The sequence below is a fragment of the Streptomyces nymphaeiformis genome (assembly GCF_014203895.1).
GTDB lineage: Bacteria > Actinomycetota > Actinomycetes > Streptomycetales > Streptomycetaceae > Streptomyces > Streptomyces nymphaeiformis.
This window is the reverse complement of the sequence record NZ_JACHJY010000006.1, coordinates 396,198-449,060: the sequence shown is the minus strand read 5'-3', so window position 1 is coordinate 449,060 and position 52,863 is coordinate 396,198. Positions and strand designations below refer to the sequence as shown.

The window sequence follows — 52,863 nt, the reverse complement described above, 5'->3', positions numbered from 1 at the left end:
GTAGTCGCGGTACTGGCCGTTGTAGCTGCCGGTGGTCACCGTGCCGCTGGGCGCGATGCCGCCGATCTCCTTGGGGTAGGCGACCCAGGCGGTGCCGTCCCAGCGCTGCAGGAAGTGGGCGTTGTCGTTGTCCTGGTACTGGCCCGGGTAGGCGCCGGGCACGCCCGCGTTGTTGTAGACGGGCAGGATGCCGCCGGAGGAGACGGTCGTCGTGCGCAGGTCGGTGGAGGCGCCGCCCGCCCAGTCGATGCCACCGGTGCCGGCCGACGCTCCCTTCTTCACCTTGACCGTGAACAGCGTCAGCGAGCGTGCGGGGGCGGCCGGGGCGACGGGGGCGGCCGCCGGGGTGCCCTTGACGATCTCGATGCCGGCGTCGTACTTGCCGAGGGCGTCCACGTCGTTGTCGTAGACGCGGACCACGACGAGGTCGATGCGGTCGTTGAGCGGGTCGCCGTCGGCGAAGGTGATGGTGATGTCCGCGTCGAGGGCGACCGGGTAGGCGCCGTCGGCGATGCCGCCCTGGACGATGGCCCTGCCCTGGTAGACGGTGGCCGTCATCGGGCCGGTGGAGCTCATCCACAGGCCGCCGACCCGGTACTTGCCGTCGAAGGTGCCGGGCAGGATGCCGGACCGGACGCCGAGCGGGTTGACGGGGGTGGTGGCGCCGATGTCGGTGATGCGGGTGTGCTGGCGGGTCTGCCCGGTGGGCATCAGCCATCCGGAACGTACGGGCATGGGATCTCCTGGAAGTAGGGGCGGCGGCCCGGTGGACTCAGTACTGCGGGGTGACCTGGATGAAGCTGTTGTCGAACCAGGCCCGCACGTTGGTGTTGGTCGACCGGTAGTACGCGGTGACCGCGTAGGTCGCCCCCGGCGTCAGGTTGTAGAGGCCCTGGGTGGTCGAGACGGAGACGGCGTCCGTGGGGTCGGCCGACTTGGAGCCGACGGCGGCGTATTCGTCGTCCACCTCGCGGACGACGGTGGTGCCCTGCATGATGCGCACGCACATCCAGGCCGAGCTGGCGATGCCCGTGGTGCCGGAGTTCAGGTCCAGCTCCACGCGCGAACCGAAGGTGAGGATGGCCGACCGGCTCTCCGGGGCGACGAAGGTCACCGTCAGCGGGTTCTCCGCCCGGTCGATCAGTGTGTTCACGTAGGTCGTCGAGAGCGTGTAGCCCGCGTCCAGCGAGTCCTTGAAGTACGGACCCGGGTACGCCGGAGCCCACGCCGCGCCGGTCCAGCGCTGGAGCGGACCGGCCGCGGTGCCCCGGTACTGGCCCGTGTAACTGCCCGGGGTGGTGGAGTTGACGGAGGTCGGGACGATGCCGCCGACCGCCTCCGGGTAGGCGACCCACTGGCCGCCGTCCCAGCGCTGGAACTGGTTGTTGGGGGTGTCCTGGTACTGGCCCGGGTGCGCGCCCGGCAGGATCTGGCCCTCGACCGGAAGGATGCCGCCGAGGGCGACGACCGGTGTGCGCAGGTCCTTCAGGGAGGTGTTCCACGGGATGCCGCCGTTGCCCGCGCTGGCGCCGGCCGGGACCGTCACCTCGTACAGCGGGAGGCTGCGCGGCGGGGCCACCGGGGCCTTGGGGGAGGCGTCCGGCACGCCCTGGATGACCTCGATCACACCCTCGTTGCGGGTGCCGCCGTCGTAGAGCTTGTCGTAGATCCGCAGGACCACCAGGTCGATGCGGCCGTACGTCGCGGAGCCGGCGGCGAAGGTGACCTGCTCGGCGGCCGGCAGGGTCACCGGGTAGACGCCCTGCGAGATGTCGCCCTGGATGACGGCGCGGCCCTCGGAGACGGTCGCCGTCATCGCGGAGGCGCCGGTCATCCAGAAGCCGGAGAGCCGCCACTGGCCGCTGTAGGAGCCCGGCAGGATGCCGGAGCGCACCTGGACGGGGTTGATCATGGTGGTCGGGGTCTGGGTGAGGCGGGTGTCCTCGCGGGTCTGGCCGGTCTCGGCGACCCAGCTGCTGCGCAGGTTCATGGACTTCTCCAAGAGGGTGTACGGGGAGGGCGGTTCAGGACCGGATCCACTGGGCGGTGAGGGTCGTGTAGTAGCCGGAGCCGCCGAGGGTGCGGACCGGCACGGTGGCGTTGTGGTAGCCGGCGAGCTGGAGGACGTTGCCCGCGGTGAGCTTGACCAGGCCGTCGCCGCCGACGCTCGTGGTGCCCATGGACGCCGCGGTCATCCAGGTCATCCGGGAGTAGCCGACGCCGCCGACGAGGATGCGGGCGCCGCGCACACCGCTGGTGGAGTCGCCGTACCAGTTGATGTTGGCGCCGACCCGCCACCAGCCGGTGCGCGGGACGACGAAGCTGTCGGTGCCGTTCCAGCCGTTGAAGTCGTCGATGTCGACGTAGTTCAGGGTGATCGTCGTCCAGGCGTTCTGCGGCACGCTCTGCATCGAGGTCTGCGAGGCGCTGAACAGGATCGTCGCCTTGCCCTCGGCGTACTGCCAGGCGGAACCGTCCCAGCGCTGCAGGATGCCGGCGTTGTCGCGGTACTGGCCGGAGTAACTGCCGGTCGTCGCCGTCCCGTTCGGGGCGATGCCGCCGATCGCCTTCGGGTACGCCACCCAGGCGGTGCCGTCCCAGCGCTGCAACTGGCCCGAGACGTCGCGGTACTGGCCGACGTACACGCCGTTGAAACCGCTGGTCGGCATGATCCCGCCGAGCGCCGTCATCGGATAGTGCTTGGTGGTGACGGCGCCGGAGGTCCAGCCGATGCCGCCGGTGCCGGCGGAGGTGCCGGCCGGGACGGAGACCGTGTAGAGCGGGAAGGAGCTGCCGGGGCCCGAGGCCGGGATCTGGGGGGCGGCCGAGGGCGTGCCCTTGACCAGCCGGATCACGGCGTCGGTGGCGCCGCTCTTGTCGTAGGCGTCGTCGAGGACGGCCAGCTCGATGACGTCGATCCGGCCGTACTGGGGGTCGCCGTCGGCGATGGTGAACGTCTCGGGGGCGGTCACCGCGATCATGTACGCGCCCTGGGCGGTCTCGTAGCCCTGGACGACGGCCCGGCCGGTGCCGATGGAGCACTGCATCGAGGCGGTGCCGGTCAGCGCGAAGCCGCCCGGCACGATGCCGGGCCGCGAGCGCAGCGGGGGCGAGGTGGCGCTCCCGCTGCTGGGGGTGAGCAGCGCGGACAGTGCGATCCGGGTGTCCTCGCGGGTCTGGCCGGTGGATTGGAGCCAGGCGGCCCGTACGGTCATGGGTTCACCTCTTCTGTGGGGTCGGGAGGGGGTCGGCGCCTAGGCGGCGGCCTGGGTGGCGGTCACCACTCGGCGCTGCGCCAGCGGACCGTCATCAGCGCCTCGGGGGTGGCCGAGTCGGGCCGGAACGCCAGTTCCGTGCGTCCCGGTTCGAGGAGGAACAGCTCCTCGGGGCTGGAGTCGGCCATCGCGGTGTGGCGGCGGGAGGCGGTGTTGTTGAGCGTCACCGTGCCGTTGGCGGTGTCGACGACGAGCTCGTCGCCGGCGGCCAGGTCGATCGCGTACCGCAGCCGGCGCTTGCTGACCCGCTCGGTGACGGTCGGCATGGAGCAGGGGCCGCGGAAGACGATCACCGGGTGGGTGGCGGCGGAGCCGGAGTTCTCGGCGACGGCGTCACCGGTGGACTTGGCCTGGCCCCAGTTGAGCGGCCAGGTCAGCGGCCAGGTCAGGCCGGTCTCCGGCTGCGGGGCTGTGGTGGAGGCGGTCTGTTCGTTGACGGTGTAGCGGCGCGGGTCGGAGGCCAGCCACTGGATCGACATCTTCGAGCTGCCCTGGGTGGCGAAGCCCTGGTCCGCGGGGACCACGCGCTGGGCGATCCGGGCGCGTACGGCGAGGAGTTCGCCGTGCAGCCGGACGGTGAGCCAGCGCTCCTCGTCGAGCAGGGCGAGCGACTGGCGCAGGGCGCGGATGGCCTCGCCCGCGGCGTCGTACTCCGGCATCAGCACGATCGTGCCGCTGATCTTGCGCGGCTTGGCGTACCGGGAGCCGGGCCAGGCGCCGTGCGAGGTGGGCCGGTCGGCGTCGGAGGAGTCGTACTCGGGCAGGTCCTCCCAGCCCTGGAGACCGGTCCGGTCGACGTTGAACGGCGTACCGGGGCCGATGAGAAGCCCGGCCCACTGGATCTGCCCGTCCTGGGTGATCAGCGAGCCGGGCGCGAGGTCGGCGGTGAGGTCGTTTCCGGCGTATGTGGTTGTGGTCTCGGCCATGGGGCCGTCACCTCACTTCTGAGGGGGCTGTCGGGTGGGAGGGCTTCAGCCGTGGGCGGCGACGAGGAAGAGCAGGTCCTCGGCGGTCGACCGGGGGCCGGCGCCGGGGTCCTCGTGGAAGTCCCGGATGCGGTGCGGCTGCCGGGGGGCTTCGGTGAGGGCCGGGACGCGTCGGTTCTCCAGGACGCCGAGCGCGTCGATGCGCGGGGCGTCGGGGGCGCCGGGGAAGACGACACCGCCCTCGGCGAGCATCGGGATCTTCGGGATGTCGATGCCGAAGTGCTTGCCGAGGAAGTCGAAGCTCAGCTTGTTCAGCCCGTCGATGATCCAGTTGGCGAACGCGATGAGCCCGTCGATCGGTCCCTTGACGACGCCGATGACGGCGGTGAGCGCGCCCTTGATGAGCTCGCCCATGCCGTGCAGGGCCTTGCCCACCGCGTCCTTGGCGTGGCTGAAGAAGCCGGGGATCTTGTCGGTGAAGAGGGACAGGAGCGGATGGATGACGTTCTTGACGGCGTTGACGCTGCTGGAGGCGATGCCGCGCAGGGCGTTGACGGCGGAGGTGACGAGGGACCGGACGTGGGAGAACCCGTTGATCGCGTCGCCGATGATCTTCAGGAAGGTCGTGAAGACGGTCAGGTACGCCTTGAAGTAGTTCGTGACCAGCGTGCCGATGAGCTTCAGGACCGGCTGCAGGAACGTGAAGACGGCCTGGAAGCCCTTCAGGGCCTGCTGCATGACCTGCTTGATGATCCGCTGCCCGGTCTCGGTGTTCACCGCGTACTCGATGAGCCAGGCGGCGACCGGGAGGAGGATGCCGGCGATGAAGCCCAGCGGGCTGCTCTTCATGGCCAGGTTGACGCCGGTCATGGCGACGGAGGCGATCTCCATCACCGTGCCGTAGGTGTCCATCAGCCTGGTGACGGTGTCGACGAAGGGCAGCAGCGGGATCAGCATCTCCAGGAGCATGCCGAGGGCCGGGCCGCCGAACATCCCGGCGACGGTTCCCGCCTTGCCCGCCGCGGTGCCCAGCTTCCTGAACCCGTTCGCCGCCTTGGACTGCTGGATCCGGCGGACGGTGCCGGCCGCGCCGGACGCGCCGGTCCTGAGGGAGCGCACGGTGCTGCCGGCCGTACGGAGCCCGGCGGCGAACCTGTCCATGCCGCCGGACGCCCGCTGCGCGTCCTCCCTGATCCGCTTCAGCGCGCCGGTCGCGTCCCCGAGGCCCCGCCGCAGTCTGCTCAGGACCGGTGCGGCGCCCTGGAACGGGTTGCGGAAAGCGGCGGCGGCACTCATCCGCGCGCCTTCGCCAGGTACATCAGTGCGTCCGCCGTGGACTGCGGGTCGCTGTTACGGGCCGCGTGGTAGTGCTCGATGTGCAGCCCGGCACCGCCTCCGCCGCCCCCCTGGAGCTGCGCCGTCATGCGGGCGCGGCGGGCGGTGAGGGCGAGCAGCCGGTCCAGCTTGGACAGCGGGAGGACGGCCTCGGCCTCGCCGGCCTCGGCGAGGATCGCCGGGACGCCGCCGGCGCGGGGCATGACGACACCACCGGTGGCGAGCATCGGGATGGTCGGGATGTGCACGCCGAAGGTCTTGCCGCCGACGAGCGGCACCCAGCCGGGGACGCTGACGTGGACCCCGTTGACCGCGTTGATCATGCGGTTGATCAGGCCGATGACGGCGTTGATCGGGCCGGAGACGGCGCTCTTGATGCCGTCGAACGCCCGGGACGCGATGCCGCTGAGGGCGCCCCAGATGGACGACATCTTGTCCTTCACGGCCTGGAAGGCGTGCGGGATCGTCTCCTTGATCCAGTTGACCACCGGGGTGATCACGGCCTTGATGCCGCTCCAGACCGTGCCGATGACCGCCTTGATCGCCTTCATCACCGTGGTGATGACCGTCTTCCAGATGTTGACGTAGGTCTTGATGACGGTGGCGACGGCCTTGACGACGACGGTGATGGCCTTCTTGATGCCGTCCCAGACCTTCTTGACCAGGGTGCCGGCCTGCTTCATGATCGGGCCGATGGCCTTCATGACGGCGCTGATCACGACCTTGATCGCGTCGAAGGCCTTCTTGATGACCTTCTGCATCGTCTTCGACTGCATCGCCATCTCCACGACCTTCTCGATGAGAGGCATGAAGAGTTCGACGAGCCGGGCGAGCAGATTGCCCTTCATCGACTTGTTGAGCTTGTCCTGGCCCTTGGACGCCTTGCCGGCGCCGGACTCGTACTTGCCGAGCTTGGTCCCGGCGGTCTCGCCGGTCTTGCCGGCCTTGGTCATAGCCTTCTCGGCGTTGTCCGAGGCGGTCTTCAGGCTCTTGAGCTGGGTGTTCGAAGCGTCTGCGCTGGTCTTGAGGTTCTTCAGCTGACCGGACGCGCCGTTGCCGGCGTCCCCGACCTTCTTGATGTCACCGGCGGCGCCGGAGGCCTGCGCCTTGAGGTTGCGCAGGGAGTCGGACGCCTTCTTCAGGGAACTGGTGAGAGACATGGGTTACCTCCTTTCGGGGTGAGCGGGGGTCAGGCCATGGCCTGAGCGGCCTCCTGGGCCTTGATCTTGAGGTTGTTGAACGCCTGGGCCACGTCCCTGCCCGCGTCGGCGAGCTTGTTCGCGGCCCGGGCGGCCGACTCCAGACCGCGGGCCTTGGGGAGCTTCTTCGGATCGAAGTGCCGCTGGGCGCTGGCGAGTTTGCCGGTGGCCGTGGCCATCTCCCTGATCGCGGCGGGGTTGGCGCCGGCCATGGCCGCGTTGAGCTTGTCGATCTTGCCGGGGTCCGGCACCTTCTTGGGGTCGTGGTGCTTCACGGCGCCGGTGAGTTTGCCGAGGGCCTTGGCGAGGGCGGTGATCTTGTCGGTGTCGAGGCCGGTGACCGCGGTCTTGACCCTGGTGATGCCGTCGGCCGTCTTGGTGAGGCTGCCGGCTCTCGGCACCTTGCGGATCGCGGTGTTGAACGCAGTGATCTTCGGGTTGAGGTCGGCGAGCGCCAGCTTGAGGGCGTCCAGCGTCGCCGCGTCGGGGATGTGGGCGGTGTTGAGGACGCCGCCGGTGTTGGCCTCCCGGGCCTCGACGTCGGTACGGCGCTGCGGCCAGATGCCGAGGCCGCTTTCGGTGCGGGCGAGGACGAAGCCCCTGAAGATCCTCTCCTGGATGCCCCGGGAGGCCTTGAGCGCCCAGGCGCTCAGTATCAGGACCAGGGCGCCGCCGATGAGGGGGACGACGGTGCTCGCGACGGCCGCGATGAAGTAGTCGCGTGCCGCGCTCCAGCCCTCTTCGGTGAGCTTCTTGTACGCGGCGGCGAGGTGGTCCATCCCCAGCTGTTCGAGGATCTCCACCTTCTTCGCCTTCACGACCTCCTTGTGGATGTCCTCGATCTTCGACTTCATGTCGGCGAGGAGGTCGAGCGGGGCCAGCTTTCCCCTCAGCCACTCCGTCGAGGGCAGCCATCCCCCGTCCACGATCCGGAGTTTGTGCCCGAGGCCGGCTATCTGTATCGAGAGTTCCTCGTTGGTTACTTCTGCCATGATGTGCTCCGCTTCCGGCCGGTGACGGCCAAGCGCCGAAAGCCCCCGCCGGCATGGAACTTCGGCAGGGGCTCGTGCGTAGGGGCGGGTCGGAGGGCTAGGCGTCGGCGTCCTGGTGGCGGGTGCGGCGCGTCGTCGCGAGGGCGTCGTTCCAGCCCGCCGTGTACGCGAGGGTCTCGTAGCGGGAGACCTCGGCGCACAGCGTGCCGAGCAGCGCTCTCTTGTCGAGGGCGACGGGTCCGTCGAGGAGCTGGCGGAGGCGGTCCTGGAGCGGGATGTGCGGTCGGGATGCCTCGGCCTGCTGAGTCATGGACGCCTGCCTTCCGGTTGCTTGCCCGTGCGGGTGTGGCGGCGCCGCGGAGTGAGGAGCGGGGGCACCACGTGTTCGAACTACTGTGCGAACAGAGTGTGGAACAAGTGTTCGATGTTTGTCGAGCGGGAAACACTTGACGGTGTGTCTTCCTGCGTGTTCCCCAAGGGGTTTGAGCCTCGAACTGACCTTGTGTTCGACCGGGGTACTCTGGGAGACGCGTTCCCTGGACCTGACTTATTCGGGGAGCCGGGGGACGCGAGGGGCGCGTGGGGAACCCCAGGGGGTCGGAAGGCAGTGCTGCATGGACACGGAGCCGGGCGGTAACCGGCGCGAGCAGGTCGTCGACTGGCTCGAATCCCACCCCGATCTGCCCCACCTCTTCGCGCGTCTCGCCGAACTCGTCCACGTCGCCGGGTACGCCCCGGAGGACCTCGTCGTGCTGCCCCGCGCCGAGGTGGACCGCCGCGAGGCCGCCGCGTTCACCGCCGGCTGGGCCGAGGCCGTCTCCGACGAACTCCCGCGCATCCGCAGGGAGTACGAGCGGCGCGTGGCCGACGCGTACGCCCAGGGGCAGGGCGACGCGCGGGGCATACGGCGCCCGCAGCGGCGCACGGACGCCCACGGCGAGGGCGCCCGCGTCATCCCGCTGCCCTTCGCCCGGCTCATGGAACCCCCGGCCGTGGTGGTCGACGCCGAGGAGCGCGTACGCCGGGAGCGCGAGCTGTTCGAACAGCGCCCCGAGCCGGAGTACGAGCCGGAGCCCGCGCCCGTGCCCGTGCCCGCGTACGAACCCGAGCCGGAGCACGCGTCCGAACCCGAACTCGTACCCGAGTCCGGCGATCGTGTCGGCACCCAGGAGAGCCGCGCCCGCAGGAACGCCCAGCCCGTGCGGAAGGTCGTCCGCGGCAAGGGCGGCCGCCCGATCGTGCCGCCGATCGGCGGCGTACCGGGCCAGTCCGGGGGAACCCCCGAGCGGCGCGGCCGCCGGCTGTCCGAACGGGCCAGGACCCTGGAGGACGAACTGGCCGAGCGAGCACAGGAAGCGCCCCCGGACCCCGCCTCCTGAGAGGAGGGGGGAACCGGGGGCGAAGGGGACCTGGGGGAGCGTCAGCCGAAGAAGCGGGCCAGGGACGCGGGGGAGACCGCCGGAGCGGCGCCCTCCTCCGTCGACTCCTCGCTCCGCTCCTCGTCGTCCTCGTCCGTGACGCCCGGACGGGGAACGGGCTTCGGCGGGTCCGGGGTCTCGTCGTCCTCGCCCGTGTTGACGCACTGGAACATCCAGTTGGCGGCGGCCAGATGGTCCACCGCCGCGGCGAGGAGATGGTCGGAGAGCGACCACTCGGCCGCCTCCCCGTGGAGCTCGCGCTGTACGGCGCTGTCCGCGGGAAGGTGCTTGATCATGACCATCAGGCGCCGGCTGGACAGCTCACCGCGGTGCCAGTCGAGGAGATCGGCGGCGTAGTAGCGGAGCAGGTCCGCTTCGAGGGCCTCGGCGTGTTCGTCGACGAACTCGACGAGGCTCAGTCTTCCCCCAGGCCGAGCCCGGTCTCCTTGCCGTAGGCCTCCAGGATGGCGGCGATGTCCTGCATCGTGAGGTCGTGCTCCTCGAAGCGGACGTACTGCTCCTCACCCATCAGGAGTTCGAGCAGACCGTCCACGTCGTTGTCGTCGAGCTTCCGCAGCGCCTTCGCGGTCTTGCGGGAGAGCTCGGTGGGAAGCGTGTAGGACTCGCCGTCCAGCTCGAAGGACCAGGTGCGGCCGTGGGCCTCCTGTCGCTGGGCGCGGGCGGCGTTGACGTCGAAGCGGGCCATGGTGATGCGTACTCCTTGTTCGAGTGAGTGAGGAGGAGAGGGACGGGGCGGGACGGCGGTCGGCCGTCCCGCCCCGGGTGGAGAAGGATCAGACGGTCGCGGAGTACTGGCTGTCCTTCATGAGGAAGGTCGCCAGCGGCTTGCCGTCGCCCTTCGACATGGCCGTGAAGGTGACGCCCAGCTGGGACGCCGCCTTGCGGGCCATCTTGATGTCGTCCGTGGCGGTGACCTGGCCGCGCGGGATGATGAAGCGGTACTTCACCGCGGTCGTGCCACCGGCCTTGACGTCGGTGAACTCCAGGCCGAGGGCGCGCACGTCCGCGAACGGACGCTCGGCGATCTCGTAGCGGTAGGTGTCGACCGCCGGGGTCGGCTCCGCCTTCACCGCGTCGCCGCCCATGAAGAACGGCAGCGTGTCCTCGTTGAACTGGAGCATCGAGAACTTCAGCGACAGGTCACGGCTCGAGTAGATGTAGTGGACCGGGGAGACCGACTGCCACGAGTCGATGGCCTCCAGCTTGTCCTTCTTCGAGAACGTGACGCCGTCGCCGGAGGTGAAGCCGAGGTCCTTCCAGCCCGCGCCGGACCAGTCGGCGGCGGAGTCCGTGCCGAAGGTGGCGGGGAGGGAGGTGCCCGCGTCGGCGACGTAGAGCTTGCCGATGCCTGCGACGCGGATCTCGGCGGAGTTGTTTCCAGCCATGGTGTGTTTCTCCTTGGGTTGTGAGGGCTGCCGGTCCCCGGAGTCCGGCTCCGGGTACGGCAAAGGCCCCGCCGGACGGCGAGGCCTGGTCTGTGGGTCGCTGGGTGTCTGTCGCCCGGGGGCTAGAGCCGGGGGGGCTAGAAGACGTTCAGCGAGAGCTGGATGACGCAGAGGTAGCGGTTGGCTCCTCGGTAGAGGTAGTCGGGCATCCAGCGGGGCCCGTCCTGCTCCTCGACGTCGCTGACGAAGTTGGCGCCGAGCTGCTTGCCGATCGTGGCGAGCAGTGCCTTGCGGGCGGCGTTGGCGAGGACGTGGGCCGCGGTCTTGGTCGGGCCGTACACCTCGAACTCGATCAGCGGCTTGTCGACGTGCAGGTCGCCGATCCAGGCGCCGCCGCGGCGGTTCACCAGGACGGTGTTCTGCGTGCCGTCGAAGCCGGTCGGCGCCTGGGCGGCGACCGTGACGCCGGCCAGCGCCGGGTCGGCCTTGAGGACGTCGACGACCAGCTTCTCGACGTCCGGGAACGCACTCGGGGGAGTGGTCATGACGGTTCTCCTCAGGGGAAGGGCGGGGAGCGGGGCGGGTGGTGCGGGGCCGCCCGGGGCGCTCGACGCGGGGAAGGGGGCGGGGGCGCGGAGCGCTCCCGGACGGCGAACGGCGGAGACTGCGGCCCGTCTCGCGGGCGCAGCTCCGCCGCTGCACCAACTGTGACAGGGAGCGTGCGCGCACGCAACTAGTTCTGGAGTCCGATCCGCCCGACCCTCCGATCCGCCCGACCCTCCGGGCCGCCCGCCGGAAGGGCCCCGCTAGGTTGGGCGGCCCCGAACCACCAGGAGCCGCCCCGTGTCCCCTCGCCCCCGTCTGCTCTACGTGTCCGATCTCGCCTACCCGGCCCGGGGCCGCCGCTACTGCGACGAGGACATCCACCTCACCGCCCGGCTGCGCGATAGCTTCGACCTGGCGCTCTGTCACCCGCTCGACGCCGCCGCCCTCATGGACGGCTTCGACGCCGTCGTCGTCCGCAACAGCGGCCCCGTCATCGGGTACCAGAAGGAGTACGAGGCCTTCCGCGAGCAGGCCCGCGCCCGCGGCACCCGCGTCTACAACCCCCTCCACGGCCGGGGCGACATGGCCGGCAAGCAGTACCTCCTCGACCTCACCGCCGCCGGCTACCCCGTCATCCCCACCGTCGACCGCCCCGAGGACCTCCACCTCCTGCCCGAGGCCCCGAGCTACGCCGTCAAGCCCAAGGCCGGCGCCGACTCCATAGGGCTGCGGTTCCTCCCGTATGAGGAGCTCGACGCGCTCGGATACGGCGAGATCCTCGTCCAGCCGCGCGTCGACTTCCGGTACGAGGTCTCCTTCTACTTCGTCGACGACCTGTTCCAGTACGCCCTCCACGCCCCCGACCCCGAGCGCCGCTGGGTCCTGGAGCCGTACGAACCCACCGCCGACGACCTCGCCTTCGCCCGCCGCTTCATCGAGTGGAACACCCTCGACCACGGCATCCAGCGCGTCGACGCCTGCCGCGCCCCCGGCGGCGAACTGCTCCTCGTCGAGCTGGAGGACCTCAACCCCTACCTCTCCCTCGACCGTGTCCCCGAGGAGACCCGCGAGCGCTTCGCCGGCGTCCTCACCGACTCACTCCGCCGCTTCCTGGAAGCATGACCGCGGCATGACGAAGCGCCCCGCGTCCGGGAAGGACGCGGGGCGCTCGTCGTACAGGGAGGGCGGGGCGGGTCAGGCGGTACGGGGACGGCGGCGGCGCGCCAGGCGTTCCGCCGCGAAGACGTCCTCCAGGCGGAAGAGCTGCGCCCGGCCCGCCCGGCCCGCGGCCCGCAGGTGTCCGAGCTGGACCCACTTGCGGATCGTCGCGGGCGCCACCCCCGCCTCCTCGGCGGCCAGCGGGCCGGGCACCAGCGTGGGCAGGGCGGGCGAGCTCAGCATGCGGTCTCCTTCGGGTCGTCCATCGCGGCCTCGATCTCGGCGGTGCCGGTCCCCGACGCCTCCGACAGCTCCTCCCACCGGTCCTCCGGCCACAGGTGCCGGTAGGCCGGGTCGTCCTGGCAGCCGCACACCTCGTCCGTGCAGACGCAGGCCGGGTTCACGCACAGCACCGCGCGCCGGTCCGGGAACGCCCGCAGCGACACCGAGTCGCACCAGGGGCAGCGGCCCGAGACCCGCACGATCGTCTCCGTGTCGCCGAGCGTCCGGGCGCAGCGCCGGGCCATCCGGCGGATCTCGTCCCGTACGTGCCGGGCGAGGTCCGGGTGGGCCGCGATCCGGTCGAGCAGGGTCACGAGGCGCCGGAGGCGGTCGATCACCCCGGCGCGGGGCGGGCGGGGCAGGGTGAGCCGGGCGCACACCGCCTCCTCCAGCTCCACCACCCCGTCGGTGATGTCGCGGATGGCGTCGGAGACGTGCAGCCGGATCGGTGCGGCGCCGTGGCCGGGGACGGCGAGCCCGTGGCGCTGTTCGAGCAGCAGCGCCTCCCGGCGCTCCTCGCGGATCAGGTCGTCGCGCACGCCGGGGGCGGTTCCGGCGGGCGTTCCGGCGGGCCCGCGCCGGCCGGGGGCGAGCTCCTCGGCGAGCTCGGGGAACTGCCGTACGAGGGAGGCGGTCCAGAGCGTGATGTCCCGCAGTACGGGGGTGGTGTCGGTGCGGTCAGCCACGGCGGCCGCTCCCCGTGAGGGCGAGCGCCTTGGCCACGCGCCGGGCGTCCGCCGGGCGTCCGTTGCGCCAGAGGCGGCCCGCGCAGACGCCGTCGAAGTAGCTCTCGGCCGGGGCCACCGCGGCCTCGCACTCGCTCCGTACGGGGCAGGAGGCGCAGGCCCGCAGGGCGGGGGCGGCTTCCTTGGCGCGGCGGGCGAAGACGATGGACGGGGAGAGGCCGGCGCACGCGGCGGAGGCCTGCCAGGGGGACGGGTCGGGATGGAACAAGGGGTTCTCCACGGTCCGGGGCCCGCCGGGGCCGTCCATGGGGCCGGTGGGGCGCCTGGGGCTCAGGGGGCCGACGAGTGCGGCGGCGAGCCAGACTTACACGTTGCGTGCGAGCGCGCAACAAAAACTTTCGCGTCCGCGAGCCACCCTTCACCGATTCGACACGATTGCGTGCCCGAAAGCACGTAATTCCGTGCGCGCAAGCACGCTAAGGTATGGGATCCGGAGGGCGGGGGAGCGAGGAGCGGTACACATGAGCACTCAAGGGCTCGACGAGTTCGCGGGCTGGGTCGAAGGCCTGATGAGACAGCGCGGCTACGACATCGACAGCCCGCGCGGGGGCGGGAAGTCCCGGATCGCCGACGAGGCCGGCGTCCACCGGGCCGCCGTCACGCGCCTGCTGCAGCGGCAGAGCATGCCCGACCTGGAGACCATGCGCCGGATCGCCCCGCTGCTCGGCGTCTCCGTCCGCGACATGCTCATCCGGTCCGGTCGCGTGACCCCCGAGGAGCTGCCGATGGCGGCGGACCTGCTGCCGCCGAGCGACTGGCAGCCCTCGATGGAGGACTTCGCCCGCTGGCTGGGCGTCCCCGACGAGCGCATGGGCGTCTTCGTCAAGGTCGTCACCCAGTTCCTGGAGCCGGACACGGACGCGGCGGACGCGGGCGAGGCCGTCGAGCCCCGCCGCACGGCCCGCGACTGACGCCCGGCGCACCCCGGGTTCGACCGCACCCGCCGGGCCCCGCACGGAGCCGGTGTCCCTGCCGGCCGGGCGGGGCCCTGCCGCCCTTGCCGGGCCCGTGCGGGAACGATCCGGGCCCGTGTCCCGCGTGCCCCCGGCCGGGGGCACGCATTTGTTTTGACCGGAGTCCGTGCGATAGGTACGCTCAAGCCTTGTGCCTGGGGTGTGCCTGGGCTCCCGTGCGTGTCCTCAACCGCACGGCGAGTCATATACCGGCCACCGTGATCCGCGCCTTCTCCGCCTCGTGCGGAGGTCCGCGAGATTCGACACACCCGACCGCGTGGGTCGGCGAATGTTCCAGGTTAGTTTTACCGACGGCACACAGAAACCGGAGAAGTAGTGCCTACGATCCAGCAGCTGGTCCGTAAGGGCCGGCAGGACAAGGTCGAGAAGAACAAGACGCCCGCACTCGAGGGTTCCCCTCAGCGTCGCGGCGTCTGCACGCGTGTGTTCACGACCACCCCGAAGAAGCCGAACTCGGCCCTCCGTAAGGTCGCGCGTGTGCGTCTGACCTCGGGCATCGAGGTCACGGCCTACATCCCGGGTGAGGGTCACAACCTGCAGGAGCACTCCATCGTGCTCGTGCGCGGTGGCCGTGTGAAGGACCTGCCGGGTGTTCGCTACAAGATCATCCGCGGTTCCCTCGACACGCAGGGCGTCAAGAACCGTAAGCAGGCTCGCAGCCGCTACGGCGCCAAGAAGGAGAAGTAAGAATGCCTCGTAAGGGCCCCGCCCCGAAGCGCCCGGTCATCATCGACCCGGTCTACAGCTCTCCTCTTGTCACCTCGCTGATCAACAAGATCCTGCTGGACGGCAAGCGTTCCACCGCCGAGCGCATCGTGTACGGCGCCATGGAGGGTCTTCGTGAGAAGACCGGCCAGGACCCGGTCATCACGCTGAAGCGCGCTCTCGAGAACGTCAAGCCGGCCCTCGAGGTCAAGTCCCGCCGTGTCGGTGGCGCCACCTACCAGGTGCCGATCGAGGTCAAGCCGGGCCGCGCGTCCACGCTGGCCCTCCGCTGGCTCGTCGGTTACTCCCGCGCCCGTCGCGAGAAGACCATGACCGAGCGCCTCATGAACGAGCTCCTCGACGCCTCCAACGGCCTCGGTGCTGCGGTCAAGAAGCGCGAGGACACGCACAAGATGGCCGAGTCCAACAAGGCCTTCGCGCACTACCGCTGGTAGTCGCAACCCACATCGAGACCGAGAGAAGACTGAGCCGATATGGCTACCACTTCGCTTGACCTGGCCAAGGTGCGCAACATCGGCATCATGGCCCACATCGACGCGGGCAAGACGACCACCACCGAGCGGATCCTGTTCTACACCGGTGTCTCGTACAAGATCGGTGAAGTCCACGACGGCGCTGCCACGATGGACTGGATGGAGCAGGAGCAGGAGCGCGGCATCACGATCACGTCTGCCGCGACGACCTGCCACTGGCCGCTCGAGAATGTCGATCACACGATCAACATCATCGACACGCCGGGTCACGTCGACTTCACCGTCGAGGTGGAGCGTTCTCTGCGCGTGCTCGACGGTGCTGTCACCGTGTTCGACGGTGTGGCCGGTGTCGAGCCCCAGTCCGAGACTGTCTGGCGTCAGGCGGACCGCTACGGCGTGCCGCGCATCTGCTTCGTCAACAAGCTCGACCGTACGGGCGCCGAGTTCCTCCGCTGCGTCGACATGATCGTGGACCGCCTCGGCGCCGTCCCGATCGTCATGCAGCTCCCGATCGGCGCCGAGATGGACTTCCAGGGCGTCATCGACCTGGTCCGCATGAAGGCGCTTGTCTGGTCCGCCGAGGCCAGCAAGGGTGAGATGTACGACGTCGTCGACATCCCGGCGGACAAGCTCGAGCAGGCCGAGGAGTACCGCGCCAAGCTCGTCGAGACCGTCGCGGAGAACGACGAGGAGCTCATGGAGCTCTTCCTCGAGGGCGTCGAGCCCACCGAGGAGCAGCTCTACGCTGCCGTCCGCCGCATCACGATCGCGTCCGGCAAGGGCAACGGCGAGAAGACGGTCACCCCCGTCTTCTGTGGCACCGCGTTCAAGAACAAGGGCGTTCAGCCCCTGCTCGACGCTGTCGTCCGCTACCTCCCCTCGCCCCTGGACGTCGAGGCCATCGAGGGCCACGACGTCAAGGACGCCGAGGTCGTCGTCAAGCGCAAGCCTGCCGACGACGAGCCGCTGGCCGCCCTCGCGTTCAAGATCGCGAGCGACCCGCACCTGGGCAAGCTCACCTTCGTCCGGATCTACTCCGGTCGCCTGGAGGCCGGCACCGCGGTGCTGAACTCCGTCAAGGGCAAGAAGGAGCGCATCGGCAAGATCTACCGCATGCACGCGAACAAGCGTGAGGAGATCGACTCGGTGGGCGCCGGCGACATCGTCGCCGTCATGGGCCTCAAGCAGACCACCACCGGTGAGACGCTGTGCGACGACAAGAACCCGGTCATCCTGGAGTCCATGGACTTCCCGGCGCCGGTCATCCAGGTCGCCATCGAGCCCAAGTCCAAGGGTGACCAGGAGAAGCTGGGTGTCGCCATCCAGCGTCTCGCGGAGGAGGACCCCTCCTTCCAGGTCCACTCGGACGAGGAGACCGGCCAGACCATCATCGGTGGTATGGGCGAGCTTCACCTCGACATCCTCGTCGACCGCATGCGTCGCGAGTTCAAGGTCGAGGCGAACGTCGGCAAGCCGCAGGTCGCGTACCGCGAGACGATCCGCAAGGCCGTCGAGCGCGTGGACTTCACCCACAAGAAGCAGACCGGTGGTACCGGTCAGTTCGCCAAGGTGCAGATCGCGATCGAGCCCATCGAGGGTGGCGACGCCTCCTACGAGTTCGTGAACAAGGTCACCGGTGGCCGCATCCCGAAGGAGTACATCCCTTCGGTCGACGCGGGTGCGCAGGAGGCCATGCAGTTCGGCATCCTGGCCGGCTACGAGATGACTGGCGTCCGCGTCATCCTTCTCGACGGTGCCTACCACGAGGTCGACTCCTCCGAGCTCGCGTTCAAGATCGCCGGTTCGCAGGCCTTCAAGGAGGCCGCGCGCAAGGCTTCTCCCGTCATCCTTGAGCCGATGATGGCCGTCGAGGTCGTCACGCCCGAGGACTACATGGGCGAGGTCATCGGTGACATCAACTCCCGCCGTGGCCAGATCCAGGCCATGGAGGAGCGCAGCGGCGCCCGCGTCGTGAAGGGCCTCGTGCCGCTCTCGGAGATGTTCGGCTACGTCGGAGACCTCCGCAGCAAGACCTCGGGTCGCGCAAGCTACTCGATGCAGTTCGACTCCTACGCCGAGGTTCCGCGGAACGTCGCCGAGGAGATCATCGCGAAGGCCAAGGGCGAGTAACTCTCCCGAGTTCACGCTTTAGGCTTGACACCTGTCGCCGGGGCTCAGCCCCCGAAACCCGAGGGATCGGGCCCCGGTTGACTGGCATCCCAGCAAAGATCACCTGGCGCCGATGAAGCAAGGCGTACAGAACCACTCCGCAGGAGGATTCAGTGGCGAAGGCAAAGTTCGAGCGGACTAAGCCGCACGTCAACATCGGTACCATCGGTCACATCGACCACGGTAAGACGACCCTCACGGCCGCCATTACCAAGGTGCTGCACGACGCGTACCCGGACCTGAACGAGGCCTCGGCCTTCGACCAGATCGACAAGGCTCCCGAGGAGCGCCAGCGCGGTATCACCATCTCGATCGCGCACGTCGAGTACCAGACGGAGTCGCGTCACTACGCGCACGTCGACTGCCCCGGTCACGCTGACTACATCAAGAACATGATCACGGGTGCCGCGCAGATGGACGGCGCCATCCTCGTGGTCGCCGCCACCGACGGCCCGATGCCGCAGACCAAGGAGCACGTCCTCCTTGCTCGCCAGGTCGGCGTTCCGTACATCGTCGTCGCCCTGAACAAGGCCGACATGGTGGACGACGAGGAGATCCTGGAGCTCGTCGAGCTCGAGGTCCGTGAGCTCCTCTCCGAGTACGAGTTCCCGGGCGACGACCTGCCGGTCGTCCGCGTCTCGGCGCTCAAGGCGCTCGAGGGCGACAAGGAGTGGGGCGAGAAGCTCCTCGGCCTCATGCACGCCGTCGACGAGTCGATCCCGCAGCCCGAGCGTGACGTCGACAAGCCGTTCCTGATGCCGATCGAGGACGTCTTCACGATCACCGGTCGTGGCACCGTCGTCACCGGTCGTATCGAGCGTGGTGTCCTCAAGGTCAACGAGACCGTCGACATCATCGGCATCAAGACCGAGAAGACCACCACCACGGTCACCGGCATCGAGATGTTCCGCAAGCTGCTCGACGAGGGCCAGGCCGGTGAGAACGTCGGTCTGCTCCTCCGTGGCATCAAGCGCGAGGACGTCGAGCGCGGCCAGGTCATCATCAAGCCGGGTTCGGTCACGCCGCACACCCAGTTCGAGGCCCAGGCCTACATCCTGTCGAAGGACGAGGGTGGCCGTCACACCCCGTTCTTCAACAACTACCGCCCGCAGTTCTACTTCCGTACCACGGACGTGACCGGCGTCGTGACCCTCCCCGAGGGCACCGAGATGGTCATGCCGGGCGACAACACCGCCATGTCCGTCGAGCTGATCCAGCCCGTCGCCATGGAGGAGGGCCTCAAGTTCGCCATCCGTGAGGGTGGCCGGACCGTCGGCGCCGGCCAGGTCGTCAAGATCACTGCCTGATCTTGAACTGACCTGGTGGCTCGCAAGAGCTGCTGAGCAGTGAGGGAAGGCCCCGCACCGAAAGGTGCGGGGCCTTCTCGCGTTCCCGGGCCTTCTTGCTCGTCCCGGCCTTCTCGCGTGTCCGGAGTCCTTACGGTCGCCAGCTCCACGGGTGGCCGTCCGCGCCGAGGCCCACCACGGTCGCCCCCCGGGCGTCCACGTGCAGCGCGGTCGAGACGGCCGTCTTGTCGTTCTTGCGGATACGGCGGCCGGCCCGGAGCGCCACCCGGCCCTTCACGTCCGTGCCGAGCAGGACGGTGCCGAGCGCCGCCGACCGCGAGGCGACCACGCCCCCGTACCCGTCGAGCCCGGCGTCACCGGCCGGGCCGAGCAGCCGCGCCGCCGCCGGCGCCCGGTGGTACAGCTCGCCGCCCGCGCTCGCCACCGTGGACCCGGAGAGCGGCAGCCTCGCTCCCTGCGGGACGCCGTCCACCCAGTGCCGTACGCCGTCCCGCCCCGCCGCGTACACGTGCACCCGCCCGGCCGCGTCCGCCGAGACGGCCAGGCCGTCCTGGACCTCCGCGTCGCCGGGGAGAGCCCGCCACGGCGACCAGGAGCCGTCCGCCGCCCGGACCCGTGTCGAGACGCCCTTGTCCGCGTTCCGTACGAAGAGGTGGACCCGGCCGTCGGGGGCCGCGAGAGCCACGGGAGAACCGATTCTGCGGCTCCGGTCGTCGGTGCGCTCCGGGTTCCCCAGGCCCCGCCAGGCCAGGAAGGCACCGCCGGGGGAGCGCTGCTCCAGGAGCACCACCTCGCGCCGGTTGGCCCCGCCGTGCCCGTCGAGCGCGGCGAACCGCACGCCGAGGAGCAGCACCCGGCCGTCGCCGAGCACCGCCGAGCCCAGCGCGGGCGCGAGCGGGCCGCCGCCCAGGTCCACCGGCTCGCCCCAGACCCCGGGCGCGGACTCCCGCCAGCGGACCGCGCGCAGCCCGAGCACCCCGTACGCCGCGAGCCGGCCGCCCGGCTCCTCGGCGAGGGCCGGGCCGGGGTCCGGCCAGCGGTGGTGGGTGGAGCGCACCCAGCCCTTGCGGTTGGTCAGCGGCCGGTCGCCGCCGACGCCGTAGTCGCCGCAGCCGGAGGGGTTCCCGCACTGCCAGGAGGGGTTCCCGCCGTACGGGACGAGGCGGGCGGCCTTCTCGGCCAGGACCGCGGGCGGGAGGTTCTTGGGCCAGTGCCGGTTGTAGTAGCCGCGGAAGGCGGTGGTGGTGAAGGCCGGGATCGGCTCGCCCTCCCGGACCGCGTCCGAGACCCAGCGGCACAGCGCGGCCCAGGTGAAGGAGGCGACGGCCGTGTGGTCCCCGTGGTCCGCGTAGCCCGGCTGCTCGGAGTCCCGCTTCCGGGTCGCCTCGTCGCTGTGCTGGATGTCCGGGTCCGGGTCCAGGGTGTGCACGACCGTGGGCCGGTGGCGGCGCAGCAGGCCGACGAGGGCGGCGATCAGCTGGTCGTAGTCGTAGGTGTCGGCGCGGGTGACGGGGGAGCCGGCCGACAGGTGGGTGCGCAGCTCCAGGGCGCGGTCCTGCCAGAGCGACGGCACGGCCATGTAGCGGCGGCCGGCGTGCATCGGCAGGTTGAGGAAGACCAGCTCGACCCTGCGGGAGCCGTTCGTGAGCGTGTCGGACTCGGCCCGCCGGCCGCCGGGGAGCGTCAGGACCTCCCGGCGCCACGGCGTGAACGCGGGGAGGCCGAGCGCCACCGCGTACGACTGGCGCAGGCCCTGGTGGCGGGCGGAGGAGTAGGCCGCCGGGTCCGGGGGAGCGTCGGGCATCCCCGCGATGCGGTTGCGTCCGTTGTGCTCGCCGGCCGTCACGTACACGGAGACGAGCGGGACGCCCGCGTCGAGCAGCCGCTGCGTGTCCGGGTTCATGAAGTACAGGTCGTCGTCCGGATGCGCGGAGAACTGCATGAGCAGCGCCCGCCGGGCCCGCGCGGAGGCGATCGGCCTGCCCGGCGCCGGATCGGCGGTCGGCGCGGTGCGGCGCGGCTCCGGTACGGAACAGCCGGCGGCGGCCGCGGTGACCGCGAGGGCGGCGGCGAGTACCGTCCGCCGACGGGCTGGAGTGTGCAAGGCGGGGCCCCCTTCGCTCATCAGTCCACGGGAAGACGGCTGTGCGAGCGGCGGGGTTGTGCGCCTGGTCCGACCGGGGGACGAAGATCTTCAGAAAAGATCTTCGAAAGATGTGCGGGCGCATGTCGAGTGGGCGATCCTGGCAACGACCGAAGGGTGACGGCGCGCCACGAGGGCGGGCGGGAGCGGGAGGACACCCGAGATGAAGTACATGGCGATGATCTACGGCAACCAGGCCAAGTGGGACTCCTTCCCGGCCGAGGCCTGGCCCGAGGCGATCGCCCGGCAGGAGGCCTTCAACCGGAAGTACCGGGAGAGCGGCGAGCTGCTCGGCGCGTACGGCCTGGCCGACGCCGCCGCCGCCCAGCTCGTCCGGCGCGAGAACGGCGTCCCCGCGGTCACCGACGGCCCGTACCTGGAGACCAAGGAGTACCTGGCCAGCTTCTACCTGCTCGACTGCGAGAGCCTGGAGCGAGCCCAGGCGATCGCCGCGGACATGCCCTTCGCGGACGCCGAGCCCGTCGAGCTGTGGCCGATCCTGCACGAGTCCGCGGCGGACGTGTGAGGGGTCCCCACGCGGTCGAGGACCTGCTGCGTGCGTGCGCGCCGCAGGTCCTCGGTGCGCTCGTGCGCCGGTACGGGGCCTTCGACCTCTGTGAGGACGCCGTGCAGGAGGCGCTGATCGCGGCCGCCCGGCAGTGGCCCGAGGACGGCGTGCCCGAGCATCCGCGGGGGTGGCTGCTCACCGTCGCCACCCGCAGGTACGTCGACCTGGTGCGCAGCGAGTCCGCCCGCCGGCGCCGCGAGGACGCCGTCGCGCTCGCCACCCCCGACTCCGCGCTCCTCGCGCGCGCCGCCGACGACGCCCCGGACACCGACCGGGACGACTCGCTGTCGCTGCTCTTCCTCTGCTGCCACCCGGACCTGTCGCCGCCCAGCCGGATCGCGCTCACCCTGCGCGCCGTCGGCGGCCTCACCACCGCGCAGATCGCCGCTGCGTTCCTGGTGCCCGAGTCGACCATGGCGCAGCGGATCAGCCGGGCCAAGCAGACGATCAAGGCCGCCGGTTTGGAGCTCACGCTGCCCGAGGGCGAGGACCGCACCGCCCGCCTGGCCGAGGTGCGGCACGTGCTGTACCTCGTCTTCAACGAGGGCTACACGGCCAGCGGCGGCGAGGAGCTCACCGCGCCCGAGCTGTCCACGGAAGCGATCCGGCTGGCCCGGATGCTGCACCGGCTCGTCCCCGACGACACCGAGACGGCGGGCCTGCTCGCGCTGATGCTGCTCACGGACGCCCGCCGCCCGGCCCGCACGGGCCCGCACGGGGAACTCGTACCGCTCGCGGAGCAGGACCGGGGGAGCTGGGACGGCGCCCTGATCGCGGAGGGCGTGGGGCTGATCAGCCGCACCCTGCCGCAGGGCCGGGTCGGCCCGTACCAGCTCCAGGCGGCCATCGCGGCGGTGCACGACGAGGCGGGGTCCGCCGAGGCCACGGACTGGCCGCAGATCCTCGCCCTGTACGAGCTCCTGGAGCGCACCGGGCCGAACCCGATGGTCACCCTCAACCGCGCGGTCGCCGTCGCCATGGTCCACGGCCCGCAGGCCGGCCTCGACCTGCTCGACGCCCTCGCGGAGGACCGGCGGCTCGCCCGGAACCACCGCCTCCTCGCGACCCGGGCGCACCTTCTCGAACTCCTCGGCGAGAAGGAGGGGGCGGCCGCCGCCTACCGGGAGGCGGCCCGGCACACCACGAGCGCGCCCGAGCGGCGCCATCTGGCGGAGCAGGCCCAGCGGTTGGGGTGACGGCCCCACGGGGGCGCGCGCGGCACACGGGTGCGCCCCGGCGCATGGGCGTACGTGACGTGGGGTACAGTCTTCGCCCCCGATTGGCGGCGGGAAGGCCGCGTATGGCAGACTGTCGGGGTTGCTCGGTTGAGTGCCGATGCTGCGCGCCTCCCGTCGGGAGGACCGGAAGCGAGTCCCACAGTACTCGTCGCTCCTTCTCAGGGGCGGACGTACGGGAATCTTCTGGGAAGCGTCAGCGGGGTGCCGACCAGGCACTCGGTGGGTGTTTTGCCCCCGAACCGCGGTCATGGCGACCGTGCCCCCTTGGTTGGGAAATCCTCAGGGATTTCTGCGTAGAGGGAGCGCGACACGCCCGACCGCGTGGGTCGGAGGAAAGCGGCGCTTCTCAGGAAGCACGGCGCACCGGGTTCCAGAGCGTTACGAGACAAAGGACTACTAGTAGCCATGGCGGGACAGAAGATCCGCATCCGGCTCAAGGCCTACGACCACGAGGTCATCGACTCCTCGGCGAAGAAGATCGTCGAGACGGTGACCCGCACTGGTGCGTCGGTCGCGGGCCCGGTGCCGCTGCCCACTGAGAAGAACGTGTACTGCGTCATCAAGTCGCCGCACAAGTACAAGGACTCGCGCGAGCACTTCGAGATGCGCACGCACAAGCGCCTCATCGACATCCTCGACCCCACGCCGAAGACGGTTGACTCGCTCATGCGCCTCGACCTCCCGGCGGGCGTTGACATCGAGATCAAGCTCTGAGGGCGCGCGAGATGGCTAAGAACATCAAGGGCATCCTGGGCGAGAAGCTCGGCATGACGCAGGTCTGGGACGAGAACAACCGGGTCGTCCCGGTGACCGTCGTCAAGGCCGGCCCGAATGTCGTGACCCAGGTGCGTACGAACGACGTCGACGGCTACGAGTCGGTCCAGATCGCCTTCGGCGAGATCGACCCGCGCAAGGTGAACAAGCCCCTCAAGGGCCACTTCGCCAAGGCCGACGTCACCCCGCGCCGCCACCTGGTGGAGCTCCGCACCGCTGACGCCTCCGAGTACACGCTCGGCCAGGAGATCACCGCCGAGGTCTTCGAGGCCGGCGTGAAGGTCGACGTCACCGGTAAGAGCAAGGGCAAGGGCTTCGCCGGTGCGATGAAGCGCCACAACTTCCGTGGTGGCAAGGCCTCGCACGGTGCCCACCGCGTGCACCGCAAGCCCGGTTCGATCGGTGGCTGCGCCACCCCGGGCCGTGTCTTCAAGGGCATGCGCATGGCCGGTCGCATGGGCAACGAGCGTGTGACCACCCAGAACCTGACCGTCCACGCCGTTGACGCCGAGAAGGGTCTGCTGCTCATCAAGGGCGCCGTCCCCGGCCCCAACGGTGGCCTCGTCCTGGTCCGCACTGCGGCCAAGGGGGTTTGAGGAACCGATGAGCACCATTGACATCCTTTCGCCGTCTGGCGACAAGGCCGGGACCGTCGACCTCCCCGAGGAGATCTTCGGCGCCAAGGTCAGCGTCCCGCTGATCCACCAGGTCGTCGTCGCGCAGCTGGCCGCGGCCCGTCAGGGCACGCACAAGACCAAGACCCGTGGCGAAGTCCGTGGTGGTGGCAAGAAGCCTTACCGCCAGAAGGGCACCGGCCGCGCCCGTCAGGGCTCGACCCGCGCCCCGCAGTTCGCCGGTGGTGGCGTCGTCCACGGCCCGCAGCCGCGTGACTACTCGCAGCGGACGCCGAAGAAGATGAAGGCCGCCGCTCTCCGCGGTGCCCTCTCGGACCGCGCGAACCACTCCCGCATCCACGTCGTCACCGGCGTGGTCGAGGGTGGCATCTCCACCAAGGCCGCCAAGACGCTGTTCGGCAAGATCTCGGAGCGCAAGAACCTGCTCCTGGTCGTCGAGCGCTCCGACGAGGCCGCGTGGCTGTCCGCTCGTAACCTGCCCCAGGTGCACATCCTGGAGCCGGGCCAGCTCAACACGTACGACGTGATCGTCTCCGACGACGTGGTCTTCACCCAGGCCGCCCTCGAGTCCTTCGTGTCTGGCCCCCAGACCGCTGAGACCGAAGGGAGCGACGCCTGATGACTGAGGCCGTCGTCACCAGCAAGACCTTCTCGGACCCGCGCGACATTCTCGTCAAGCCGGTCGTCTCGGAGAAGAGCTACGCCCTGCTGGACGAGAACAAGTACACGTTCATCGTCGCGCCTGGCTCCAACAAGACCCAGATCAAGCAGGCCGTCGAGGCGGTCTTCTCGGTCAAGGTCACCGGGGTCAACACGATCAACCGCCAGGGCAAGCGCAAGCGCACCAAGGCCGGTTTCGGTAAGCGCAAGGACACCAAGCGCGCCATCGTGACCCTTGCCGAGGGTAACCGTATCGACATCTTCGGCGGTCCGACCGCCTAACGGCGGTCTGGATCGTCCGGAATCGGACGAGGACTGAGAAATGGGAATCCGCAAGTACAAGCCGACTACGCCGGGCCGTCGTGGCTCCTCCGTAGCCGACTTCGTCGAGATCACGCGGTCCACGCCGGAGAAGTCGCTGGTCCGCCCGCTGCACAGCAAGGGCGGCCGTAACAACACCGGTCGGATCACGGTTCGACACCAGGGTGGCGGCCACAAGCGCGCCTACCGCGTGATCGACTTCCGTCGTCACGACAAGGACGGCGTGCCGGCGAAGGTCGCTCACATCGAGTACGACCCCAACCGCACCGCGCGCATCGCGCTGCTCCACTACCTGGACGGCGAGAAGCGCTACATCATCGCCCCCAAGGGTCTGACGCAGGGTGACCGCGTCGAGAACGGCCCCGGCGCTGACATCAAGCCCGGCAACAACCTGGCGCTCCGCAACATCCCGGTCGGTACCACGATCCACGCGATCGAGCTCCGTCCCGGTGGCGGCGCCAAGTTCGCGCGCTCCGCTGGTGCCTCCGTGCAGCTGCTGGCGAAGGAGGGCACGATGGCCCACCTCCGCATGCCGTCCGGTGAGATCCGTCTCGTCGACGCCCGCTGCCGCGCCACCATCGGCGAGGTCGGCAACGCCGAGCAGTCGAACATCAACTGGGGCAAGGCCGGCCGCAAGCGCTGGCTTGGCGTTCGCCCGACCGTCCGCGGTGTGGCGATGAACCCGGTCGACCACCCGCACGGTGGTGGTGAGGGCAAGACCTCCGGTGGTCGCCACCCGGTCTCCCCGTGGGGTCAGAAGGAGGGTCGTACTCGCTCGCCGAAGAAGGCTTCGAGCAAGTACATCGTCCGCCGCCGCAAGACGAACAAGAAGCGCTAGGAGCGGGTTTAGATGCCGCGCAGTCTCAAGAAGGGACCCTTCGTCGACGGCCACCTCGTCAAGAAGGTGGACGCCCAGAACGAAGCCGGTACCAAGAACGTCATCAAGACCTGGTCCCGTCGCTCGATGATCATCCCGGCCATGCTCGGCCACACGATCGCGGTGCACAACGGCAAGACCCACATTCCGGTGTTTGTCACCGAGTCGATGGTCGGCCACAAGCTCGGCGAGTTCTCGCCGACGCGCACCTTCCGGGGTCACGTGAAGGACGACCGGAAGTCGAAGCGCCGCTAGTAGCGGGGTGGAATGACCATGACAGACACTGGAAGGACAACCATGGAAGCCAGGGCCCAGGCGCGGTACATCCGCGTCACGCCCATGAAGGCCCGCCGCGTGGTGGACCTTATCCGTGGCATGGACGCCACGGAGGCTCAGGCGGTCCTGCGTTTCGCCCCGCAGGCCGCGAGCGTGCCGGTTGGCAAGGTGCTTGACAGCGCCATCGCCAACGCCGCGCACAACTACGACCACACCGACGCCTCGTCGCTGTTCATCAGCGAGGCGTTCGTGGATGAGGGCCCGACCCTGAAGCGGTTCCGTCCGCGTGCCCAGGGCCGTGCCTACCGGATCCGTAAGCGGACCAGCCACATCACCGTGGTCGTCAGCAGCAAGGAAGGAACCCGGTAATGGGCCAGAAGGTTAACCCGCATGGGTTCCGGCTCGGCATCACCACGGACTTCAAGTCCCGCTGGTACGCCGACAAGCTGTACAAGGACTACGTCAAGGAAGACGTCGCCATCCGTCGGATGATGACGTCCGGCATGGAGCGCGCCGGCATCTCGAAGGTTGAGATCGAGCGCACCCGTGACCGCGTGCGGGTGGACATCCACACCGCGCGTCCCGGCATCGTCATCGGCCGCCGTGGCGCCGAGGCCGACCGCATCCGCGGCGACCTCGAGAAGCTCACGGGCAAGCAGGTCCAGCTGAACATCCTCGAGGTCAAGAACCCCGAGATGGACGCCCAGCTGGTCGCCCAGGCCGTTGCCGAGCAGCTCTCCTCCCGCGTCTCCTTCCGTCGCGCCATGCGTAAGAGCATGCAGGGCACGATGAAGGCCGGCGCCAAGGGCATCAAGATCCAGTGCGGCGGTCGTCTCGGCGGCGCCGAGATGTCCCGCTCGGAGTTCTACCGCGAGGGCCGTGTGCCCCTGCACACGCTCCGCGCGAACGTCGACTACGGCTTCTTCGAGGCCAAGACCACCTTCGGCCGCATCGGCGTGAAGGTCTGGATCTACAAGGGCGACGTCAAGAACATCGCCGAGGTCCGCGCCGAGAACGCCGCTGCCCGTGCGGGTAACCGCCCGGCCCGTGGCGCCGGCGCTGGCGACCGCCCGGCCGGCCGTGGTGGCCGCGGTGGCGAGCGTGGCGGCCGCGGCCGCAAGCCGCAGCAGTCGGCTCCGGCCGCCGAGGCCCCCAAGGCCGAGGCTGCCGCCGCTGCTCCGGCTGAGAGCACCGGAACGGAGGCCTGACCGACATGCTGATCCCCCGTAGGGTCAAGCACCGCAAGCAGCACCACCCGAAGCGCTCCGGCGCCAGCAAGGGTGGTACGCAGGTTGCGTTCGGCGAGTACGGCATTCAGGCCCTCACGCCGGCGTACGTGACCAACCGCCAGATCGAGGCGGCTCGTATCGCGATGACCCGCCACATCAAGCGTGGCGGCAAGGTCTGGATCAACATCTACCCGGACCGCCCGCTGACGAAGAAGCCCGCCGAGACCCGCATGGGTTCCGGTAAGGGTTCTCCGGAGTGGTGGATCGCGAACGTCAAGCCGGGTCGGGTGATGTTCGAACTGTCCTACCCGAACGAGAAGATCGCGCGCGAGGCCCTGACCCGTGCGGCCCACAAGCTGCCGATGAAGTGCAAGATCGTGAAGCGCGAAGCAGGTGAGCTGTGATGTCGGCCGGTACCAAGGCGTCCGAGCTGCGCGAGCTGGGCAACGAGGAGCTTCTCAACAAGCTCCGCGAGGCCAAGGAAGAGCTGTTCAACCTCCGCTTCCAGGCGGCGACGGGTCAGCTCGAGAACCACGGTCGGCTCAAGTCCGTCCGTAAGGACATCGCCCGGATCTACACCCTGATGCGTGAGCGTGAGCTGGGCATCGAGACGGTGGAGAACGCCTGATGAGCGAGAGCAACGTGACTGAGAAGACCGAGCGCAACGCTCGCAAGGTCCGCGAGGGCCTGGTCGTCAGCGACAAGATGGACAAGACCGTCGTCGTCGCTGTCGAGGACCGCGTCAAGCACGCGCTGTACGGCAAGGTCATCCGCCGTACGAACAAGCTCAAGGCTCACGACGAGCAGAACGCTGCCGGCATCGGCGACCGCGTCCTCCTGATGGAGACCCGGAAGCTGTCCGCCACGAAGCACTGGCGCGTCGTCGAGATCCTCGAGAAGGCCAAGTAATTACCTGAGGGGTATCCCTCAGGTCAGTTCCGCCAGGCTCGGCCGGGGCTTCCTCGTGAAGCCCCGGCCGGGAACCGGCAGACAAATCAGGAGATAGACGTGATCCAGCAGGAGTCGCGACTGCGTGTCGCCGACAACACTGGTGCCAAGGAGATCCTTTGCATCCGTGTTCTCGGTGGCTCGGGTCGCCGCTACGCGGGCATCGGTGACGTCATCGTCGCCACCGTCAAGGACGCGATCCCCGGTGGCAACGTGAAGAAGGGTGACGTCGTCAAGGCGGTCATCGTTCGCACCGTCAAGGAGCGCCGCCGCCAGGACGGCTCGTACATCCGCTTCGACGAGAACGCCGCTGTCATTCTCAAGAACGACGGCGACCCTCGTGGCACCCGTATCTTCGGCCCGGTCGGCCGTGAGCTGCGCGAGAAGAAGTTCATGAAGATCATCTCGCTCGCGCCGGAGGTGCTGTAAGCATGAAGATCAAGAAGGGCGACCTGGTCCAGGTCATCACCGGTAAGGACAAGGGCAAGCAGGGCAAGGTCATCACGGCCTTCCCGAGCGAGAACCGCGTCCTGGTCGAGGGTGTCAACCGGGTCAAGAAGCACACCAAGGCCGGTCCCTCGCAGGCCGGCGGCATCGTGACGACCGAGGCTCCGGTCCACGTCTCCAACGTCCAGCTGGTCGTGGAGAAGGACGGCAAGAAGGTCGTCACGCGTGTCGGTTACCGCTTCGACGACGAGGGCAACAAGATCCGCGTTGCCAAGCGGACGGGTGAGGACATCTGATGGCTACCACCACTCCGCGTCTCAAGACGAAGTACCGCGAGGAGATCGCGGGCAAGCTGCGTGACGAGTTCGAGTACGAGAACGTCATGCAGATCCCCGGCCTCGTGAAGATCGTGGTCAACATGGGTGTCGGCGACGCCGCCCGTGACTCGAAGCTCATGGACGGTGCCGTCCGTGACCTGACCACCATCACCGGTCAGAAGCCGGCCATCACCAAGGCCCGCAAGTCCATCGCGCAGTTCAAGCTGCGTGAGGGCCAGCCGATCGGTGCGCACGTCACCCTCCGTGGCGACCGCATGTGGGAGTTCCTGGACCGCACCCTGTCGCTCGCGCTCCCGCGCATCCGCGACTTCCGCGGCCTGTCCCCCAAGCAGTTCGACGGCCGTGGCAACTACACCTTCGGTCTCACGGAGCAGGTCATGTTCCACGAGATCGACCAGGACAAGATCGACCGTGTCCGGGGTATGGACATCACCGTGGTGACCACGGCGACCAACGACGACGAGGGCCGTGCCCTTCTGCGTCACCTCGGCTTCCCGTTCAAGGAGGCGTAAGCGAGATGGCGAAGAAGGCTCTCATCGCGAAGGCTGCCCGTAAGCCCAAGTTCGGCGTGCGTGGCTACACGCGCTGCCAGCGCTGTGGTCGTCCCCACTCCGTGTACCGCAAGTTCGGCCTGTGCCGCGTGTGCCTCCGTGAGATGGCTCACCGTGGCGAGCTGCCGGGCGTGACCAAGAGCTCCTGGTAGTCCCTTAGTTGGGATGACCGGAGTCTCTCGGTAAGCATTGGGTCGGCGGAGGCCCACCCTCGCATGCCTTAGGCTTGTGGGGTTGGGCGTCCGCCGCCCGTACGACTTACTACGCCGTAGGTCCCCGCGCCGCACCCGTCCCGCCCCTGTGTGGGGAGAGGGATGGCGCATACAGGAAACCCCGGCGAGAGAGGCCGAAGGCCAATTCATGACCATGACTGATCCGATCGCGGACATGCTGACTCGTCTGCGTAACGCGAACTCGGCATACCACGACTCCGTGACGATGCCGCACAGCAAGATCAAGTCTCACATCGCGGAAATCCTCCAGCAGGAGGGCTTCATCACGGGCTGGAAGGTCGAGGACGCCGAGGTCGGCAAGAACCTCGTCCTCGAGCTCAAGTTCGGTCCGAACCGTGAGCGCTCCATCGCGGGCATCAAGCGGATCTCGAAGCCCGGTCTCCGGGTTTACGCGAAGTCCACCAACCTGCCGAAGGTCCTCGGCGGCCTGGGCGTGGCGATCATCTCCACGTCCCACGGTCTCCTGACCGGCCAGCAGGCAGGCAAGAAGGGCGTAGGTGGGGAAGTCCTCGCCTACGTCTGGTAGTCGGGAACGGAGGAATAGCTAATGTCGCGTATTGGCAAGCTGCCTATCCAGGTTCCCGCCGGCGTGGACGTCACCATCGATGGCCGCACGGTCACGGTCAAGGGTTCCAAGGGCACCCTGACCCACACCGTCGCCGCGCCGATCGAGATCGTTAAGGGCGAGGATGGCGTGCTCAACGTCAACCGTCCGAACGACGAGCGTCAGAACAAGGCCCTGCACGGCCTGTCCCGCACGCTGGTGGCCAACATGATCACCGGTGTGACCCAGGGTTACGTCAAGGCGCTCGAGATCAGCGGTGTCGGTTACCGCGTGGCCGCGAAGGGCTCCGCTCTGGAGTTCCAGCTCGGCTACAGCCACCCGATCCTGATCGAGGCGCCCGAGGGCATCTCGTTCAAGGTCGAGTCGCCGACCAAGTTCTCGGTCGAGGGCATCGACAAGCAGAAGGTCGGCGAGGTCGCCGCCAACATCCGCAAGCTTCGCAAGCCCGACCCCTACAAGGCCAAGGGCGTGAAGTACGCGGGCGAGGTCATCCGCCGCAAGGTCGGAAAGGCTGGTAAGTAAGCCATGGCATACGGTGTGAAGATCGCCAAGGGCGACGCCTACAAGGGCGCTGCCAAGAAGCGCCGCCACATCCGCATCCGCAAGAACGTGTCGGGTACGGCGGAGCGTCCGCGCCTCGTCGTGACGCGTTCCAACCGCGGTATCACCGCCCAGGTCATCGACGACATCAAGGGTCACACCCTGGCGTCGGCGTCGACCCTGGACGCGTCGATCCGCGGTGGCGAGGGTGACAAGTCCGCGCAGGCCAAGCAGGTCGGTTCCCTGGTCGCCGAGCGCGCCAAGGCCGCCGGTGTCGAGGCTGTCGTGTTCGACCGTGGTGGCAACAGGTACGCCGGGCGCATTGCCGCTCTGGCTGACGCCGCCCGCGAAGCCGGGCTGAAGTTCTAAGCCCCGGTTCCGGGACTAACGGACGTAACAGAGAGAGGTAATCCAATGGCTGGACCCCAGCGCCGCGGCAGCGGTGCCGGTGGCGGCGAGCGGCGGGACCGGAAGGGCCGCGACGGTGGCGCTGCCGCCGAGAAGACCGCGTACGTTGAGCGCGTTGTCGCGATCAACCGCGTCGCCAAGGTTGTCAAGGGTGGTCGTCGCTTCAGCTTCACCGCGCTCGTCGTGGTGGGTGACGGTGACGGCACCGTAGGTGTCGGTTACGGCAAGGCCAAGGAAGTTCCCGCGGCCATCGCCAAGGGCGTCGAGGAAGCCAAGAAGAACTTCTTCAAGGTTCCCCGCATCCAGGGCACCATCCCTCACCCGATCCAGGGCGAGAAGGCCGCGGGCGTCGTCCTGCTCAAGCCGGCTTCCCCCGGTACCGGTGTTATCGCCGGTGGCCCGGTGCGCGCCGTCCTCGAGTGCGCCGGCGTTCACGACATCCTGTCGAAGTCGCTCGGCTCCGACAACGCGATCAACATCGTGCACGCGACCGTGGAGGCCCTCAAGGGCCTGCAGCGTCCCGAGGAGATCGCGGCTCGCCGTGGTCTGCCGCTCGAGGACGTCGCTCCCGCGGCTCTGCTCCGTGCGCGTGCTGGGGCGGGTGCGTAATGGCTCGCCTCAAGGTCACGCAGACGAAGTCGTACATCGGCAGCAAGCAGAACCACCGCGACACCCTCCGTTCCCTGGGCCTCAAGCGCCTGGGTGACGTGGTTGTCAAGGAGGACCGTCCCGAGTTCCGCGGCATGGTGCACACCGTCCGCCACCTCGTGACGGTCGAGGAGGTTGACTGACATGGCGGAGAACAACCCGCTGAAGGCCCACAACCTCCGTCCCGCCCCGGGCGCCAAGACCGCGAAGACCCGTGTCGGTCGCGGTGAGGGCTCGAAGGGTAAGACGGCCGGTCGTGGTACGAAGGGTACGAAGGCCCGCTACCAGGTTCCGGAGCGCTTCGAGGGTGGCCAGATGCCCCTCCACATGCGTCTTCCGAAGCTGAAGGGCTTCAAGAACCCCTTCCGCACCGAGTACCAGGTCGTGAACCTGGACAAGCTCACCGCGCTCTACCCGCAGGGTGGCGAGGTCACGGTGGCCGACCTGGTCGCCAAGGGTGCCGTTCGCAAGAACCAGCTCGTCAAGGTCCTGGGCCAGGGCGAGGTCTCCGTGGCGCTGCAGGTGACGGTCGACGCCGTCTCCGGCTCCGCCAAGGAGAAGATCGCCGCCGCCGGCGGCACCGTCACCGAGCTCGTCTAAGACGACTCGATGGCCTGAACATCCGACCGGGGATGCCTCTCAAAAGGGGCATCCCCGGTTGGTCGTTCCTAGGGGGGCATGGTCGCCGGTAAGGTGGCGTGCAACTCTGTCCTTTACCTCAAGACCGTCACCTCTGACGCACGTGCGCGGGGGTCGCAGGAGGCACCGTGCTCACCGCGTTCGCCCGGGCGTTCAAGACGCCCGACCTGCGCAAGAAGCTGCTCTTCACGCTCGCCATCATCGTGCTGTACCGCCTCGGGGCCCACATCCCGGTGCCCGGCGTCAGCTACGAGGCCGTCCAGCAGTGTGTCAAGCAGGCCAGCGAGGGCAACAACAGCCTGTTCGGCCTGGTCAACATGTTCAGTGGCGGGGCGCTGCTGCAGATCACCATCTTCGCGCTCGGCATCATGCCGTACATCACGGCGAGCATCATCCTGCAGCTGCTGACCGTCGTGATCCCGCGCCTCGAAGCCCTCAAGAAGGAGGGTCAGGCCGGTACTGCCAAGATCACGCAGTACACCCGGTACCTGACCGTGGCCCTCGCCATCCTCCAGGGCACCGGTCTCGTCGCCACCGCCAAGAGCGGTGCGCTCTTCAGCGGCTGCATCGTCGCCGACCAGGTCGTGCCCGATCAGTCGATCTTCACCATCGCCACCATGGTCATCACGATGACCGCGGGCACCGGCGTCGTCATGTGGCTCGGTGAGCTCATCACCGACCGCGGCATCGGCAACGGCATGTCGATCCTGATGTTCATCTCGATCGCCGCCGGCTTCCCGGGCGCCCTGTGGGCCATCAAGCAGAGCGGCAAGCTCGCCAAGGGCTGGATCGAGTTCGGCACCGTCATCCTCATCGGCTTCGTGATGGTGGCCCTCGTGGTCTTCGTCGAGCAGGCCCAGCGACGCATCCCGGTGCAGTACGCGAAGCGGATGATCGGCCGCAGGTCGTACGGCGGTACGTCCACTTACATCCCGTTGAAGGTGAATCAGGCAGGTGTGATTCCTGTCATCTTCGCGTCGTCGCTTCTCTACATCCCGGCCTTGATCGCGCAGTTCTCGAACAGCACCGCGGGCTGGAAGACCTGGATCGAAGCCCACTTCGTCAAGGGTGACCACCCGTATTACATCGCCGCCTACTTCCTCCTGATCGTGTTCTTCGCCTTCTTCTACGTGGCGATCTCGTTCAACCCCGAGGAAGTCGCGGACAACATGAAGAAGTATGGTGGCTTCATCCCGGGTATCCGGGCTGGTCGACCTACTGCCGAGTATCTGAGCTACGTGCTCAACCGGATCACTTGGCCGGGCTCGCTGTACTTGGGTCTGATCGCTCTTGTGCCGACGATGGCGTTGGCAGGCTTCGGTGGCGCCAATGCCAACTTCCCCTTCGGTGGGACGAGCATCCTCATCATCGTGGGTGTGGGGCTGGAGACCGTGAAGCAGATCGAGAGCCAGCTCCAGCAGCGCAATTACGAAGGGTTCCTCCGCTGATGCGAATCGTCCTCGTCGGACCGCCCGGTGCGGGCAAGGGCACGCAGGCCGCGTACCTCGCCAAGAACCTGGGCATCCCGCACATCTCTACGGGCGACCTGTTCCGTGCCAACATCTCGCAGGGCACGCCGCTGGGCGTAGAGGCGCAGTCGTACATGAAGGCCGGCCAGCTCGTGCCGGACTCCGTGACGATCGGGATGGCCGAGGACCGCATGCGCCAGGCGGACGCCGAGGGCGGCTTCCTGCTCGACGGGTTCCCGCGGAACGTGGCCCAGGCCGAGGCGCTGGACGCCTTCCTGAAGGCCGACGGCATCGAGCTGGACGCGGTCCTGGACCTGGAGGTCCCCGAGGACGAGGTCGTGAAGCGGATCGCGGGTCGCCGCATCTGCCGCAACGACTCCGCGCACGTCTTCCACGTGACGTACAACGCTCCGAAGACCGAGGGCGTCTGCGATGCCTGCGGCGGCGAGCTGTACCAGCGCGACGACGACACGGAGGAGACCGTCCGCAAGCGTCTGGCGGTCTACCACACCGAGACCGAGCCGATCATCGACTACTACCGGGCGCAGAACCTGGTCGCGACGATCTCGGCGCTCGGCAAGGTGGACGAGGTCACCACCAAGGCGATGGACGCGCTCAAGAAGTAACCCCGGTTCGTTCGATACGGCCGCGGTGCCCCTCGGGGGCGCCGCGGCCGTATCGTTGTTCTGTTCCCCGTACTCGAAGGAAAGGCCGCGGCCACGATGGTGCAGATCAAGACCCCCGAGCAGATCGCGAAGATGCGCGAGGCGGGGCTGGTCGTCGCCGCCATCCACGCGGCGACCCGCGAGGCGGCCGTGCCGGGTGCGACGACGAAGGACCTCGACGAGGTCGCGCGCAAGGTCATCGCCGACCACGGGGCGAAGTCGAACTTCCTCGGGTACGGCGGCTTCCCCGCGACGATCTGCACCTCGGTGAACGAGGTCGTCGTCCACGGCATCCCCGACGAGAAGACCGTCCTCAAGGACGGCGACATCATCTCGATCGACTGCGGCGCGATCGTGGACGGCTGGCACGGTGACGCCGCGTACACCGCCTTCGTCGGAACCGGTCACGCCCCGGAGCTGGTCGAGCTCTCCCGGGTGACCGAGGGGTCGATGTGGGCCGGCATCGCGGCGATGAAGCTCGGCAACCGCCTGGTGGACATCTCGAAGGCGATCGAGTCGTACATCAAGCGCCAGCCGCGTCCCGCCGTGGGCGACCACAGCCTCGGCCGCTACGGCATCATCGAGGACTACGGCGGCCACGGCATCGGTACGGAGATGCACATGGACCCGCACCTGCTGAACTACGTCTCCCGCAAGCGCGGCAAGGGCCCCAAGCTGGTCCCCGGCCTCTGCCTGGCGATCGAGCCGATGGTCTCCCTGGGCACCCCGCGCACGGAGGTCCTGGAGGACGACTGGACGGTCATCACGACCGACGGCACCTGGTCCTCCCACTGGGAGCACTCCATCGCCCTGACCGAGGAGGGCCCGCTGGTCCTCACGGCGGTCGACGGCGGCAAGGCGAAGCTCGCGGAGCTGGGCGTGACGGCGGCACCGGACCCGCTGGCGTAGGGCCGGGGCCCGGCCGGCGGCTGGGCGAGGACCACGTCCGGCGGACGGAGTCCGGCGCAGCAGACCGAAGCCTGCGAGGCGCTCCGGCGCCGAGCCCGCGAGGGCTGCGTCGGGAATCGGGTCGGCGGCAAGGCGAAGCTCGCGGAGCTGGGCGTGACGGCGGCACCGGACCCGCTGGCGTAGGGCCGGGGCCCGGCCGCAGGCTGGGCGTTTCGTCCTTTGCGTAATGATCTTCTACGGTGGGCAGACTTCCCGATTCGTCTTTTCCTGGGGCCTGACGTAGACTGATGCGTCGGCTCTCGTGTACCCGTGTGCCTGCACACGGCGAAGAGAGTCGATCAAGGTAGCCGATTCGAAAGGCGAAGCGTGGCCAAGAAGCAAGGTGCCATCGAAATCGAGGGCACCGTGATCGAGTCCCTCCCGAACGCCATGTTCAAGGTGGAGCTCCAGAACGGTCACAAGGTCCTCGCGCACATCTCCGGCAAGATGCGGATGCACTACATCCGAATCCTCCCGGACGACCGGGTCGTCGTGGAGCTCTCTCCGTACGACCTGACGCGTGGCCGGATCGTCTACCGGTACAAGTAGATCTTGCCGTACCCGCCTCCGTGCGGGTGGTGGCACTGACCCGGAGAACCTCACATCCCATGAAGGTCAAGCCGAGCGTCAAGAAGATCTGCGACAAGTGCAAGGTGATCCGCCGTCACGGCCGGGTCATGGTCATCTGCGACAACCTGCGCCACAAGCAGCGCCAGGGCTGACGCACGCCGACCGACCTGCATCTCGCAGTTCTTCGCGCGACGCATAGCAATACGTACATACGCAGAGCCCGTCCGATCGTGTCCCACGGTTGACGGCACCTCCGGCGGGGGCCGGGGACCCGACCTGTACCTCATACGGCAGCCGGGATCGGTTCTGCAGCAGACCCCCGAGAACACAGGAGCCATTGAATGGCACGCGTTTCCGGTGTTGACATCCCGCGTGACAAGCGTGTGGTGGTCGCACTCACCTACGTCTTCGGTATCGGGCGCACCCGGTCCGAGGAGATCCTCGCCGCGACCGGCGTGAACGAGTCCATCCGTGTCCGCGACCTTGCCGAGGAAGACCTCGTCAAGATCCGCGAGTACGTGGACGCCAACCTCCAGACCGAGGGTGACCTCCGCCGCGAGATCGCCGCCGACATCCGCCGCAAGGTCGAGATCGGCTGCTACCAGGGCCTCCGCCACCGTCGTGGCCTGCCCGTCCGCGGTCAGCGCACCAGCACGAACGCTCGTACCCGCAAGGGCCCGCGTCGCGCCATCGCCGGTAAGAAGAAGCCGGGCAAGAAGTAGTCCTCAGCGGACGCTTGACCAAGCGGTCTTCGCTGTAGGACCGACCACCTCCCGTAGGAGTAAGAGATGCCCCCCAAGGGTCGTCAGGGCGCTGCCAAGAAGGTGCGCCGCAAGGAAAAGAAGAACGTCGCTCACGGCCACGCGCACATCAAGAGCACGTTCAACAACACGATCGTCTCGATCACGGACCCCTCGGGCAACGTGATCTCCTGGGCCTCCGCCGGCCACGTCGGCTTCAAGGGCTCGCGCAAGTCCACCCCCTTCGCCGCGCAGATGGCCGCCGAGTCGGCCGCCCGCCGCGCGCAGGAGCACGGCATGCGCAAGGTCGACGTCTTCGTCAAGGGTCCCGGCTCCGGCCGTGAGACCGCGATCCGCTCCCTCCAGGCCACGGGCCTCGAGGTCGGTTCGATCCAGGACGTCACCCCCACGCCGCACAACGGCTGCCGTCCCCCCAAGCGCCGCCGCGTCTGACGCACGGGCTGCTTGAGCAGGACTTTTCGGGCGGTGCGACCCTTCACGGGACGTGCCGCCCGTACCCTTGCAGTACGCAGTACTCCGAGGACGTCAAATAGTGGGCGTCCACGAATGAAGGAATCACAGACATGCTTATCGCTCAGCGTCCGTCGCTGACCGAAGAGGTCGTCGACGAGTTCCGCTCCCGGTTCGTCATCGAGCCGCTGGAGCCGGGCTTCGGTTACACCCTCGGCAACTCCCTCCGCCGTACCCTCCTCTCCTCGATCCCGGGTGCCGCTGTCACCAGCATCCGCATCGACGGTGTCCTGCACGAGTTCACCACCGTGCCGGGTGTCAAGGAGGACGTCACCGACCTCATCCTCAACATCAAGCAGCTGGTCGTCTCCTCGGAGCACGACGAGCCGGTCGTGATGTACCTGCGCAAGCAGGGCCCGGGTCTGGTCACCGCCGCCGACATCGCGCCCCCGGCCGGTGTCGAGGTGCACAACCCCGACCTCGTTCTGGCGACCCTGAACGCCAAGGGCAAGCTGGAGATGGAGCTGACCGTCGAGCGCGGTCGCGGCTACGTCTCCGCCGTCCAGAACAAGCAGGTCGGCCAGGAGATCGGCCGCATCCCGGTCGACTCGATCTACTCGCCGGTCCTCAAGGTCACCTACAAGGTCGAGGCGACCCGAGTCGAGCAGCGCACCGACTTCGACAAGCTCATCGTCGACGTCGAGACCAAGCAGGCCATGCGCCCGCGTGACGCCATGGCGTCCGCCGGCAAGACCCTGGTCGAGCTGTTCGGTCTCGCCCGCGAGCTCAACATCGACGCCGAGGGCATCGACATGGGCCCGTCCCCGACGGACGCCGCCCTCGCCGCCGACCTGGCGCTGCCGATCGAGGAGCTCGAGCTCACCGTTCGCTCGTACAACTGCCTCAAGCGTGAGGGCATCCACTCCGTGGGTGAGCTCGTCGCCCGCTCCGAGGCCGACCTGCTCGACATCCGCAACTTCGGTGCGAAGTCGATCGACGAGGTCAAGGCGAAGCTGGCCGGCATGGGCCTCGCGCTCAAGGACAGCCCGCCCGGATTCGACCCGACCGCCGCCGCCGACGCCTTCGGCGCCGACGACGACGCGGACGCCGGTTTCGTCGAGACCGAGCAGTACTAAGTCTCAGTTCTTGCTGCGGGCCGGTTTCGGCCGGCCGCGCAGTTCCCCGCGCCCCTTACGGGGCGCGGGGTCTCCGACGGGTGACCGCCCGCTCGGACACTGACATCGGTACCTCATACGGCCGGTGCAGATCACAAGGAGAAACACCATGCCGCGTCCCGCGAAGGGTGCCCGCCTCGGCGGTTCCGCCGCGCACGAGAAGCTGCTCCTCGCCAACCTGGCGAAGTCGCTCTTCGAGCACGGCCGCATCACCACGACCGAGGCCAAGGCCCGTCGCCTGCGTCCGGTCGCCGAGCGCCTGATCACCAAGGCGAAGAAGGGCGACATCCACAACCGTCGCCTGGTGCTGCAGACGATCACCGACAAGGGCATCGTCCACACCCTCTTCACCGAGATCGCCCCGCGTTACTCGGAGCGTCCGGGTGGCTACACCCGCATCACCAAGATCGGCAACCGTCGTGGCGACAACGCCCCGATGGCCGTGATCGAGCTGGTCGAGGGCGAGATCGCCAAGAAGGCGACCGTTGCCGAGGCCGAGGCCGCCACCAAGCGCGCCGTCAAGGAGGCCGACGAGGCCGCCGCCGTCGAGGCGACCGAGGACGAGGCGAAGGACGCGTAAGCGTTTTTCGTACGTTTCTCGTGAGCGGGCCCGTACCCCCTGGGGTGCGGGCCCGTTCCCGTGTCTTTGAGAGGATCTTCGCGTGAGCGATGACGTGCAGGACGGGTTCGTACGGGTTCGGCTCGACCTTTCGTACGACGGCAAGGACTTCTCCGGCTGGGCCAAGCAGGCCCAGGGGCAGCGGACCGTGCAGGGGGAGATCGAGGACGCCCTGCGGACCGTCACCCGGTCCAAGGAGACGTACGAGCTGACCGTCGCCGGCCGGACCGACGCCGGGGTGCACGCGCGCGGCCAGGTCGCCCATGTCGACCTGCCCGTGGACGTGTGGGCCGAGCACCGGGACAAGCTGCTGCGGCGGCTCGCCGGGCGGCTCTCCCACGACGTGCGGGTGTGGTCGGTGGAGGAGGCCCCCGCCGGCTTCAACGCCCGGTTCTCCGCCGTCTGGCGCCGCTACGCCTACCGCGTCACCGACAACCCCGGCGGCGTCGACCCGCTGCTCCGCGGGCACGTGCTCTGGCACGACTGGGCCCTCGACATGGACGCCATGAACGAGGCCGCCACCGCGCTCGTCGGCGAGCACGACTTCGCCGCGTACTGCAAGAAGCGCGAGGGCGCCACCACCATCCGCACGCTCCAGGTGCTGCGCTGGGAGCGGCGCGAGGACGGGGTCCTGGAGGCGACCGTCAAGGCGGACGCCTTCTGCCACAACATGGTCCGCTCGCTCGTCGGCGCCCTGCTCTTCGTCGGCGACGGCCACCGGCCGGTCGACTGGCCCGGCAAGGTGCTCGCCGCCGGAGTCCGGGACTCGGCCGTCCACGTCGTGCGGCCGCACGGCCTCACCCTCGAAGAGGTCGGCTACCCGGCGGACGAGCTGCTCGCCGCCCGCAGCCGGGAGGCGCGCAACAAGCGGTCACTCCCCGGAGTCGGCGGCTGCTGCTGAGGCCTGGGCGCGGCCCCGGGCGTAGATCTGGTTGAAGGCGAAGGTGCCGAGGTCGTCGCTGGCCTGGAAGACGGGCTCGTCGGCCTTGGTGACCTTCTTGCCGTTGGCGAAGCCGGCCTGGGTGAAGTACGCGTACCGGCCGATCGCGTTCGAGCGGCGCAGGCAGACGGTGGCGTGGCAGAAGTCACCCACGCCCGCGCCCGTCAGGGGCGCGACGCCACCGGTGGCCTGGTCCTTCGCCTTCTGGGCCGCCGCCTCGGAGGGGAAGACGGCGACGCCGACGGTGATCGCCACGCCGTCCTTCACATAGGTGGCGCGGAGCACCCGCTCGCAGCCGTTCCGCTTCAGGACGCTGCCGAGGCCGCCCTGGGTGACGGCCACGCAGTTCGTCGTGGCGGAGGTCGCGCCCTTCTTGTACGCGCGGCCGTTCATGGACATCTTCTTGCCCGGGAAGAGGCCCTCGGCGCTGAGCGGGGCCTTGTCCTTCTTCGGGTCGGAGATGTAGTCCTTCGGGTTCGGCGGGGGCGGCGGCGCCACCGACGAGAACGTCGGCTCGGGGGTCGGCGTGCCCGTGGGGGAGACCGTGCCGGTGGGGACCGGGTTCTTGGCCTCGTCGTTCTTCTTGTTCGTGCTCACGACGGCGGTCGCGACGATCGCGCCCACGGCCACTGTGGCCAGGACGCCGCCGGCGATCAGCAGGAGGCGCTTGCGACGGCCGCGCGAGGCCGAGGCGTCGGCAAGGGCGCCCCAGTCGGGGGTGTCAGTGCTGCCCTGCGCGCCGGGGAAGGGGTTCGGCTGCTGCTGCGGCTGGTGGGGCTGCGGGTAGCCGTAGCCCGGCTGCTGCCCCTGCCCCTGTCCCTGCCCTTGCGGCGGCGGGTACCCGTACCCGGGCTGCTGTCCGTACCCCTGCTGCCCCTGCTGCTGCGGCTCTTGCGGCCACTGCGGTCCCCCAAAGCTCATGCCGCGCATCCTAAACCGGTTGGGCGAGGCCCCGGCGGGCGGCGACAATGCATCCCATGGGACATGTCGAGGCCGCACATCTGGAGTACTACCTTCCCGACGGGAGGGTCCTGCTCGGGGACGCCTCCTTCCGGGTCGGGGAGGGCGCCGTCGTCGCCCTCGTCGGGGCCAACGGCGCCGGCAAGACGACACTGCTCCGGATGATCGCGGGGGAGCTCCAGCCGCACGGCGGCACCGTCACCGTCAGCGGCGGGCTCGGCGTGATGCCGCAGTTCGTCGGCTCCGTACGGGACGAGTCCACCGTCCGCGACCTGCTGGTCTCCGTCGCCCAGCCCCGGATCCGGGAGGCCGCGAAGGCCGTCGACGAGGCCGAGCACCTGATCATGACCGTCGACGACGAGGCCGCGCAGATGAAGTACGCGCAGGCCCTCAGCGACTGGGCCGAGGTGCAGGGGTACGAGGCCGAGACCCTCTGGGACATCTGCACGATGGCCGCGCTGGGCGTCCCGTACGACAAGGCGCAGTTCCGTGAGGTGCGGACGCTCTCCGGCGGTGAGCAGAAGCGGCTCGTCCTGGAGTCGCTGCTGCGCGGCCCCGACGAGGTGCTGCTGCTCGACGAGCCCGACAACTACCTGGACGTGCCCGGCAAGCGGTGGCTCGAGGAGCGGCTGCGGGAGACCCGTAAGACCGTGCTCTTCATCTCCCACGACCGGGAGCTGCTCTCCCGGGGCGCGCAGAAGATCATCGCGGTCGAGCCCGGCCCGGCCGGATCGGACGTCTGGGTGCACGGCGGCGGCTTCGACACCTTCCACGAGGCGCGGCGGGAGCGGTTCGCCCGCTTCGAGGAGCTGAAGCGGCGCTGGGACGAGAAGCACGCGCAGCTGAAGAAGCTGGTGATCAACCTGCGGCAGGCGGCCGCGGTCAGCCACGAGATGGCGTCCCGGTACGCGGCGGCGCAGACGCGGCTGAAGAAGTTCGAGGAGGCGGGTCCGCCGCCGGAGCCGCCGCGCGAGCAGGACATCCGGATGCGGCTGCGCGGCGGGCGGACCGGGGTGCGGGCCGTGACCTGCGAGAACCTTGAGCTGACCGGTCTGATGAAGCCGTTCTCCCTGGAGATCTTCTACGGGGAGCGGGTCGCCGTCCTCGGCTCGAACGGGTCCGGGAAGTCGCACTTCCTGCGGCTGCTCGCCGGTGACCCCTCGGTGGCCCACACGGGCGACTGGAAGCTCGGCGCGCGGGTCGTGCCGGGGCACTTCGCGCAGACCCACGCGCACCCGGAGCTGGCCGGGCGGCCGCTCGTCGACATCCTGTGGACCGAGCACGCCAAGGACCGTGGTGCGGCGATGTCGATGCTGCGGCGGTACGAGCTGGAGCGGCAGGGGGACCAGTCGTTCGACAAGCTGTCGGGCGGGCAGCAGGCGCGCTTCCAGATCCTCCTCCTGGAGCTCGCGGGCACCACCGCGCTGCTCCTCGACGAGCCCACGGACAACCTGGACCTGGAGTCCGCGGAGGCGCTCCAGGAGGGCCTGGAGTCGTACGAGGGCACGGTGATGGCCGTCACGCACGACCGGTGGTTCGCGAAGAGCTTCGACCGGTTCCTGGTCTTCGGGTCGGACGGCGTCGTACGGGAGACCAGCGAGCCCGTGTGGGACGAGCGGCGGGTCGAGCGGGCGCGGTGACCTGGGGCGGTCGGCGGAACTCGACCTCGGGCCACGGCCGACGGACGGAGTCCGGCGCAGCCGGGCGACGCCGGGGAGGCCCCTTGGGGCCGAGCCGTGCGAGCGCGGCGTGGGGGAGAGGTCGAGCGGCGGGTCGAGCGGGTGCGGTGACCTGGGGTCTCGCGGCGTTTTGACCCGTCGGGGGTGGCGCGGGTACTGTTGCCGTTTGTTATGCGTATTGGCTTCGTCGTTCTCGTGCGAAGGGCCCTTACGCAGGTTCCCTGGAGCAGTTACCAGTGGCTCGCATACGGGCGGTGACCCGGCAGTGCAGGCCCCAGCTGCATGATCGCTTCAGGTGTGTCTGGACTCCATCCACTGAAGAAGCGAAGGCTACGAAGTGCGTACGTACAGCCCCAAGCCTGGCGATGTCACTCGCCAGTGGCACATCATCGACGCGCAGGACATCGTCCTGGGTCGTCTGGCGACGACGGCTGCGAACCTCCTGCGAGGCAAGCACAAGCCGGTCTACGCCCCCCACATGGACATGGGCGACTTCGTCATCATCATCAACGCCGACAAGGTTCACCTGTCCGGCAACAAGAAGACCCAGAAGATGGCCTACCGCCACTCTGGCTTCCCGGGTGGTCTGCGCTCCGTCCGTTACGACGAGCTGCTCGACAAGAACCCCGAGAAGGCCGTCGAGAAGGCCATCAAGGGCATGATCCCCAAGAACTCCCTGGGCCGTCAGATGCTCTCGAAGCTGAAGGTCTACGCGGGCGAGAACCACCCGCACGCTGCCCAGCAGCCGGTTCCGTTCGAGATCACCCAGGTCGCGCAGTAATTCCGGCCACACCCCCTAAGAACGAAAGAAATCTGAGGAGCATCGTGGCCGAGACCACCCCCGAGATCCCCGTCGACGAGTTCGAGGGCGTCGAGGAGTACACCACCGAGACCGAGCTCGTCGAGGGTGAGTACACCTCCGAGTCGCTCGCCTCCCGCTTCGGCGACCCGCAGCCGGCCGCCGGCCTGGGCCGTCGCAAGAACGCCATCGCCCGCGTCCGGATCGTTCCGGGCACCGGCAAGTGGAAGATCAACGGTCGCACCCTTGAGGACTACTTCCCCAACAAGGTGCACCAGCAGGAAGTCAACGAGCCCTTCAAGGTGCTCGAGCTCGACAACCGCTACGACGTCATCGCCCGCATCGCGGGTGGCGGTGTCTCCGGCCAGGCCGGCGCCCTGCGCCTCGGCGTGGCCCGTGCGCTGAACGAGGCGGACGTCGAGAACAACCGCCCGGCGCTGAAGAAGGCCGGCTTCCTCTCCCGTGACGACCGTGCGGTCGAGCGGAAGAAGGCCGGTCTCAAGAAGGCCCGCAAGGCTCCGCAGTACAGCAAGCGCTAATCACGCCTGCTCGCTGCTTTCGTACGCCCCGGCGGCACTGCCCGTGCCGTCGGGGCGTACGTTTTTTCATAACCTCTTTCAAAACCTTGGGCACATATTTTCGGAGGACAGCTGTGGGACGACTCTTCGGCACGGACGGCGTACGCGGCGTCGCCAACGCGGACCTGACGGCGGAGCTCGCGCTCGGCCTGTCCGTCGCGGCCGCGCACGTGCTCGCCGAGGCGGGCACCTTCGAGGGCCACCGGCCGACCGCCGTGGTCGGGCGGGACCCGCGCGCCTCCGGAGAGTTCCTCGAAGCGGCCGTCGTCGCGGGCCTCGCCAGCGCCGGCGTCGACGTGCTGCGCGTCGGCGTCCTGCCCACCCCGGCCGTGGCCCACCTCACCGGCGTCCTCGGCGCCGACCTCGGCGTGATGCTCTCCGCCAGCCACAACGCCATGCCCGACAACGGCATCAAGTTCTTCGCCCGCGGCGGCCACAAGCTCGCCGACGACCTCGAGGACAAGATCGAGGCCGTGTACGAGGAGCACCGCACCGGCGCCCCGTGGGAGCGCCCGACCGGTGCCGGCGTCGGCCGTGTGCGCGACTTCGGCGAGGGCTTCGAGACGTACGTCTCGCACCTCATGTCCGTCCTCCCGAACCGCCTCGACGGCCTGAAGATCGTCCTCGACGAGGCCCACGGCGCCGCCTCCCGCGTCTCGCCCGAGGCCTTCTCCCGCGCCGGCGCGCAGGTCGTCACCATCGGTGCCGAGCCCGACGGCCTCAACATCAACGACGGCTGCGGCTCCACCCACCTGGACCTGCTCAAGGCCGCCGTCGTCGAGCACGGCGCCGACCTGGGCATCGCCCACGACGGCGACGCCGACCGCTGCCTCGCCGTGGACGCCTCCGGCAACGAGGTCGACGGCGACCAGATCCTCGCCGTGCTCGCCCTCGCCATGCGCGAGGCCGGCACCCTGCGCGGCGACACGGTCGTCGCGACCGTCATGTCCAACCTGGGCTTCAAGCTCGCCATGGAGGGCGCGGGCCTGAACCTCGTCCAGACCGCGGTCGGCGACCGCTACGTCCTGGAGTCCATGAAGGAGAACGGCTACGCCCTCGGCGGCGAGCAGTCGGGCCACGTCATCGTGCTCGACCACGCCACCACCGGCGACGGCACCCTCACCGGCCTGATGCTGGCCGCCCGCGTCGCCGCCACCGGCACGTCGCTCGCGGACCTCGCCGGCGTCATGGAGCGGCTGCCGCAGATCCTCATCAACGTCAAGGACGTCGACAAGTCCCGGGTGAACACCTCCGGCGAGCTCGCCGCGGCCGTCACCGACGCCGAGCGCGAGCTCGGCTCCACGGGCCGCGTCCTGCTGCGCCCCTCCGGCACCGAGCCGCTGGTCCGCGTCATGGTCGAGGCCGCCGACATCGAGCAGGCCCGCGCGGTCGCGCAGCGCCTCGCGGACGTCGTGAAGTCCGCTCTGGGCTAGGCTTTCTGAGGCACCGTCATGCAGAAGTGAGGGCCCCCGCCGTGTGGCGGGGGCCCTCCTCCGTTCTCAGACCTTCGGCGCGCGGCGCCAGCGGCCGCGCTGGGTCCGCCACAGCATCTTCTGCCCGTACAGGGTGAGCGTCCCGGCCAGCATGATGCCGAAGAGGTTGAGCGTGAGCTGCGCGACCGAGCCCCACATCTGGCTGAGGTCGCCGTAGCTGAGCGCCACCGCCGCGTTCGCGCCCGCCGGGACCGTCGTCACCGAGATCGCCACGCCCACCAGGGCCCCCGACTTGGCCGAGGTCAGGGACAGGGTGCCCGCGATGCCCGCGAGCAGCGCCACGACGAAGGAGAACGGGTCCGGCTGCCAGATGAAGCTGGTGTTGGGACGGTCCGCGTCCAGCTGCGCCTTGCTGAACAGGCCGAGCGCGTCCATCCCCAGGCTGAACACCGTCGTCGCGATCATCGCCGCCGTGAAGCCGACGAACAGCGCCATCAGCGAGCGCGCCGCCAGCTTCGGACGGCGCTGCACGACCGCCGTGCAGACACCGGCCAGCGGGCCGAACTCCGGACCGACCGCCATCGCGCCCACGATCAGGATCGCGTTGTCCAGGACGACACCGCAGGCCGCGATCATCGTCGCCAGGATCATGAACGCGCTGTACGTGATCGAGAGCGTCGACTCCTCGTGCGTCGCCCCCGCCAGCTGCTCCCAGATCACCGCGTCCGCCGGCTCGCCCGGGGCCTCCAGCTCGGCCGCGTCCGCCCGCGTCGACAGCGACAGGTCGATGTTCTCGACGGCGATCGAGCCGTCCTGGTCGATCCTCAGCTCCCGCAGCCCGTGCAGCAGTTCGTCGCCCGCCTCGCGGGCCACGTCGCACATCACCACGTCGCCCGAGGGGCTCCGGGCCGCGCCGGACAGCACCACCACGTGGGCGGTGCCGACCGTCGAATCGATCAGCCGCACCGCAGAGGTGGTGCGGTCGGGCGGGACGATCAGCCTCAGATGCAGCATGGGGAGAGCGTACGGAGCTCAGAGCTTCCGGAGGCTCAGACGCTGCACCTTGTGGTCGGAGCCCTTGCGGACGACGAGGGTCGCCCGGCCGCGCGTCGGGGCCACGTTCTCCAGGAGGTTGACCTTGTTGATGGTCCGCCACATCGTGCGGGCGTAGTCGAAGGCCTCGTCCTCGGAGACCTGCGTCCAGCGCCGGAAGTACGAGGACGGGTCCTGGAACGCGGTGTCGCGCAGCTTCCGGAAGCGGTTCAGGTACCAGCGCTCGATGTCCTCCGGCCGGGCGTCCACGTACACCGAGAAGTCGAAGTAGTCGGCGAGACCGACGCGGGTGCGGCCGTCCTTGCCGGGCAGGGCCGGCTGGAGGACGTTGAGACCCTCCACGATGAGGATGTCCGGGCGGCGCACGACGAGCCGCTCGCCGGGCACCCGGTCGTAGATCAGGTGCGAGTAGACCGGCGCCGAGACCTCGTCCTTGCCCGCCTTGACGTCCGCGACGAAGCGGGTCAGGGCCCGGCGGTCGTACGACTCGGGGAAACCCTTGCGGGACATCAGACCGCGCGCCTTCAGCTCCTCCATCGGGTAGAGGAAGGCGTCCGTCGTCACCAGCTCCACCCGCGGGTGCTCCGGCCAGCGGGCCAGGAGCGCCTGGAGCAGTCGGGAGACCGTCGACTTGCCGACGGCCACCGAGCCGGCGACCCCTATGACGAACGGGGTGCCGCGCTGCTCGGCGCTCTCGCCGAGGAAGGTGTTCAGCGCGCCGCGCAGACCGCTGGTGGCCTGCACGTACAGGTTCAGCAGCCGGGACAGCGGGAGGTAGATGTCCCGCACCTCGTCGAGGTCGATGACGTCCCCGAGGCCGCGGAGCCGCTCGACCTCGTCGGCGGTCAGCGGGAGCGGCGTCTTGTCGCGCAGGGCGCTCCACTCGGCGCGGGTGAGGTCGACGTACGGGGTCGCCTCGGACGGCCGGCGGTGCCCCGTCCCGTTGCGGGGGCTCCCCTGTCCGGTGCCCTCTCCGGTCCCGGCGCCGTTGCGGGGGCCGTCTCCGTCGGAGCTTCGTGGCGGCGAAGTGATCACCCCGCCATTGTCGGGGGTCGGAGACGTCCGTGGGTCGTGGGGTCGGTCACGTGACGCGAACCGCCGCCCGGCGGGGTGGGACCCGGCGGAGCCGCCGACGCGCGCCCCGCGTCGACTCCGGCCGGTGGAAGGGGTTCCGGCGTAGCCTGCCGTCATGTGCGGAATCGTGGGGTACGTCGGCGGGCAGTCGGCGCTTGATGTGGTCGTCGCGGGGCTGAAGCGGCTGGAGTACCGGGGGTACGACTCCGCCGGCGTCGCCGTGCTCGCGGACGGCGGGCTCGCCGCCGCCAAGAAGGCGGGCAAGCTCGTCAACCTGGAGAAGGAGCTCGTCGACCGGCCGCTGCCCGGCGGCTCCGTCGGCATCGGGCACACCCGCTGGGCCACCCACGGCGGCCCCACCGACGCCAACGCGCACCCGCACCTCGACAACGCCGGGCGCGTCGCCGTCGTCCACAACGGCATCATCGAGAACTTCGCCGCCCTCCGGGAGGAACTCGCCGAGCGCGGCCACACGCTGCTCTCCGAGACCGACACCGAGACCGTCGCCCACCTCCTCGCCGAGGAGTTCTCGTCCGTCGGCGATCTGGCCGAGGCCATGCGGCTCGTCTGCCGCCGCCTCGACGGCGCCTTCACCCTCGTCGCCGTCCACGCCGACCAGCCCGACGTCGTCGTCGGCGCCCGCCGGAACTCGCCGCTGGTCGTCGGCGTGGGGGAGGGCGAGAACTTCCTCGCCTCCGACGTGTCCGCGTTCATCGCCCACACCCGGTCCGCCATCGAGCTCGGCCAGGACCAGGTCGTCGAGCTGACCAGGGACGGCGTCACCGTCACCGACTTCGACGGCGCGCCCGCCGACGTCCGCGCCTACCACGTCGACTGGGACGCCTCCGCCGCCGAGAAGGGCGGCTACGCCTCCTTCATGCTCAAGGAGATCGCCGAGCAGCCCAAGGCCGTCGCCGACACCCTCCTCGGGCGGATCGACGGCGCCGGCCGGCTCACCCTCGACGAGGTGCGCATCCCCGGCGCCGTGCTCCGCGAGGCCGACAAGGTCGTCATCGTCGCCTGCGGCACCGCCTTCCACGCCGGGCTCATCGCCAAGTACGCCATCGAGCACTGGACCCGGATCCCCTGCGAGGTCGAGCTCGCCAGCGAGTTCCGCTACCGCGACCCGATCCTCGACCAGCGCACCCTGGTCATCGCGATCTCCCAGTCCGGCGAGACCATGGACACGCTGATGGCGCTCCGGCACGCGCGGGAGCAGGGCGCGAAGGTCCTCGCCGTCTGCAACACCAACGGCTCGACGATCCCGCGCGAGTCGGACGCGGTGCTCTACACGCACGCGGGGCCCGAGGTCGCCGTCGCCTCGACGAAGGCCTTCCTGACCCAGCTCGTCGCCTGCTACCTGCTCGCCCTCTACCTCGGCCAGGTGCGCGGCACCCAGTGGGGCGACGAGATCCACGCCGTCGTCCGCGACCTCGCCCGGATCGGCGACGACGTCGAGCGCGTCCTGGAGACCATGGAGCCCGTGCGGGCGCTCGCCCGGTCCCTCGCCGACAAGGACACGGTCCTCTTCCTCGGCCGTCACGTTGGCTACCCGGTGGCCCTGGAGGGCGCCCTGAAGCTCAAGGAGCTCGCGTACATGCACGCGGAGGGCTTCGCGGCGGGCGAGCTCAAGCACGGGCCGATCGCGCTCGTCGAGGAGGACCTGCCGGTGGTGGTGGTCGTGCCCTCGCCGCGGGGTCGTTCCGTCCTCCACGACAAGATCGTCTCCAACATCCAGGAGATCCGGGCCCGCGGGGCGCGGACCATCGTCATCGCCGAGGAGGGCGACGACGCCGTCGTCCCGTACGCCGACCACCTCGTCCGCATCCCCGCCACGCCTACGCTGCTCCAGCCGCTGGTCGCCACCGTGCCGCTCCAGGTCTTCGCCTGCGAGCTCGCCACCGCGCGGGGCAACGAGGTCGACCAGCCGCGCAACCTGGCCAAATCCGTGACCGTGGAGTGAGTGGGAAATGATCATTGGGGTGGGGATCGACGTGGCGGAGATCGACCGCTTCGCCGCGTCCATCGAACGGACACCGGGACTGCTGCAGCGCCTCTTCGTCGAGCGGGAGATCCTCCTCCCGAGCGGCGAACGGCGCGGGCCCGCGTCCCTGGCCGTCCGCTTCGCCGCGAAGGAGGCCGTCGCGAAGGCCCTCGGAGCGCCGGGCGGCCTCCACTGGACCGACGCGGAGGTGTACGTCGAGGGCAGCGGCCAGCCGCGGCTCCGCGTCCGCGGAACGGTGGCGGCCCGAGCGGCGGAACTGGGCGTCCGCCACTGGCACGTCTCCCTGAGCCACGACGCGGGGGTGGCGTCGGCGGTGGTGATCGCGGAGGGTTAGGGCCTGTCCGGCGGAGGCGACGACGGGCGGGCGGCGGCAGACTGCTCGCATGCGTACCGCTTATCGCGTGGAGACCGTCCGGGCCGCCGAGGCCCAGCTCATGGCCCGCCTCCCCGACGGGGCCCTCATGCAGCGCGCCGCCGCCGGACTCGCCGCCGCCTGTTGTTCGCTGCTCGGGAAGGGGCGGGTGTACGGCGCCCGGGTCGTCCTGCTCGTCGGCAGCGGCGACAACGGCGGCGACGCCCTGTACGCCGGCGCCCGGCTCGCCCGGCGCGGGGCGGGCGTGTCCGCCGTGCTGCTCGGCGAGCGCGCGCACGAGGGCGGCCTCGCCGCCCTGCGCGCCGTCGGCGGGCGCGTCGTCGACGATCCGTACGACGTGCTCGCCGGCGCCGACCTCGTCCTCGACGGCATCACCGGCATCGGGGGCCGCGGCGGTCTTCGCCCCGACGCCGTGCCCGTCGCCCGCGCCGCGCGCGGCTCCGACGCCGTCGTCGTCGCCGTCGACCTGCCGAGCGGCGTCGACGCCGACACCGGCGAGGTCCACGGCGAGGCGCTGCGGGCCGACGCGACGATCACCTTCGGGGCGTACAAGCCGGGCCTGCTCGTCGACCCGGCACGGGAGTACGCGGGCGCCCTCCGCCTCGTCGACATCGGCCTCGGCGACGTCCTTCCGGGCGTGCCGGACCTGGAGGCCCTCCAGCACGAGGACCTGGCGTGGCTGCTGCCCGTGCCGGGCGCCGAGAGCGACAAGTACCGGCGGGGCGTCGTCGGGGTCCTCGCCGGATCGGCGCGTTATCCGGGGGCCGCCGTGCTCGCCGTCGCCGGCGCGCTGCGCGGCGGGGCGGGGGCCGTGCGGTACGTGGGCCACGCCGGCGACACGGTGATCGCCGCGCACCCCGAGACCCTGGTGCACCCCGGGCCCCCCGACAAGGCCGGCCGCGTCCAGTCCTGGGTCGTCGGGCCGGGCCTCGGTGAGGGCCCGGGCACCGCGGTCGCCGTCGCGGAGGTCCTCGCCTCGGACGTTCCCGTGCTCGTCGACGCGGACGGTCTGCGGGGGCTCTCGCCGGACGCCGTGCGGTCCCGTACGGCGCCGACCCTGCTCACCCCGCACGCCGGCGAGGCGGCGGCGCTGCTCGGCGTCGCGCGGGAGGAGGTCGAGGCCGGGCGCCTCGCGGCGGTGCGCGAACTGGCGGGCCGTTTCGGGGCGACGGTCCTCCTGAAGGGCTCGACGACGGTGGTGTGCGGGGCGGGCGGTGCGGGTCCCGTACGGGTGAACCCGACGGGGACGTCGTGGCTGGCGACGGCGGGGAGCGGTGACGTCCTGTCGGGGCTCGCGGGGTCGCTCCTCGCGGCGGGGCTTCGGGCCTTCGACGCGGCCTCCTGCGCGGCGTACCTGCACGGGCTCGCCGCGCGACGGGCGTCCTCGGGCGGCGCGCCGGTGACGGCCACGGAGGTCGCGGACGCCCTGAAGGGGGCGTGGCTGGACGTGACGGGCGCGCCGTAGGGAGTTCGCCCCCCACTCGGGCGAACACCGTTGACCCAGCCGTGGGTTCCCGCGCGCCGACGGTGCGCGGGGCGGATTGGGTGGGTGGGGTGACCAGTCGGAGAAGCCGTACCGCGCCCGTGTTGTTCGTCCTCGCCGCCTCCCTCGCCCTGGGGCCCGTCGCCCTCGCCGCCCCGCCCGTCGGCGGCCGCCCCGCCGCCGATCCCGCCGCCGACCCCGATCCGCTCGTGCCCGGGGTCGACGGGGGCGGGCGGGCCGAGTACCCGATGGATACGCCCGATCAGGTGCTGCCGCCCCTGCAGACGGAGGGCGACGCGGCCGTGCCCGAGCCCGAGGAGCAGGTCGACGAGCTCGTCGAGTTCCTGCCGCGCAGCGCCGTCGGCGCGGCCGCCTGCACCGCGAAGACCTCCACCTACCAGCGGCAGGTCGAGCGGCTGCTCAAGCTTCCCGTCGACGGGAAGCAGTCCGCCGCCGACTGCCGGGCGATCCGCGCCTTCCAGGTGAAGGAGAAGATCAAGCCGGCCGTCGGCTTCGCCGGGCCCGTCACCTGGGCCCGCGCCGAGCTGCTCGCCGCCCGGAAGAGCCTCGACCCGGGCCGGCGCTGCCCCGTGAAGTCGTACGCCGTCGCCTGCGTCGACCTCGATCGACAGCTCATGTGGGTGCAAAAGGGGAAGAAGGTGACATACGCGGTGGTCAACGTGCGTACCGGGCGGCCCGGTTACGCCACCCGCGCCGGCTGGCACACCGTCTACCGGCGCCACAAGGACCACTGGTCGTCCATCTACGACACCCCCATGCCGTACGCCCAGTTCTTCAGCGGCGGCCAGGCCTTCCACGCCGTCTACGGGCAGCTCGCCACGCCCGGCGGCAGCCGCGG

67 protein-coding genes (2 of these 67 running past the window's edge) are annotated in these 52,863 nt (G+C 69.6%); 48 read left to right on the top strand and 19 right to left on the bottom strand.

From position 1 onward, the window contains the following. The 8 genes from GGE06_RS22710 to GGE06_RS22675 form a co-directional block, all read right to left on the bottom strand. A protein-coding gene (locus GGE06_RS22710) for a hypothetical protein (RefSeq protein ID WP_116159366.1) crosses the window boundary here: on the bottom strand, positions 1–735 show its 5' portion. It extends 408 nt beyond the left edge of the window; only the first 735 of its 1,143 coding nucleotides appear in the window; its start codon is at positions 733–735; the stop codon falls past the left edge of the window. Between the two features lie 37 nt (positions 736–772). Beyond that, a complete protein-coding gene (locus tag GGE06_RS22705) occupies positions 773–1,990 on the bottom strand; it encodes a hypothetical protein (RefSeq protein ID WP_184931556.1) in 1,218 nt (405 codons plus the stop codon). A gap of 34 nt (positions 1,991–2,024) precedes the next feature. Then, complete coding sequence (locus tag GGE06_RS22700) at positions 2,025–3,215, bottom strand: hypothetical protein (RefSeq protein WP_184931555.1); 1,191 nt, start codon at positions 3,213–3,215, stop codon at positions 2,025–2,027. Positions 3,216–3,277: 62 nt separating this feature from the next. Continuing rightward, positions 3,278–4,201: a phage distal tail protein gene (locus GGE06_RS22695; RefSeq protein WP_116159363.1), complete on the bottom strand. Its 924-nt coding sequence runs from the start codon at positions 4,199–4,201 to the stop codon at positions 3,278–3,280. Between the two features lie 45 nt (positions 4,202–4,246). Beyond that, entirely contained in the window at positions 4,247–5,497 is a 1,251-nt protein-coding gene (locus GGE06_RS22690) for a phage tail family protein (RefSeq protein ID WP_116159362.1), read from the bottom strand. Continuing rightward, positions 5,494–6,696, bottom strand: coding sequence for a phage tail protein (locus GGE06_RS22685; protein WP_184931554.1), 1,203 nt, complete (start codon positions 6,694–6,696; stop codon positions 5,494–5,496). The genes GGE06_RS22690 and GGE06_RS22685 overlap by 4 nt, the downstream gene beginning before the upstream one ends. A gap of 29 nt (positions 6,697–6,725) precedes the next feature. Next, positions 6,726–7,727 (bottom strand): hypothetical protein, encoded by a 1,002-nt coding sequence (locus GGE06_RS22680; protein WP_184931553.1) that lies wholly within the window; start codon positions 7,725–7,727, stop codon positions 6,726–6,728. Positions 7,728–7,824: 97 nt separating this feature from the next. After that, on the bottom strand, positions 7,825–8,037 hold the full coding sequence (locus GGE06_RS22675) for a hypothetical protein (protein WP_116159359.1): 213 nt from the start codon (positions 8,035–8,037) through the stop codon (positions 7,825–7,827). Positions 8,038–8,341: 304 nt separating this feature from the next. Between GGE06_RS22675 and GGE06_RS22670 the strand changes: the two genes are divergently transcribed. Further along, the gene (locus GGE06_RS22670; RefSeq protein WP_116159358.1) at positions 8,342–9,106 is read left to right on the top strand and encodes a hypothetical protein; all 765 of its coding nucleotides are present in this window, start codon (positions 8,342–8,344) and stop codon (positions 9,104–9,106) included. A gap of 41 nt (positions 9,107–9,147) precedes the next feature. Here GGE06_RS22670 and GGE06_RS22665 read toward each other — a convergent pair whose 3' ends face one another. The 4 genes from GGE06_RS22665 to GGE06_RS22650 all read right to left on the bottom strand — a co-directional run bounded on the left by GGE06_RS22665 (position 9,148) and on the right by GGE06_RS22650 (position 11,096). Continuing rightward, a complete protein-coding gene (locus GGE06_RS22665; RefSeq protein ID WP_116159357.1) occupies positions 9,148–9,447 on the bottom strand; it encodes a hypothetical protein in 300 nt (99 codons plus the stop codon). Positions 9,448–9,560: 113 nt separating this feature from the next. Continuing rightward, positions 9,561–9,851, bottom strand: a complete 291-nt coding sequence (locus GGE06_RS22660; protein ID WP_116159356.1) for a hypothetical protein — start codon at positions 9,849–9,851, stop codon at positions 9,561–9,563. A gap of 88 nt (positions 9,852–9,939) precedes the next feature. Continuing rightward, entirely contained in the window at positions 9,940–10,551 is a 612-nt protein-coding gene (locus GGE06_RS22655; RefSeq protein ID WP_116159355.1) for a phage tail tube protein, read from the bottom strand. 137 nt (positions 10,552–10,688) lie between these two features. Next, positions 10,689–11,096 carry a phage tail termination protein gene (locus GGE06_RS22650; protein WP_116159354.1) on the bottom strand — a complete coding sequence of 136 codons (408 nt, stop codon included), beginning with the start codon at positions 11,094–11,096 and terminating at the stop codon, positions 10,689–10,691. A 298-nt stretch (positions 11,097–11,394) separates the two neighbouring features. Here GGE06_RS22650 and GGE06_RS22645 point away from each other — a divergent pair, with 298 nt between their 5' ends. Further along, positions 11,395–12,219, top strand: coding sequence for an ATP-grasp domain-containing protein (locus GGE06_RS22645; RefSeq protein WP_184931552.1), 825 nt, complete (start codon positions 11,395–11,397; stop codon positions 12,217–12,219). Between the two features lie 72 nt (positions 12,220–12,291). Here GGE06_RS22645 and GGE06_RS22640 read toward each other — a convergent pair whose 3' ends face one another. The 3 genes from GGE06_RS22640 to GGE06_RS22630 are packed head-to-tail and all read right to left on the bottom strand — an operon-like array spanning position 12,292 to position 13,491. Beyond that, positions 12,292–12,498, bottom strand: coding sequence for a MerR family transcriptional regulator (locus GGE06_RS22640; protein WP_116159352.1), 207 nt, complete (start codon positions 12,496–12,498; stop codon positions 12,292–12,294). Continuing rightward, a complete protein-coding gene (locus tag GGE06_RS22635; RefSeq protein ID WP_184931551.1) occupies positions 12,492–13,223 on the bottom strand; it encodes a hypothetical protein in 732 nt (243 codons plus the stop codon). The genes GGE06_RS22640 and GGE06_RS22635 overlap by 7 nt, the downstream gene beginning before the upstream one ends. Next, positions 13,216–13,491 (bottom strand): WhiB family transcriptional regulator, encoded by a 276-nt coding sequence (locus GGE06_RS22630; protein ID WP_184931550.1) that lies wholly within the window; start codon positions 13,489–13,491, stop codon positions 13,216–13,218. The genes GGE06_RS22635 and GGE06_RS22630 overlap by 8 nt, the downstream gene beginning before the upstream one ends. Before the next feature lie 253 nt (positions 13,492–13,744). Between GGE06_RS22630 and GGE06_RS22625 the strand changes: the two genes are divergently transcribed. From GGE06_RS22625 to tuf, 5 genes are all read left to right on the top strand, one after another. Then, positions 13,745–14,194 carry a helix-turn-helix domain-containing protein gene (locus GGE06_RS22625; protein WP_116159350.1) on the top strand — a complete coding sequence of 150 codons (450 nt, stop codon included), beginning with the start codon at positions 13,745–13,747 and terminating at the stop codon, positions 14,192–14,194. 378 nt (positions 14,195–14,572) lie between these two features. Beyond that, a complete protein-coding gene (gene rpsL / locus GGE06_RS22620; RefSeq protein ID WP_003948652.1) occupies positions 14,573–14,944 on the top strand; it encodes a 30S ribosomal protein S12 in 372 nt (123 codons plus the stop codon). Positions 14,945–14,946: 2 nt separating this feature from the next. Then, positions 14,947–15,417 (top strand): 30S ribosomal protein S7, encoded by a 471-nt coding sequence (gene rpsG / locus GGE06_RS22615; RefSeq protein WP_015035567.1) that lies wholly within the window; start codon positions 14,947–14,949, stop codon positions 15,415–15,417. A 39-nt stretch (positions 15,418–15,456) separates the two neighbouring features. Continuing rightward, positions 15,457–17,586 (top strand): elongation factor G, encoded by a 2,130-nt coding sequence (fusA, locus tag GGE06_RS22610; RefSeq protein ID WP_116159349.1) that lies wholly within the window; start codon positions 15,457–15,459, stop codon positions 17,584–17,586. 152 nt (positions 17,587–17,738) lie between these two features. Beyond that, positions 17,739–18,932: an elongation factor Tu gene (gene tuf, locus GGE06_RS22605; protein ID WP_116159348.1), complete on the top strand. Its 1,194-nt coding sequence runs from the start codon at positions 17,739–17,741 to the stop codon at positions 18,930–18,932. A gap of 130 nt (positions 18,933–19,062) precedes the next feature. Here tuf and GGE06_RS22600 read toward each other — a convergent pair whose 3' ends face one another. Next, positions 19,063–21,057 carry a PIG-L family deacetylase gene (locus GGE06_RS22600; protein WP_116159347.1) on the bottom strand — a complete coding sequence of 665 codons (1,995 nt, stop codon included), beginning with the start codon at positions 21,055–21,057 and terminating at the stop codon, positions 19,063–19,065. Between the two features lie 181 nt (positions 21,058–21,238). Between GGE06_RS22600 and GGE06_RS22595 the strand changes: the two genes are divergently transcribed. The 33 genes from GGE06_RS22595 to truA all read left to right on the top strand — a co-directional run bounded on the left by GGE06_RS22595 (position 21,239) and on the right by truA (position 40,528). Continuing rightward, positions 21,239–21,601: a YciI family protein gene (locus GGE06_RS22595; RefSeq protein ID WP_116159346.1), complete on the top strand. Its 363-nt coding sequence runs from the start codon at positions 21,239–21,241 to the stop codon at positions 21,599–21,601. Beyond that, positions 21,598–22,839, top strand: coding sequence for an RNA polymerase sigma factor (locus GGE06_RS22590; protein WP_116159345.1), 1,242 nt, complete (start codon positions 21,598–21,600; stop codon positions 22,837–22,839). The genes GGE06_RS22595 and GGE06_RS22590 overlap by 4 nt, the downstream gene beginning before the upstream one ends. Before the next feature lie 447 nt (positions 22,840–23,286). Next, positions 23,287–23,595 carry a 30S ribosomal protein S10 gene (gene rpsJ, locus GGE06_RS22585; protein WP_003948644.1) on the top strand — a complete coding sequence of 103 codons (309 nt, stop codon included), beginning with the start codon at positions 23,287–23,289 and terminating at the stop codon, positions 23,593–23,595. Positions 23,596–23,606: 11 nt separating this feature from the next. Then, a complete protein-coding gene (gene rplC, locus GGE06_RS22580; RefSeq protein ID WP_030687820.1) occupies positions 23,607–24,251 on the top strand; it encodes a 50S ribosomal protein L3 in 645 nt (214 codons plus the stop codon). Positions 24,252–24,258: 7 nt separating this feature from the next. Continuing rightward, positions 24,259–24,909: a 50S ribosomal protein L4 gene (gene rplD / locus GGE06_RS22575; RefSeq protein WP_116159344.1), complete on the top strand. Its 651-nt coding sequence runs from the start codon at positions 24,259–24,261 to the stop codon at positions 24,907–24,909. Continuing rightward, a complete protein-coding gene (gene rplW / locus GGE06_RS22570; RefSeq protein ID WP_024755407.1) occupies positions 24,909–25,232 on the top strand; it encodes a 50S ribosomal protein L23 in 324 nt (107 codons plus the stop codon). Before rplD ends, rplW begins: the two co-directional genes overlap by 1 nt. Before the next feature lie 40 nt (positions 25,233–25,272). Continuing rightward, the gene (gene rplB, locus GGE06_RS22565; RefSeq protein WP_017239576.1) at positions 25,273–26,109 is read left to right on the top strand and encodes a 50S ribosomal protein L2; all 837 of its coding nucleotides are present in this window, start codon (positions 25,273–25,275) and stop codon (positions 26,107–26,109) included. Positions 26,110–26,121: 12 nt separating this feature from the next. Beyond that, complete coding sequence (rpsS, locus tag GGE06_RS22560) at positions 26,122–26,403, top strand: 30S ribosomal protein S19 (RefSeq protein ID WP_015035577.1); 282 nt, start codon at positions 26,122–26,124, stop codon at positions 26,401–26,403. Between the two features lie 42 nt (positions 26,404–26,445). Next, positions 26,446–26,793 carry a 50S ribosomal protein L22 gene (gene rplV / locus GGE06_RS22555; protein ID WP_030359020.1) on the top strand — a complete coding sequence of 116 codons (348 nt, stop codon included), beginning with the start codon at positions 26,446–26,448 and terminating at the stop codon, positions 26,791–26,793. Continuing rightward, positions 26,793–27,632, top strand: coding sequence for a 30S ribosomal protein S3 (gene rpsC, locus GGE06_RS22550; protein WP_015035579.1), 840 nt, complete (start codon positions 26,793–26,795; stop codon positions 27,630–27,632). Before rplV ends, rpsC begins: the two co-directional genes overlap by 1 nt. Positions 27,633–27,637: 5 nt before the next feature. Further along, positions 27,638–28,057: a 50S ribosomal protein L16 gene (gene rplP / locus GGE06_RS22545; protein WP_017239579.1), complete on the top strand. Its 420-nt coding sequence runs from the start codon at positions 27,638–27,640 to the stop codon at positions 28,055–28,057. Then, the gene (gene rpmC, locus GGE06_RS22540; protein WP_017239580.1) at positions 28,057–28,281 is read left to right on the top strand and encodes a 50S ribosomal protein L29; all 225 of its coding nucleotides are present in this window, start codon (positions 28,057–28,059) and stop codon (positions 28,279–28,281) included. Before rplP ends, rpmC begins: the two co-directional genes overlap by 1 nt. Then, positions 28,281–28,562 (top strand): 30S ribosomal protein S17, encoded by a 282-nt coding sequence (gene rpsQ, locus GGE06_RS22535; RefSeq protein WP_030208995.1) that lies wholly within the window; start codon positions 28,281–28,283, stop codon positions 28,560–28,562. Before rpmC ends, rpsQ begins: the two co-directional genes overlap by 1 nt. A gap of 99 nt (positions 28,563–28,661) precedes the next feature. After that, positions 28,662–29,030, top strand: a complete 369-nt coding sequence (gene rplN, locus GGE06_RS22530; protein WP_003956455.1) for a 50S ribosomal protein L14 — start codon at positions 28,662–28,664, stop codon at positions 29,028–29,030. 2 nt (positions 29,031–29,032) lie between these two features. Then, positions 29,033–29,344, top strand: coding sequence for a 50S ribosomal protein L24 (gene rplX / locus GGE06_RS22525; RefSeq protein ID WP_017239581.1), 312 nt, complete (start codon positions 29,033–29,035; stop codon positions 29,342–29,344). After that, positions 29,341–29,898 (top strand): 50S ribosomal protein L5, encoded by a 558-nt coding sequence (gene rplE / locus GGE06_RS22520; RefSeq protein ID WP_116159343.1) that lies wholly within the window; start codon positions 29,341–29,343, stop codon positions 29,896–29,898. Before rplX ends, rplE begins: the two co-directional genes overlap by 4 nt. Positions 29,899–29,903: 5 nt before the next feature. Continuing rightward, the gene (locus tag GGE06_RS22515; RefSeq protein ID WP_003948630.1) at positions 29,904–30,089 is read left to right on the top strand and encodes a type Z 30S ribosomal protein S14; all 186 of its coding nucleotides are present in this window, start codon (positions 29,904–29,906) and stop codon (positions 30,087–30,089) included. 208 nt (positions 30,090–30,297) lie between these two features. Then, positions 30,298–30,696 (top strand): 30S ribosomal protein S8, encoded by a 399-nt coding sequence (gene rpsH, locus GGE06_RS22510; RefSeq protein ID WP_015035585.1) that lies wholly within the window; start codon positions 30,298–30,300, stop codon positions 30,694–30,696. 21 nt (positions 30,697–30,717) lie between these two features. Continuing rightward, positions 30,718–31,257, top strand: coding sequence for a 50S ribosomal protein L6 (rplF, locus tag GGE06_RS22505; protein ID WP_116159342.1), 540 nt, complete (start codon positions 30,718–30,720; stop codon positions 31,255–31,257). Between the two features lie 3 nt (positions 31,258–31,260). Further along, on the top strand, positions 31,261–31,644 hold the full coding sequence (gene rplR / locus GGE06_RS22500; protein ID WP_116159341.1) for a 50S ribosomal protein L18: 384 nt from the start codon (positions 31,261–31,263) through the stop codon (positions 31,642–31,644). A gap of 45 nt (positions 31,645–31,689) precedes the next feature. Continuing rightward, complete coding sequence (rpsE, locus tag GGE06_RS22495) at positions 31,690–32,292, top strand: 30S ribosomal protein S5 (protein ID WP_015035588.1); 603 nt, start codon at positions 31,690–31,692, stop codon at positions 32,290–32,292. Continuing rightward, positions 32,292–32,474 (top strand): 50S ribosomal protein L30, encoded by a 183-nt coding sequence (gene rpmD / locus GGE06_RS22490; protein ID WP_041130781.1) that lies wholly within the window; start codon positions 32,292–32,294, stop codon positions 32,472–32,474. Before rpsE ends, rpmD begins: the two co-directional genes overlap by 1 nt. Position 32,475: 1 nt before the next feature. Beyond that, positions 32,476–32,931 carry a 50S ribosomal protein L15 gene (rplO, locus tag GGE06_RS22485; RefSeq protein WP_116159340.1) on the top strand — a complete coding sequence of 152 codons (456 nt, stop codon included), beginning with the start codon at positions 32,476–32,478 and terminating at the stop codon, positions 32,929–32,931. Between the two features lie 167 nt (positions 32,932–33,098). Beyond that, complete coding sequence (gene secY / locus GGE06_RS22480) at positions 33,099–34,418, top strand: preprotein translocase subunit SecY (RefSeq protein WP_116159339.1); 1,320 nt, start codon at positions 33,099–33,101, stop codon at positions 34,416–34,418. Further along, entirely contained in the window at positions 34,418–35,065 is a 648-nt protein-coding gene (locus GGE06_RS22475; protein WP_116159338.1) for an adenylate kinase, read from the top strand. The genes secY and GGE06_RS22475 overlap by 1 nt, the downstream gene beginning before the upstream one ends. 96 nt (positions 35,066–35,161) lie before the next feature. Beyond that, the gene (map, locus tag GGE06_RS22470) at positions 35,162–36,013 is read left to right on the top strand and encodes a type I methionyl aminopeptidase (protein ID WP_184931549.1); all 852 of its coding nucleotides are present in this window, start codon (positions 35,162–35,164) and stop codon (positions 36,011–36,013) included. Between the two features lie 366 nt (positions 36,014–36,379). Continuing rightward, positions 36,380–36,601, top strand: a complete 222-nt coding sequence (gene infA / locus GGE06_RS22465) for a translation initiation factor IF-1 (RefSeq protein ID WP_003956442.1) — start codon at positions 36,380–36,382, stop codon at positions 36,599–36,601. Between the two features lie 59 nt (positions 36,602–36,660). Then, positions 36,661–36,774: a 50S ribosomal protein L36 gene (rpmJ, locus tag GGE06_RS22460; RefSeq protein ID WP_003956441.1), complete on the top strand. Its 114-nt coding sequence runs from the start codon at positions 36,661–36,663 to the stop codon at positions 36,772–36,774. A 189-nt stretch (positions 36,775–36,963) separates the two neighbouring features. Beyond that, positions 36,964–37,344 (top strand): 30S ribosomal protein S13, encoded by a 381-nt coding sequence (gene rpsM / locus GGE06_RS22455; protein ID WP_116159336.1) that lies wholly within the window; start codon positions 36,964–36,966, stop codon positions 37,342–37,344. Positions 37,345–37,410: 66 nt separating this feature from the next. Then, positions 37,411–37,815, top strand: coding sequence for a 30S ribosomal protein S11 (rpsK, locus tag GGE06_RS22450; protein ID WP_003956432.1), 405 nt, complete (start codon positions 37,411–37,413; stop codon positions 37,813–37,815). A 131-nt stretch (positions 37,816–37,946) separates the two neighbouring features. Further along, positions 37,947–38,969: a DNA-directed RNA polymerase subunit alpha gene (locus tag GGE06_RS22445; RefSeq protein ID WP_004946635.1), complete on the top strand. Its 1,023-nt coding sequence runs from the start codon at positions 37,947–37,949 to the stop codon at positions 38,967–38,969. A 148-nt stretch (positions 38,970–39,117) separates the two neighbouring features. Beyond that, entirely contained in the window at positions 39,118–39,588 is a 471-nt protein-coding gene (rplQ, locus tag GGE06_RS22440) for a 50S ribosomal protein L17 (protein WP_031012120.1), read from the top strand. An 82-nt stretch (positions 39,589–39,670) separates the two neighbouring features. Beyond that, on the top strand, positions 39,671–40,528 hold the full coding sequence (gene truA / locus GGE06_RS22435) for a tRNA pseudouridine(38-40) synthase TruA (protein WP_116159335.1): 858 nt from the start codon (positions 39,671–39,673) through the stop codon (positions 40,526–40,528). Here truA and GGE06_RS22430 read toward each other — a convergent pair. Beyond that, positions 40,499–41,488, bottom strand: a complete 990-nt coding sequence (locus GGE06_RS22430; protein ID WP_116159334.1) for a hypothetical protein — start codon at positions 41,486–41,488, stop codon at positions 40,499–40,501. The two genes, truA and GGE06_RS22430, sit on opposite strands and share 30 nt — an antisense overlap. A gap of 56 nt (positions 41,489–41,544) precedes the next feature. Here GGE06_RS22430 and GGE06_RS22425 point away from each other — a divergent pair, with 56 nt between their 5' ends. From GGE06_RS22425 to glmM, 4 genes are all read left to right on the top strand, one after another. Then, a complete protein-coding gene (locus GGE06_RS22425; protein WP_181924545.1) occupies positions 41,545–43,167 on the top strand; it encodes an ABC-F family ATP-binding cassette domain-containing protein in 1,623 nt (540 codons plus the stop codon). A 376-nt stretch (positions 43,168–43,543) separates the two neighbouring features. Continuing rightward, positions 43,544–43,987 (top strand): 50S ribosomal protein L13, encoded by a 444-nt coding sequence (gene rplM, locus GGE06_RS22420; RefSeq protein ID WP_041130788.1) that lies wholly within the window; start codon positions 43,544–43,546, stop codon positions 43,985–43,987. A 44-nt stretch (positions 43,988–44,031) separates the two neighbouring features. Then, positions 44,032–44,544 (top strand): 30S ribosomal protein S9, encoded by a 513-nt coding sequence (rpsI, locus tag GGE06_RS22415; RefSeq protein ID WP_116159332.1) that lies wholly within the window; start codon positions 44,032–44,034, stop codon positions 44,542–44,544. Between the two features lie 113 nt (positions 44,545–44,657). After that, positions 44,658–46,016 carry a phosphoglucosamine mutase gene (gene glmM, locus GGE06_RS22410; RefSeq protein WP_184931548.1) on the top strand — a complete coding sequence of 453 codons (1,359 nt, stop codon included), beginning with the start codon at positions 44,658–44,660 and terminating at the stop codon, positions 46,014–46,016. Positions 46,017–46,082: 66 nt separating this feature from the next. Here the strand turns inward: glmM and GGE06_RS22405 are convergent, their stop codons facing one another. Both GGE06_RS22405 and coaA read right to left on the bottom strand, forming a co-directional pair. Further along, positions 46,083–47,030 carry a DUF389 domain-containing protein gene (locus tag GGE06_RS22405; protein ID WP_184931547.1) on the bottom strand — a complete coding sequence of 316 codons (948 nt, stop codon included), beginning with the start codon at positions 47,028–47,030 and terminating at the stop codon, positions 46,083–46,085. 18 nt (positions 47,031–47,048) lie between these two features. Next, entirely contained in the window at positions 47,049–48,104 is a 1,056-nt protein-coding gene (coaA, locus tag GGE06_RS22400; protein WP_116159329.1) for a type I pantothenate kinase, read from the bottom strand. Between the two features lie 154 nt (positions 48,105–48,258). On the opposite strand from coaA, the gene glmS reads away from it, so the two are divergent. The 4 genes from glmS to GGE06_RS22380 form a co-directional block, all read left to right on the top strand. Beyond that, positions 48,259–50,106, top strand: coding sequence for a glutamine--fructose-6-phosphate transaminase (isomerizing) (gene glmS, locus GGE06_RS22395; RefSeq protein WP_184931546.1), 1,848 nt, complete (start codon positions 48,259–48,261; stop codon positions 50,104–50,106). A 7-nt stretch (positions 50,107–50,113) separates the two neighbouring features. Beyond that, a complete protein-coding gene (locus GGE06_RS22390; RefSeq protein WP_116159327.1) occupies positions 50,114–50,482 on the top strand; it encodes a holo-ACP synthase in 369 nt (122 codons plus the stop codon). A 49-nt stretch (positions 50,483–50,531) separates the two neighbouring features. Next, positions 50,532–51,986 carry an NAD(P)H-hydrate dehydratase gene (locus GGE06_RS22385; RefSeq protein WP_184931545.1) on the top strand — a complete coding sequence of 485 codons (1,455 nt, stop codon included), beginning with the start codon at positions 50,532–50,534 and terminating at the stop codon, positions 51,984–51,986. 89 nt (positions 51,987–52,075) lie between these two features. Beyond that, positions 52,076–52,863: the 5' portion of a L,D-transpeptidase gene (locus GGE06_RS22380; RefSeq protein ID WP_312883233.1), read on the top strand. It continues 97 nt past the right edge of the window; the window shows 788 of its 885 coding nt (coding positions 1–788); it begins with the start codon at positions 52,076–52,078; its stop codon lies beyond the right edge, outside the window.

Bases quoted from the DNA above. Each gene is read 5' to 3' on its own strand.
- GGE06_RS22705 (WP_184931556.1), bottom strand. From the start codon at position 1,990: ATGAACCTGCGCAGCAGCTGGGTCGCCGAGACCGGCCAGACCCGCGAG.
- GGE06_RS22700 (WP_184931555.1), bottom strand. From the start codon at position 3,215: ATGACCGTACGGGCCGCCTGGCTCCAATCCACCGGCCAGACCCGCGAG.
- GGE06_RS22695 (WP_116159363.1), bottom strand. From the start codon at position 4,201: ATGGCCGAGACCACAACCACATACGCCGGAAACGACCTCACCGCCGAC.
- GGE06_RS22690 (WP_116159362.1), bottom strand. From the start codon at position 5,497: ATGAGTGCCGCCGCCGCTTTCCGCAACCCGTTCCAGGGCGCCGCACCG.
- GGE06_RS22685 (WP_184931554.1), bottom strand. From the start codon at position 6,696: ATGTCTCTCACCAGTTCCCTGAAGAAGGCGTCCGACTCCCTGCGCAAC.
- GGE06_RS22680 (WP_184931553.1), bottom strand. From the start codon at position 7,727: ATGGCAGAAGTAACCAACGAGGAACTCTCGATACAGATAGCCGGCCTC.
- GGE06_RS22675 (WP_116159359.1), bottom strand. From the start codon at position 8,037: ATGACTCAGCAGGCCGAGGCATCCCGACCGCACATCCCGCTCCAGGAC.
- GGE06_RS22670 (WP_116159358.1), top strand. From the start codon at position 8,342: ATGGACACGGAGCCGGGCGGTAACCGGCGCGAGCAGGTCGTCGACTGG.
- GGE06_RS22665 (WP_116159357.1), bottom strand. From the start codon at position 9,447: ATGGTCATGATCAAGCACCTTCCCGCGGACAGCGCCGTACAGCGCGAG.
- GGE06_RS22660 (WP_116159356.1), bottom strand. From the start codon at position 9,851: ATGGCCCGCTTCGACGTCAACGCCGCCCGCGCCCAGCGACAGGAGGCC.
- GGE06_RS22655 (WP_116159355.1), bottom strand. From the start codon at position 10,551: ATGGCTGGAAACAACTCCGCCGAGATCCGCGTCGCAGGCATCGGCAAG.
- GGE06_RS22650 (WP_116159354.1), bottom strand. From the start codon at position 11,096: ATGACCACTCCCCCGAGTGCGTTCCCGGACGTCGAGAAGCTGGTCGTC.
- GGE06_RS22640 (WP_116159352.1), bottom strand. From the start codon at position 12,498: ATGCTGAGCTCGCCCGCCCTGCCCACGCTGGTGCCCGGCCCGCTGGCC.
- GGE06_RS22625 (WP_116159350.1), top strand. From the start codon at position 13,745: ATGAGCACTCAAGGGCTCGACGAGTTCGCGGGCTGGGTCGAAGGCCTG.
- rpsG (WP_015035567.1), top strand. From the start codon at position 14,947: ATGCCTCGTAAGGGCCCCGCCCCGAAGCGCCCGGTCATCATCGACCCG.
- fusA (WP_116159349.1), top strand. From the start codon at position 15,457: ATGGCTACCACTTCGCTTGACCTGGCCAAGGTGCGCAACATCGGCATC.
- GGE06_RS22600 (WP_116159347.1), bottom strand. From the start codon at position 21,057: ATGAGCGAAGGGGGCCCCGCCTTGCACACTCCAGCCCGTCGGCGGACG.
- GGE06_RS22595 (WP_116159346.1), top strand. From the start codon at position 21,239: ATGAAGTACATGGCGATGATCTACGGCAACCAGGCCAAGTGGGACTCC.
- rpsJ (WP_003948644.1), top strand. From the start codon at position 23,287: ATGGCGGGACAGAAGATCCGCATCCGGCTCAAGGCCTACGACCACGAG.
- rplC (WP_030687820.1), top strand. From the start codon at position 23,607: ATGGCTAAGAACATCAAGGGCATCCTGGGCGAGAAGCTCGGCATGACG.
- rplD (WP_116159344.1), top strand. From the start codon at position 24,259: ATGAGCACCATTGACATCCTTTCGCCGTCTGGCGACAAGGCCGGGACC.
- rplW (WP_024755407.1), top strand. From the start codon at position 24,909: ATGACTGAGGCCGTCGTCACCAGCAAGACCTTCTCGGACCCGCGCGAC.
- rplB (WP_017239576.1), top strand. From the start codon at position 25,273: ATGGGAATCCGCAAGTACAAGCCGACTACGCCGGGCCGTCGTGGCTCC.
- rpsS (WP_015035577.1), top strand. From the start codon at position 26,122: ATGCCGCGCAGTCTCAAGAAGGGACCCTTCGTCGACGGCCACCTCGTC.
- rplV (WP_030359020.1), top strand. From the start codon at position 26,446: ATGGAAGCCAGGGCCCAGGCGCGGTACATCCGCGTCACGCCCATGAAG.
- rpsC (WP_015035579.1), top strand. From the start codon at position 26,793: ATGGGCCAGAAGGTTAACCCGCATGGGTTCCGGCTCGGCATCACCACG.
- rplP (WP_017239579.1), top strand. From the start codon at position 27,638: ATGCTGATCCCCCGTAGGGTCAAGCACCGCAAGCAGCACCACCCGAAG.
- rpmC (WP_017239580.1), top strand. From the start codon at position 28,057: ATGTCGGCCGGTACCAAGGCGTCCGAGCTGCGCGAGCTGGGCAACGAG.
- rpsQ (WP_030208995.1), top strand. From the start codon at position 28,281: ATGAGCGAGAGCAACGTGACTGAGAAGACCGAGCGCAACGCTCGCAAG.
- rplX (WP_017239581.1), top strand. From the start codon at position 29,033: ATGAAGATCAAGAAGGGCGACCTGGTCCAGGTCATCACCGGTAAGGAC.
- GGE06_RS22515 (WP_003948630.1), top strand. From the start codon at position 29,904: ATGGCGAAGAAGGCTCTCATCGCGAAGGCTGCCCGTAAGCCCAAGTTC.
- rpsH (WP_015035585.1), top strand. From the start codon at position 30,298: ATGACCATGACTGATCCGATCGCGGACATGCTGACTCGTCTGCGTAAC.
- rplF (WP_116159342.1), top strand. From the start codon at position 30,718: ATGTCGCGTATTGGCAAGCTGCCTATCCAGGTTCCCGCCGGCGTGGAC.
- rplR (WP_116159341.1), top strand. From the start codon at position 31,261: ATGGCATACGGTGTGAAGATCGCCAAGGGCGACGCCTACAAGGGCGCT.
- rpsE (WP_015035588.1), top strand. From the start codon at position 31,690: ATGGCTGGACCCCAGCGCCGCGGCAGCGGTGCCGGTGGCGGCGAGCGG.
- rpmD (WP_041130781.1), top strand. From the start codon at position 32,292: ATGGCTCGCCTCAAGGTCACGCAGACGAAGTCGTACATCGGCAGCAAG.
- rplO (WP_116159340.1), top strand. From the start codon at position 32,476: ATGGCGGAGAACAACCCGCTGAAGGCCCACAACCTCCGTCCCGCCCCG.
- GGE06_RS22475 (WP_116159338.1), top strand. From the start codon at position 34,418: ATGCGAATCGTCCTCGTCGGACCGCCCGGTGCGGGCAAGGGCACGCAG.
- map (WP_184931549.1), top strand. From the start codon at position 35,162: ATGGTGCAGATCAAGACCCCCGAGCAGATCGCGAAGATGCGCGAGGCG.
- rpmJ (WP_003956441.1), top strand. From the start codon at position 36,661: ATGAAGGTCAAGCCGAGCGTCAAGAAGATCTGCGACAAGTGCAAGGTG.
- rpsM (WP_116159336.1), top strand. From the start codon at position 36,964: ATGGCACGCGTTTCCGGTGTTGACATCCCGCGTGACAAGCGTGTGGTG.
- rpsK (WP_003956432.1), top strand. From the start codon at position 37,411: ATGCCCCCCAAGGGTCGTCAGGGCGCTGCCAAGAAGGTGCGCCGCAAG.
- GGE06_RS22445 (WP_004946635.1), top strand. From the start codon at position 37,947: ATGCTTATCGCTCAGCGTCCGTCGCTGACCGAAGAGGTCGTCGACGAG.
- rplQ (WP_031012120.1), top strand. From the start codon at position 39,118: ATGCCGCGTCCCGCGAAGGGTGCCCGCCTCGGCGGTTCCGCCGCGCAC.
- GGE06_RS22430 (WP_116159334.1), bottom strand. From the start codon at position 41,488: ATGAGCTTTGGGGGACCGCAGTGGCCGCAAGAGCCGCAGCAGCAGGGG.
- GGE06_RS22425 (WP_181924545.1), top strand. From the start codon at position 41,545: ATGGGACATGTCGAGGCCGCACATCTGGAGTACTACCTTCCCGACGGG.
- GGE06_RS22405 (WP_184931547.1), bottom strand. From the start codon at position 47,030: ATGCTGCATCTGAGGCTGATCGTCCCGCCCGACCGCACCACCTCTGCG.
- glmS (WP_184931546.1), top strand. From the start codon at position 48,259: ATGTGCGGAATCGTGGGGTACGTCGGCGGGCAGTCGGCGCTTGATGTG.
- GGE06_RS22390 (WP_116159327.1), top strand. From the start codon at position 50,114: ATGATCATTGGGGTGGGGATCGACGTGGCGGAGATCGACCGCTTCGCC.
- GGE06_RS22385 (WP_184931545.1), top strand. From the start codon at position 50,532: ATGCGTACCGCTTATCGCGTGGAGACCGTCCGGGCCGCCGAGGCCCAG.